Here is a 57,671-nt window from a genome sequence, read left to right as displayed (position 1 = left end):
GAATGCGTAATTGGTTTCTACAGACATAATGTCTCTGCTTTATCTGTCACTAGGTTATTCAAAGACATCCTCCAAAAAAATGGAACTAAGTTTAATCTACATTTTTTAAACCACGCTCTTTCAACACAATATTTAAGGCTTTTTTGTACTTAACATCCCAATTAAAACTGCTGCCATGGATAATATTCAAAAGTTGATTATCAGACATCTTGCGATAATAATCTACCAAGTCAGCAATCATTTTAAGTTGATTTTCTCTTTTGCTCATAAATATCTATGAATTATTTGCAAGCTATATACAATCGATTTAATTGTGTACCTCTAACTGCAAGTCTTAGAGGGCTAGATAAAGAGCAAATGCTTGACTTGTGCTTTCATTACTCTAATGCATTTATATCTATTAAACCTATACCTTCTTGATAATTCTTTTCACTACTATATAAATTATATACTGCATGCTTTACTACGCCCACTGAATAGGCACAAGTCAGGCTCTCCCTTTTCACCCTACTCACTAAGACTTGCGCCAGTGAGGGGTCAGCCATTTTTGTGCAAATTTGCTGTTGTGTATAGTTTTATTTTATCCATTTTGTTATTTATTGATGTGCTTCATATTCTCAGTATTTATAATTGAAGGTAAGATAATAACAAAAAAACCTTGTGTTACATCATCTGTTTTCGTATGGATTTTTGGTGGAAAAATAAATTGAATCTTCTGTTCATTTGTCAAATCACTTAATGTGTAATAATCGCAATGTTCGCCTTCTTTACCCTTAATTTGTGTGTAAACATTTTTATAAACATTTACATTGTGCTTTTCATTAAAATTATTTTTAATTTCGTTTCTCTCTTTCTCTAATTTCCAAGACGGGTCTTCTGGACAACATTTAGAACCATAGCATTCCTGAAAAAAATATTTTATTTCGTTTTCTTTCAAATCTGGGTTTTTAAAATTTATTTTTATAGAATTCTTTGAGTCGTCGATTCTTATACTTGAACTATCTATTTGGATCTTTGTATTATTTCTTTGAATATGATAAACTTTATTTTGTCTATAAGGATGCAACTTCAAACCAGAGTTTTTTCTCTCAGTTTCTTTAACATTATTATAATATTCCCAATCAGGTGTAATAAGTATAAATTCATTTTGACCACATAAGAATGAATTTCTGCTAAAAAATAATTTTGCAGGAATACGGTGGTCGTCATTGAAAATAACAATAGCTTCTTTTTGAGGTTTGATAGGTATATCAATTAAAAAATGAAATCCATCCGTAGATACATCTGTGTTATTAATCAAAATCACATTATTAAAAACGGAGTCTCGAATTGTTTGTGCGAACAAATTATTTATACAAAAAAGTAAGATTGTAAGTGTTAGTGTTTTTTTCATTATTCAGCTTTTATTTACTTAGATGCAAAAAAGGAAATAAAGGTTGGCTTTTTTGCTCAGTTCGGAAAAATTGCATACAACTATTATATATCCCATAAACCTGCGCAAATACAACCTACTAGATTGGTATATGTGCAAACATCAAGTTATTATTAATTTTTATAAAGCATAATTTAATCCAATTCCATAGGTATTTTTTATAAAACAGAATTTAACTCTAAATAAGCAAATATTTATTGTAAGTCAAAACCAGAACAGTTTTAACTATTTCAGATAAATGTTAAAGTAGTTCTATCCTACGTTTATCCTACGTTTATCTTACGTTAAACATTAAACTAAAAGAGCAATGTGGAAGGCAAAAGGCGGAAAGCTGAAGGCTTAAATCATCATAGGAATTTGACTTTCTTCTTTATCAATCCATTCTCCGTATTAAAAACTTAGAATTGTTTTAACCACAAAGAGCACAAAGTTCACAGAGCGCTTTTATAAGTCTATACCCAGCTTTGTGCCCTCTGCGTACTCCGTGGTAATAATTGAAAAGTAAAAAGGGAAAAATTAAAATTCAAAAACAGGAAATCATTCGAAAAAGCTTAAAGCAGAAGGCTAAAGGTGGAAAGCTTTAATCTATTCTACAACCGCTTGGCTCTTATTTTGACAGAGAACAATTCCTATAGTTTTATTCTCATCTGGCAACCTCATTTCGCGGTCATAGTAGTTTACATACATCTGCATTTGACCTAAATCCTGATGAGATAATTCTCCAATTTTTAAATCAATAAGAACGAAGCATTTAAGAATTCGGTTATAGAACACTAAGTCGACACGAAAATGCTTCTCGTCAAAAGTTATTCTTTTTTGTCTTGCAACGAAAGTAAATCCAGTACCAAGCTCCAGTAAGAAATGTTCTAATTTATCAATTAGTTTTTGTTCTAACTGGCTCTCTGAATAAATCGAATGTTCTGGTAATCCAATAAATTCTAATATATAAGGATCTTTAACTGCATCTTTAGCATGCTCAATAACTAATCCTTTCTGAGACAACTCTAAAACCTTGTCTTTATCTCTGCTTAAAGCCAAACGAGCGTAGAGAGCACTATCATATTGACGTTGAAGCTCCCTTAGGCTCCAGTTATTCTTAACAGATTCAATTTCATAAAATTTACGTTCTTTAGGGTCATCAATCCTCATAAGTTTTAAGTAATGAGACCAACTTAATTCAAATTCGTCAGACAGTGTCTGACCTTTTGAATACATGAGATAAAATGAACGCATTTGCTTAAGGTTAGTAGCAGAAAAACCTTTACCAAACTCCTGAATCAACCTCATAGAAAGTTCTTCAATAATCTGTTTACCGTATTCTGCCCTTTCTTTACCATTCTGCTCCTCTTCAACAATGAGTTTACCAACCTCGAAATATGTCCTAACCATTGTATGGTTAATGGTTTTAATTATTGAATTTCTTGCCTGTTTTAGCAAACTTGCTATTTTCTCAAAGAAATCTGATTGTTTATTAATCAATCCGTTCATCATATAAAGAATAAATAAGGTTGAAATTTATGAAAAAAGCTAGCTTATCAGGATATAAATGACTTAGAAAATTCAAAAGGTAAAATTCAAAACTAAAAACCCAAAACTCACAACTAAAAACTGATCATCAATCACTCAAAAATCAATCCTTCACTAAATAAAAATCCCCACCCAGAACTGGGAACTGGCAACTCACAACCGTCAACTATATAACTATTCAATTGTTTCCCAATATCCTGTTTTATCACTACTAATACGGTCTATTTTTCTGTTATTTTTAAGTTCTTTTATTTTACGTCTTACTGTGTGCTTAAGCTTATTTTCAAGCATTCGCTTATTTCGTTAGCCGTTATTTTATTGTTTTGCTTTATCAATAAAAATACAGTGTCATTTACAGTATCAATTTTAAGTTTTACAGTGTCATTTACAGTGCCAGCAAGAATATGTATTTCTCGGTTTTTAAGGCTAAAAGCGGAAGGCTTCAATCTATCATTCAAAAATCAATCCTTCAATAAATAAAAAAAAGATTGCTTCTTCGTTCCTCATCGCAATGAAAGAAAAATTAAAAGTCGCCGACGAAAACTGAAAACACAGACATGGAAACCAGAAACCAACCACCTGCAACTGCACCCCTATCCTGAAAATTCAAAAGGAAAAGATACACCTACCTTACCAAACTTTTTAATATACGTTTAACTAAGCCAGGGCCTTCATAAACAAAGCCTGTATAAACCTGAATCAGACTTGCCCCTGCTGCTAGCTTTTCTTGAGCATCCTTTGCACTATGTATACCTCCTACTCCAATAATAGGGAAAGCTTTATTAGATTTTTCTGATAAATAGCTAATGACCTCGGTAGACCTTTTTCCTACTGGTTTACCACTTACACCGCCCATTTCGTTTTTCAGAGATGCTGGTGCCTGTAATCCATCTCTGGAGATGGTGGTGTTTGTAGCTATAATACCAGCAATTTTAGTTTCTTGCACAATTTCTATAATGTCATCTAACTGAGAATTTGTTAAATCAGGAGCTATTTTTAATAAGATTGGTTTAGAAATACCATCCTTATGATTTCTTTGTTGTAAGGTGTTTAAAATATGTTTTAAAGGTTCTTTTTCTTGTAGAGCTCTTAAATTTGGAGTATTGGGAGAACTTACGTTAACAACAAAATAGTCTACCACATTAAATAACCTATCAAAACATTTGATATAATCATTTACGGCTTCTTCATTGGGTGTATTTTTATTTTTACCAATATTACCTCCTATAATTAAACCATCGCGTTTAATACTTTCCAATTTTCTGGCTAAAACATCAACACCCTTATTGTTGAAACCCATTCTGTTTATTAATGCAGCATCTTCTTGTAACCTGAACATTCTGGGTTTATCATTACCCGGCTGTGGTAAGGGTGTTACGGTACCAACTTCAATAAAACCAAAACCAAAATTTGCGAGCTCTTCTATATATTCGCCATTTTTATCGAAACCTGCGGCTAAACCAACAGGGTTTTTAAATTTCAAGCCAAAAAGTTCTCTCTCTAATGAAACATGATTAAAGCTGTATGCTTTTTTTAACAAAGCTGGTAGGCCCCATATTTTTTGAGCATTTTTTAAACTTCCGGTAACAAAATAGTGGATTTTTTCTGGGTCGAATTGAAAAAATAGTGGTTTAATAAGTTTGTACATGTAGGCAAATTTACAAATTTTTAATCCTAATAACTATGTAAAGGTTAGAATAGGCAGAAATCTTAAAACAAGAAAAGGATTGTTTACTTGATGTAAAACAATCCTTTTCTTTAAATAAAGCAGGCAATAATTATTCTAAGCTTGCCTCTTCATTAACAGCGTTTTCTGCAATTTCTGTCAGTAAAACATCTGCTTCTTTTTCCTCATTTAAAGTTTCTTCTAACAAAGCTTGTGCTTCTGTAAAACCTAATGTTCCGGCTAAAGCCCTTAAAGTGCCATAAGTGGCAATTTCGTAATGTTCTACTTTTTGCGCTGCGGAAATTAAAGCTACGTCTCTAACTTCGGTACCATCTTCGGTTTCCTCAATAAGCTCTTCTGCTTCTTTAATTAAACCTTCCATAGCATCACATTTTTTGGCTGTTGCTTTTTCTCCGATAGATTCAAATACGCTTTCTAAACGGGTAATTTGATTTTCGGTTTGGGTCAAGTGCTCTTCAAAAGCTGTTTTAAGTTGCTCTGAGGTAGCAGCTTTAGCCATTTTTTTAAGGCTTTTGGTTAAATGTTTCTCGGCCCAAAGGATATCTTTTAAAGAATCTACAAATAATTCTTTTAAAGCTCCTGATTCTTTTTCTGTTCTTTCTCTTTTAGCACCTTGTGCTTTAGAGGCTTTTGCTTTTGTTGTAGGCATGTTATTTTTTAAGGTATTTAATTTCTAAAAGCCAACCAATAACAATGCCATTAAAAAAGTTTAAAGATGTGTAACTGTATGTATGAATTAAATCATTTCTAGAAGTTTGGCTTAAGAACATACTTTTCGTAAAACCTAAAAATATGCTCTGCTGCTTCTTCTGCGGTATCTACCAGCCTAAATAAGTTTAAATCTTCTGGACTTATATTTCTTTCTTGTTCTAGCATGGTGTTTTTAATCCAATCTATTAAACCTGTCCAATAATCCTTTCCGACTAAAACTATTGGGAAACGGGCTATTTTTCCAGTTTGGATTAAAGTCATGGCTTCAAAAAGTTCGTCCATAGTACCAAAACCACCAGGCAAAACAATATATCCCTGAGAGTACTTCATAAACATTACCTTTCTAATAAAGAAGTAATCAAACTCTAAGATTTTATCTCTATCAATATATCGGTTATGAAATTGCTCAAAAGGTAATTCTATATTTAAACCTACAGATTTTCCTCCTGCTTCAAAAGCCCCTTTATTACCGGCTTCCATAATACCAGGGCCACCACCGGTAATAACACCATAACCACGCTCTGTTAATAGTTTACCGGTTTCTACAGCTATTTGGTAATACTTATTTTCTGTTGGTGTTCTGGCAGAACCGAAAATAGATACACAAGGACCTATTTTAGCAAGCTTTTCAAAACCATCTACAAACTCGGCCATGATTTTAAATATTTGCCAAGAATCTGTTACTTTTATTTCTTGCCAAGTTTTGTTCTCAAACGCACTTCTTATTTTCTCATCATTTGTCATAAACTTCTATTATATAGTTTCTCTTCGGCTGTAGTTTTGGTAGCTATTAAATACAGGCCTAAAAATGTTATCAATCCGTTAATTACTATCAATTCATTATCAAAAACATAACCACCTAAAATTGTTTTAGAATTTATGTTTAAAACATAACATATTGCTGGTGCTGCCAAACAAATAATAGGCACCCATTTATCTCTTACCCCTTTTTGTGCAAATAATCCAAAAGCATACAAACCCAATAAAGGCCCATAAGTGTAGGAAGCTACCGTAAAAATAGCACTTACAACAGCTTTATTGTTTACTTGGTTAAATAACAACACAACTAAAAACATCAGGATAGAAAAACCAATATGTACGGTATGTCTTACTTTAATGTATTTAGCATCATTGATATTTTCTTTTTTATCAAAGTTTAAAAAATCTACACAAAAAGAGGTGGTTAAGGCTGTTAAGGCCGAGTCTGTTGTGGCAAAAGTAGCCGCTGTTAAACCTAACATAAAAACAATAGCGGGCACTACAGCTAAATGGTTAAGGGCTATTTCTGGAAAAAGAAAATCTGTTCTGATGTTCCCTGTATCATCAACCGGAATAGCAATACCATTTTTGCTTGCGTAAACATAAAGTAAAGCACCAACACTTAAAAAAAATAAGTTGATCAATACAAAGATTCCTGTAAAGGTAAACATGTTTTTTTGTGCCTCTTTAATGTTTTTACAGCTTAAGTTCTTTTGCATCAAATCTTGGTCTAAGCCTATCATGGCAATGGTTACAAACATGCCTCCTAGTATTTGCTTAGCTACATGAAACTTGCTATCCATAAAATTCTCAAAGAAGAATATTTGGGAGTAGCCGCTCTGTTTAATAGTCTCAAAAGCTTCAATTACGTTTAAATTTAAGCTATTACAGATAAAATAAATGGTTAAAAGCACCGATAAAACTAAAAAAGTAGTTTGTAAAGTATCTGTAATGATGATGGTTTTTAAGCCTCCTTTGTAAGTATAAAGCCAAATTAACGCCAATGAAAGCAAAACCGTTAACCAAAATGGAACACCAAAGGCATCAAAAATAAAACGCTGCATCACAATAACCACCAGATACAACCTAAAAGCCGAACCAATGGTACGGCTCATTAGAAAAATAGCTGCTGCTGTTTTATAACTTACTACTCCTAATCTTTTTTCTATATAACCATAAATGGATGTTAAATTTAAACGATAATATAAAGGCAACAACACTGTAGCTACAATAATAAAACCTAAAGCATTACCCAATACAAACTGAAAATACTGAAACTGGTTACCTGCTGGTGCCCCCACCTGCCCCGGTACCGAAATAAAAGTTACGCCACTTAAAGCAGTACCTATCATCCCGAAAGCCACCAAATACCATTTAGAATTCCTATTGGCTATAAAAAAAGTAGAATTATCTGAAGACTTTTTTGAGGTGATAAATGCTATCGTTATCAACACAAAAAAATAAGACAGAATAAAGATTAATAAAGTAATGGGCGACATTTAAAGCTCGTTTTATCAATCGCTATTTAACATTTAATTTTTAATTTAGCAAAATGAATTTCTCCTCTAAATTATTAGAGAATGCCGTAAACGAATTTGGTAATTTACCCGGTATAGGTAAAAAAACTGCATTAAGGTTAGTTTTACACCTTTTAAAGGAAAGCAAAGAAGACGTTGATACCTTTGCTAGCAGCATTATTACCTTAAAAAACAACATTAAATACTGTAAAACCTGTCATAACATTTCTGATTTTGATATTTGCGAGATATGCAACTCTTTTAAAAGAGACCATTCTTTAATTTGTGTGGTTGAGGATACTAGAGATGTAATGGCTATTGAAAACACCAACCAATACCATGGTTTATATCATGTATTAAATGGTTTAATATCACCTATGGATGGTGTTGGCCCGGCAGATTTAACCATAGATTCTTTAGTTGAACGTATTAAAAATCATGAAACTAAAGAAATTATATTTGCCTTAAGTGCTACCATGGAGGGAGATACAACTATATTTTATCTGCACAAAAAACTTAAAGATTTTAATCTTAAAATAAGCACCATAGCAAGAGGTATTGCCTTTGGCGGAGAAATAGAATATGCCGATGAGATTACTTTAGGAAGATCTATTACTACTCGTGTTCCTTATGAAAACACCTTAAACAAATAAGCTTGAAACTATCTATCATTATTGTAAATTATAATGTAAGAGATTTGCTGCAACAAGCAATTGATTCTTTATTAGACGCTTGCAAAACCATAGAATACGAGTTTTTTGTGGTTGATAATGCCTCTGATGATAAAAGTGTGGAGATGCTGCAAAGCAATTATCCAGAAATTAAACTTATCTGTAATAACAACAATGTAGGCTTTTCAAAAGCTAATAATCAAGCTATCAAACAAGCTACCGGGGAATATATTTTAGTGGTAAATCCAGATACTATCACCAGTAAAGATACCCTAACCAAAACCATTGATTTTATGGATAAACACCCTGAAGCTGGTGGTTTAGGTTTGAGAATGATTAACGGACAAGGAGAATTTTTAAAAGAGTCTAAAAGGCAAATCCCTGGTATTTCAACAGTATTATTTCATTTTACAGGTATTTCTAAGCTTTTGCCTTCATCAAAGTTTTTTAATAGCTATTATGCACATCATATTGGAGAATTTGAAATTTCCGAAGTTGATATTTTAGCAGGAGCCTTTATGCTATTAAGAAAAAAAGCTTTAGCTAAGGCCGGTTTGTTTGATGAAGATTTTTTTATGTATGGCGAAGATATAGACTTATCATACCGACTAAAACTTAGCGGCTTCAAGAACTACTACTACGGTAATACTTATATCATTCATTTTAAAGGACAAAGTACCAAAAAGTATAATTGGCGATATATCAAGAATTTTTACGGAGCAATTCTGATATTTGCTAGGAAGTATTTTTTAAAATTTTAAATCATGGATTTTCAAAACAAAGTTGTTGTGATTACGGGTGCATCTAGCGGTATTGGCAAAGCACTAGCAGAAGAATTTGCTAAAAAAGGAGCCCATATTGCCATAGCTGCGAGACAGTATGTTAAACTTTGTGAAATTACCAATGAGATTCAGGAAAAATACAAAGTTAAGGCTTTAGCCATTCAGGCTGATGTAACACAAGAAGAAGACTGCAAAAACATCATCAACCAAACTTTATTTACCATGGGTCGTATTGATATTTTAATCAATAATGCAGGTATTTCTATGCGGGCTTTATTTAAAGATTTAGATTTAGAAGTTTTAAAAAGAGTAATGGATATTAACTTTTGGGGGACTGTTTATTGTACTAAATATGCTTTATCAGAATTAATTAATAATGGTGGTTCTGTGGTAGCTATATCCTCTATTGCAGGCTATAAGGGTTTACCAGGCAGAACGGGTTACTCGGCTTCAAAATTTGCTATGAATGGTTTTTTTGAAGCTCTAAGGGTAGAGCATTTAAAAACAGGTTTACATGTAATGGTAGCTTGCCCAGGCTTTACTGCATCTAATATCAGAAATGTAGCTTTAAATAGTGATGCTCTTCCGCAAGGAGAAACCAGTATGGATGAAGGTAAAATGATGACTGCCGAAGAAGTAGCTCGTAAAATTGTAAACGGCATAGCTGGCAGAAAAAACACTTTAATCATGACAGCCCAAGGAAAGCTAACCGTATTTCTACAAAAAATAGCCCCTAACTTTTTAAACCAATTGGTTTACAAGCATTTCACTAAAGAAAAAGATCCTTTGATTAGATAATTTATAATCTGCTTGTCTGTTTTTTAAGATAATCGGTTTTTTTATTTTTTAATTTTCAAAAAAATATCATATTTGCTGTTGCAATGAGACATACAAGTGTAAATACAATATGGTGGTGGCATTACGAAATATCGTAAGGCAAAACCTATTTGTATATACCTGATAAGATACTGTTAAGGGGCTGCCGTTGAGGATGCCCCTTTTTTATTTGATTTTTTTGAGCACATATTGATGAAAGAAATATTAAACCACCTATTTGAACATAAGACTTTAAGTACTTCTGAGTCTAAAGAAATATTAAAGAAAATTACGCTAGGCAGCTACAATAACTCGCAAATGGCAGCTTTTATGACCGCCTATTGTATGCGTTCTATTACGGTAGAAGAATTACAAGGTTTTAAGGACGCTATGATAGAGCTCTGCCTACCCGTAAAGCTTAACCAAAACTATAATCTGATAGATTTATGCGGTACAGGTGGCGATGGTAAAGACACTTTTAATATTTCTACCCTAGCTTCTTTTGTAGTGGCTGGTGCTGGCTATCATGTAGCTAAACACGGTAACTATGGCGTTTCATCTGGCTGTGGCTCTTCCAATGTGATGGAATATCTAGGCTATCAATTCACCAACAACGAAGATAAATTATTACAAAGTTTAGACGAGGCCGGAATTTGCTTTTTACATGCTCCTTTATTTCATCCAGCGATGAAACATATAGCACCCATTAGGAAAGAACTAGGCGTAAAAACTTTTTTCAATATGTTGGGACCTATGGTTAATCCTGCTCAACCACAAAATCAAATTGTTGGTGTTTTTAGTTTAGAGCTTGCTCGTTTATATGCTTATATATACCAAAATTCTACTATCAACTATACCATTTTGCATGCTTTAGAAGGTTATGACGAGGTTTCTCTAACCTGTGATTTTAAAACCTTCTCTAACCAAGGCGAACAATTACATGCCATTAAAGACTTAGGTTTTGATAAAATTGATGCCGAAATGATTACAGGTGGCTCAACCGTAGAAGATTCTGCCAAAATATTTTTAAGTGTTTTAAATAACAAAGCTACTATACAGCAAAGCAGCGTTGTTTTGGTAAATGCAGCTTTAGCCATCAAAACCATAGAAAGTAAATTAAGCTTTGCAGATTGCTTTTATAAAGCAGAAATGGCCTTGCTTAATGGTAGTGCATTAAAATCTTTCCAAAAACTTATAGATATCAGTAAAAACTAAGATGAGCTTAAAAATTAAAGTTTGCGGAATGAAGTATGAGGCTAACATCAATGCCTTAGGCTCTTTAGAACCAGATTTTATGGGTTTCATATTTTACCCAAAATCTGCCCGCTTTATTGGTGTTGATTTTGACCGTCAGGATGTGTTGAAACTTCCTAAACATATTATCAAAACTGCTGTTTATGTTAATGCATTGCAGCATGAGATTATAGAGTTTAGCAGAATTTATGGCATCGGCACAGTGCAACTTCACGGAGAGGAAAGTCCAGAACTTTGTCAAAACTTAAAAAAAGAAGGTTTTAAAGTGATTAAAGCATTTGGCATTCATCCTGATTTTGATTTTGATGAATTAACAGCTTATACAAATTGCGTTGATTTCTTTTTATTTGACACAAAAATTGATTCTTACGGTGGTTCTGGTAAAACTTTTGATTGGGATATCTTAAATCAATATCAATTAAATATACCATTTATGTTAAGTGGAGGTTTATCCATAGAAAACCTCGAAAAAGTAAAAAAACTAACACACCCGCAGCTATATGGTGTCGATTTAAATTCTAAATTTGAAGTTGAACCGGGTGTTAAAGATATAGCATTATTAGAAGAAGCATTTAAAATGATTAGAGCATAGTTATGGCACATACAAACTATAGAGTTACAGATAAAGGATATTATGGAGATTTTGGTGGGGCTTATATCCCAGAAATGTTATACCCTAATATTGAGGAGCTTAGAAATAATTATTTAAATATTATAGCGCAGCCAGATTTCCAAGCCGAATTTCAATCGCTATTAAAAGATTATGTGGGCAGGCCTTCACCATTATATCTGGCTAAAAGGTTATCAGAAAAATATGGTGCTACCATTTACCTCAAACGCGAAGATTTAAACCATACCGGTGCTCATAAAATCAATAATACCATTGGACAAATTCTTTTAGCCGAGAAATTAGGCAAAAAAAGAATTATTGCCGAGACCGGAGCCGGGCAACATGGTGTAGCAACGGCTACCGTTTGTGCTTTAAAAGGTTTAGAATGCGTGATTTATATGGGCGAAGTTGATATAGAAAGACAAGCGCCTAATGTTGCCCGTATGAAAATGATGGGTGCAACGGTTGTTCCTGCAACTTCTGGAAGTAAAACACTTAAAGATGCTACCAACGAGGCCATGAGAGACTGGATTAATAACCCGGTTGATACCCATTATATCATTGGTTCTGTAGTTGGGCCACACCCCTATCCAGAAATGGTATCTCGTTTTCAATCTATCATTTCTGAAGAAACTAAAAAACAATTGATAGAGCATACAGGCTCGCCATCACCAGATTATGTTTTAGCTTGTGTGGGCGGTGGCAGTAATGCTATGGGTATGTTTTACCATTTTTTGGATGATGAACATGTAAAACTTATTGCCGCAGAAGCAGCAGGTTTAGGCGTAAACTCTGGTCATTCGGCAGCTACTTCTGTATTAGGTAAAGAAGGTGTTTTACATGGCTCAAGAACCATTTTAATGCAAACAGAAGATGGCCAGGTGATAGAGCCTTATTCTATCTCTGCTGGTTTAGATTACCCGGGTATTGGCCCTCAACATGCACATTTACATAAAACCAAGCGTGTAGAATATGTAAGTATTACCGATGCTGAAGCTATGGATGCAAGTTTATTACTTTCTAAAATGGAAGGTATTATTCCTGCTATAGAATCGGCACACGCCTTGGCACAATTAGAAAAAATGACTTTTAAAGGTGATGAAATCGTGGTGGTTTGCTTATCAGGACGTGGCGATAAAGATTTAAACACCTTTATGAAATATTTCAACCTTTAAATAATAGATAAAAAACCTTTAAAGCTTGCTTAAAGCTTTTATATTTTATACATGAACCGACTTAAACAACTATTCGATAAAAAAGACAAAGATATTTTATCGGTATATTTTACAGCAGGATACCCTACTTTAGATGCTACACTTAAAATTGCCGAGGAGCTTCAAAAAGCTGGAGCTGATTTTTTAGAAATAGGTTTCCCCTACTCAGACCCTTTGGCAGACGGACCTGTTATTCAAAAAAGTTCTGAAGTAGCCATAGAAAACGGTATGACTTTAAAAGTGCTGTTTGAGCAATTGAAATCTTTAAGAGAAAAAATCCATATCCCTGTTTTACTGATGGGTTATGCCAACCCTATGATCCAATATGGTGTAAAAGAGTTCTGTAAAAAAGCTGCAGAAGTTGGTGTTGATGGCGTTATTGTACCAGATTTACCGATGTACGAATATGAAGAACTTTATAAAGACGATTTCATTGATAACGGTTTAAGCAACGTTTTTTTGGTTACGCCACAAACTTCAGAAGAAAGAATCAGAAAAATTGATGGTTTATCTAATGGCTTTATCTATTTATTATCTTCATCCTCTACTACAGGTAAAGCCTTAAATGTATCAGACGAAATTGGTATCTATTACCAAAGGGTTAAAGATATGAATCTCAAAAATCCGTTAATTATTGGTTTTGGTATATCAGACCAAAAAAGCTTTGAAAGAGCCAACCAATATGCAAACGGAGCTATCGTTGGTAGTGCATTTGTTAAAACTCTTGCCGATAAGGATGATTATTTATCACACATACCTGCTTTTGTAAAAGCAATTAAAGGCTAATTTAGAAAATGAAGATTTAAGATGAGTAAGGCTATATGCTGAGGCTTTTCTGTGATATTAAAAACCTAATGATATAAGCATAGTCGGGGTATTTTTTACAATATCTAGGAAAACCCCGACTATGCTCTTGATACATAAATCTTAATTCCCTCTATAAGTGGAGTAACCATAAGGTGATAAGGTAATGGGCACATGGTAATGTTCCTTATCCACAAGTTCAAAAACTACTTCTATAAACGGATAAAATGATTTTTGACCCAAAGATTTAAAGTATGGGCTTGTATGAAATGTTAATTTGTAAACTCCGGTATTATCTTTTCCATCTTGTTTCAAAAAATCTTTTATTCTACCATTGCTATCTGTATTTTTCTCATCAACCTTAATCCAATTATCTTGCTTATCTTTTTTAGATAATGTAATCTTTACGTTTGTAGCTGGCTTGCCTGTGGTAATATCTAGAATATGACTAGACAACTGAAATATTGGCTCTTGTGAAAAACTGACCTGCGCTAAAAGTATCAAAGCAAGCATAAGAAACGTGTGTTTTTTCATTTTTTTTATCATTTTAATGAGGAACATTTATACAAAGTAATTAGAAATAAAAACCTAAGCTCGGTTGAACCGTTAAAAGTCTTTAAATCTTCACTACTTATGGTTTGATTAACTCTAAACTTGCGGTTTTGTTTTGAAGATGCTGTAGGAAGAAGTTCCATCTTCATGATGAATAAGAAACAAGCATGAGCTTTTAGCTCGGTATTTGTATTTATTGCCGATTTATTTATTTGTTGCGAACCAGTTTACAATAGCAGGCATATTTTTTTTAAAGCCCCCTGGAATATAAAAGTTGATAAACCCTGCTCTTTCAGTCGTTTTATTGGTAAAATCATGAATTGTTTTTGAAGGAATTCTGATGAAAGTACCTTGATCAGCGTCTATCCATTTATCCCCAACAAGAAACGAAATTGTACCCTCCAACATATAAAAAACTTCGTCATTATCATCATGTTGATGAGCGCCAACACCCTCAAAACCAGGTTCAATCCACCATTCCGAAATACTATATTTTTCGTTAGTTTCATTTTCATCTGCTTTAAAAATTGCAGTCATTTTTCCGCAGTTATAAACACGACCTTGTTCTTTTGTTAAGATTAAAACCTCTGACTGATGATGTTGATGTTTCATTGTATTAGGTTACTGTTTAAGTTTTCTTAAAATATGTGAAGCAACTTAAATGATTTGTAAAAAACTGAGCGACAATAGACTTGCTATATTACTAAACAGTTTTAATAACCACAATACCATGTTTCGGAATGGTAAACTGCTGATTATTCTTAAGCTTTCCAAGATTTTTGTGCTGCCATAAATCTCTTATTTTACTATAAGCATCAATTTTCAACTTCTCTGCTGTAGCATTAAACACGGCCTCTTTGTCTCCTCTATTAAATATGGCTATTGCTTTATGTTTACCTTGTGTACCTAGTGGTTTTAACCAAACTTCTACACCACCTTCTTTTAAAATTCTTTGTGCTTGTTTAAATCCTTTATCCTGATTTAAAGCGATAAGCTCTTTATTAGTCAGAATTTCTAATGTTTGTAAAGACATATTCCTTAAATCATTACCTGCTAATAAAGGAGAATTTAACATACACCACATAGAAAAATGACTTTTATCTTCATCGTAGCTCATTCCTCTGCCTACTTGTAGCATATCCATATCATTATAATGACCGGCTGAAGCATATTTATATAGCTCTGCATTTAAATCTATGATCTTTAAAATTGAAGAAAACTTTTCTACAATATCACCAGAAACACGCCATGAATCAGCTTTTCTGATTACCCATTCTCCTGGAAATTTCCATCTGCAAACATTAAAAACAATATCATCATCAATAGCCTTAACAGCATCAATAATTTTCAGATATTCCGTAGCTTCATCAAGCTTCATTTTTTCTGCACCACACCAGTCTACTTTTAAAAAATCATAACCCCATTCTTTAAAAAACAAATCACAATCTTGCTTTACAAAACCATAAATGCCTACTCCTAGTCCTCTTTCGTCTTGATCGTACATAGAACCACAAGTATTTTTACCAGCATCAGTATAAATACCGGCTTTAAGTTTCTTACTATGGATGTAATCTGCTAGCGCTTTCATACCAGAAGGGAATTTTTGTGGATGAGAAAACAACTTACCTGCTGAATCTCTACCTCCAAAATAGCCATCATCAATATTAACAAAACGATAACCTGCTTGGTATAAACCCGAAGTAATCATTGCATCCGCTTGCTGTTTAATCAATTCTTCATTGATATGTATTCTAAAGTTATTCCAACTGCTCCAACCCATTATAGGTGCTTTTGGCTTTTGAGCAAATGAAGAAATAAAGAACAAAAGACAAAAGCAAACAAGGATAGATTTCCTTTTACAATCATTTAAAATATTCATCAAAATGGATTTTACGATGTTTAAAATTGGTGTTTAAATATAAGGACTATTTTTAAAAAAACAGCTCTAATCTAAAGAAAAATCGATTTCCAAAAATATTTTAAAGAACATAAAACTGGCCCTTTAAAAAGCTGAAGGCTTAATGCTAAAGGCGAAAAGCTTTTACGAAACTATCAATGGATTCTATATCAATCAAAAATCAATCAATCAATCAATCAATCAATCAATCAATCAATCAATCAATCAATCAATGATTCAACTACCTATGTGCCTTTAAAAATAAGATGACCCGGCGCTAAAGCATCTAAATCTGGTTCTGATTTGAAAATACCGTAAACAGAAGCCCCGCTCCCACTCATCAAAGCAAACAAAGCTCCTGCTTCTAATAAAGCGGCTTTTACGCCTCTAATTGTAGGATGAGCTTGTAAAATATGTCTTTCGAAATCATTTTTAATTTTCCCCTGCCATTCTTCAACGGGTAATTGAATCAAATCTTTTAAAGAAGTAGCTGGTTCTTGTGGTTTTACCCCTCTGTAAGCTTCTCCGGTAGAAACATGTACGGGAGGCATTACCAAAACCAGATAGTAAGTAGATAAATCTAAAGTTATAGGCTCAAAAAAATCTCCTTTACCATGTGCAAAAAGAGGTTTGTTTTCTATAAAAAAAGCACAATCTGCACCCAGTTTACGGCAATAGGCTTGCAGCTCCTCTGTACCTAAACCTAAGCTAAACTTTTCGTTCACCAGTTTCAAGAAAAACGCAGCATCTGCCGAGCCTCCGCCCAAACCCGCACCTATAGGAATTTGCTTATGTAAATGAATGCTGACATTAGGTAAATCAAAATCTTTCCTTAATAAATCATAAGCCTTTAAACATAGGTTTTCATTGGCATGACCAGGAATTTCTATCCCTGATGATTCAAACCTCATTTCGCTAGCCTCTATAACTTCCAAAGCATCTTTTATTTGTACTGGATAAAAAATAGTTTCTAAGTTGTGATAACCATCATTTCTACGACTGATGATATTTAAACCAATATTTATTTTAGCATTTGGAAAGGCTATCATGGATATTAACAATTAAGAGTTTTGCACATTAATAGGATAGCAAATATAGATTATTTTAATTTGCAGATTCAGGATATTCCCAATGAAACAATATTTAGATTTAATGCGCCATGTTTTAGAAAATGGCACACAAAAACATGATAGAACGGGTACCGGTACCATCAGTGTTTTTGGTTATCAGATGCGCTTTAACCTCGAAGAAGGTTTCCCTATGGTAACCACCAAAAAATTGCATCTTAAATCTATCATCCACGAGTTGATTTGGTTTTTAAGCGGCGATACCAACATCAAATATTTAAAAGATAATGGTGTTAGAATTTGGGATGAGTGGGCTGATGAAAAAGGTAATTTAGGTCCGGTTTACGGCTCGCAATGGCGCTCTTGGCCTACGCCAGATGGTAGACATATCGATCAGATTTCGCAAATCATCAACCAAATTAAAAACAATCCAGATTCTAGAAGAATTATTGTTTCTGCTTGGAACGTTGCCGAAATAGAAAACATGGCTTTGCCGCCTTGTCACAGCTTTTTCCAGTTTTATGTAGCTGATGGTAAATTAAGCTGCCAGCTTTACCAACGTAGTGCCGATATTTTCTTGGGTGTACCTTTTAACATTGCTTCTTATGCCCTCTTAACCATGATGGTAGCGCAAGTATGCGGTTTAAAACCTGGTGATTTTGTACATACTTTGGGCGATGCGCATCTCTACAATAACCATTTAGAGCAAACCAAACTGCAATTAACAAGAGAACCAAGGCCTTTGCCTACCATGCAAATCAATCCGGATGTGAAAGATATTTTTGGTTTTAAATACGAAGATTTCACTTTGTTAAATTACGATCCACATCCACATATTAAAGCAGAAGTAGCGGTATAAGGTTTATCCATACAATAAATAAAGCGTTCATTAGAAAATATGCAAAACCAAGAGGCTCAGGAAACTCAACATATATCTTTAATTGTAGCAATAGACCAGCACCATGCCATTGGTAAAGACAACCAGTTACTATGGCATTTACCCAATGACTTGAAGTTTTTTAAAAAAACAACATCTGGCCATAGTATTATTATGGGGAGAAAAACTTATGATTCTATAGGTAAACCATTGCCTAATAGAAGAAATATTGTGATTACCCGTCAAACAGATTTACATATAGAGGGTGCCGAGGTTTTCAGTAGCCTTACCGAAGCTTTAAAACATACCAAAGACGAAAATGAAGTTTTTATCATCGGCGGAGCAGAAATTTATAAACAATCTTTACCCTTAGCCCATAAGATTTATTTAACCTTAGTACACCATATTTTTGAGGCAGACACTTACCTAAACGACTTAAAATTAGAAGATTGGAAGGTAGTAAGCAGAGAAGATTTTAGTAGAGATGATAAACATGCTTACGATTATTCTTTCCTGATACTGCAAAAGCCTTGATACATATATGAATAAATTAATTTTAGAAATTTTATAATTTAAAAATTTAATTAGCTTTGCCGTCTTATATAGAAGAGAAGTACTAATAATCAATTAAAAACAAAATGCAAAACAAAGGAGTAATTAAGTTTGCAGCAGTTATTTTAACATTACTGAGTTTGTATGCCCTTTCTTTTACCTTTTTTACCAACAAGGTAGAAAGTGATGCAAAAGAGTATGCAAAAGGCGATCCTGAAAAAGAAAGAATCTATTTAGATTCTATGTCTTCACAACCTGTTTATCCTCTACTTGGCCATACTTATCAGTATGTAAAAGAAAGGGAAATACAATTAGGTTTAGACTTAAAAGGTGGTATGAACGTAACCATGGAGATAGATTTATCTGCATTGATTAAAAGTTTAGCCAACAATCCGGATGATGCTAATTTCAATCAGGCATTAAAAAATGCTCAGAACAGATTAAAAACCAGTCAGGAAAGTTTAGTAACACTTTTTGTACAAGAGTATGAAAAATTAAGCCCTAGCGGTAAGCTAGCAACTTTTTATTCAACAAAAGAAAATGCTGCCGAGCTTAAGTTAGATGCTACCAACGCTCAAGTAAAAACTTTCTTAGAGAAACAAGCAAACTCTGCAGTTGAAAGATCATTCAATATCTTAAGAACTCGTATAGATAAATTTGGTGTAACACAACCAAACATCCAATTACAAGAAGGTTCTAACAGAATTTTGGTTGAGCTACCTGGTGTAACCGATAAAGAACGTGTTCGTAAGCTGTTACAAGGTTCTGCTAAATTAGAGTTCTACGAAACTTTTGAAAACCAAGAGATTTTCCCTCTTATCCAGAATATCAACAATATTTTAGCAGCTAAGCAGCCTAAAGAAGAAGCCAAACCAGTTGTAAAAAGTGCTGATAGCTTAGCAAAAGATGGTAACAAGCCTGCTTTATTAAGCGCTAAAAAAGATACAGTTGCCAAAGATTCTGCTGCGGCAAGTGCTGCATTAGCCAAATCTAATCCATTATTTGCTTTATTGGCTCCAGCAACTTTCCAAGGTGCTAACGGGCAACAAGGTTTAAGACCGGGTGCTGTTGTTGGTTATGCTAACCAAAGAGATACAGCAAAAATCAACGCTATTTTTGCCGAGCAAGATATTAAAGCTGTTATTCCGCCTAACGTTAAATTAATGTGGGGAGTTAAAGCTATCTCAGAAACAGATAAAGTTTTTGAATTATATGCCATTAAAGCTACTGGCTTAAACGGTGAGCCAGCTTTAGAGGGTGACGTTATCTCTAACGCCCGTGATGACTTTGACCAAAAAGGAAATCCTGAGGTGGTGATGGTCATGAACTCAGAAGGTGCTCGTGAGTGGAAAAGAATTACGGCTGCGGCTGCAGGTTCTGAAAAAAGCGAAGAGGACAATAAATCAATTGCTATTGTTTTAGATGGCATGGTTTATACTGCTCCAAGAGTATCTGGCGAAATTCCTAACGGTGTATCTTCAATATCTGGAAACTTCACTCCAGAAGAAACAAAAGATTTAGCTAACGTATTAAAAGCTGGTAAATTACCGGCTCCAGCTAAAATTGTTGGAGAATATGTTGTAGGTCCTACCCTAGGTAAAGAGTCTATAGATAAAGGTTTAGCTTCTTCTGTAGCAGGTTTATTAGTGGTATTATTATTCATGTTGTTTTACTATAACAGAGCAGGATGGATTGCAAACCTTGCTTTATTAGCTAACTTATTCTTCTTAATTGGTGTAATGGCATCTTTAGGTGCTGTATGGACTTTACCTGGTATTGCAGGTTTGGTTTTAACCATAGGTATGGCAGTTGATGCCAACGTTTTGATTTATGAAAGAATTAAGGAAGAGTTAGAAGCTGGTAAATCTTTAAGATTGGCTGTTGCCGATGGTTTCTCTAATTCATACTCTGCCATCTTAGACTCTAATATTACAACCTTAATTACTGGTGTTATTTTAATGGTGATGGGTTCTGGACCAATCTTAGGTTTCGCAACTACTTTAGTTATTGGTATTATCTGTTCTTTATTTACAGCTATATTTATCAGTAGATTGGTATTAGACCAAAAAGTTGAAAAAGGTCAAAACATCCCTTTCTCTTCTTCTTTTACCAAAAAATTATTTAAAGGTTCTACTTTTGATTTCGTAAAAGAGCGTAAGAAATTTTACATCATCTCTTCTGTCATCATCATTGCGGGTATCATTTCTATTTTTACTAGAGGCTTTAGTTTAGGTGTGGATTTCCAAGGTGGTAGAACTTATGTAATCGAGTTCCAGAAAGAGATAAGCACTTTAGAAGTAAGAAACGTTTTAACCGAAGCATTTGAAAACGATGCTCCTGAGGTAAAAAGTTATGGTAATGGTGTAAGGGTAACTACAGATTACTTAATTACTGATGAAGGTGCTGATACAGAGAAAATTGTTGAGAACAAACTTAACGAGGGTCTTAAAAAGTTAAACGCTCCTTACGAAATTAAGGATGCACAGAAAGTGGGCCCAACAGTGGCTAATGATATTAAAACTTCTGCTATCTATGCTGTTTTACTATCCATTTTTGCCATTTTTGTTTATATCTTCATTAGATTCAGAAGAATAGAATTTGGTTTAGCTTCTATCGTAGCTTTAGCACACGACGTTTTAGTGGTGTTAGCTTTCTTCTCTTTATTAAACGGTTTTGTACCTTTTTCTTTAGATATCGACCAATCCTTTATTGCTGCTATTTTAACTGTTCTTGGTTATTCTATTAATGATACGGTAGTTATTTTTGATAGGGTTAGAGAATACTTAAACGATAACAGAAATAAGAATGAAAGCATGGGAACTATCATTAACAACGCACTTAATAGCACATTAAGTAGAACTGTTGTAACGGGTATGTCTACCATATTTGTTTTGATTATCTTATTTATTTTTGGTGGCGAGATTCTAAGAGGTTTCTCTTTCGCTATGTTAATCGGGGTAATTGTAGGTACTTATTCTTCATTATTTGTGGCAACTCCGGTAGTTGTTGAGTTTATGAGAAATAAGAAAGATCATAAAGAATAATCAATAACAATAAGAATCATTAAAAAGGGCTTGTAGAGTTTTTCTACAAGCCCTTTTTAATTTAGATGCCTGGCTGCTTATTGCTGCCGTCTTCATCTTCCAGCTCATCCTCTTCTAAGTCCTCGCCGTCTTCTTCCATAAATTCTTCTTCTGCCTCTTCATCATACTCTTCTGGCAAGATAGACTCGTTTTCATTTACAGGGCCAATATCTTCATCTTCTTCCCCTGCTTCTTCAAAAACTCTTGGATTGTTTTCGTTTTCCTGATTACCGTTTCTTTCTCCCGGTTGACCATGAGTTTGCTCGTTAAACTCGTTTTGATTTTGATTTTCCATAATGTTTGTTTTTATAGATAGTAATTAATTAAAGTCTTTTTTTTAGACACTTTGGGTTATACAACTACCATGCAAAATTTAAAACAAACCAAAAATCATCATGTATATCGCATCAATTGTTTATAGGTTAAGATAAAAACAACAATTTTAGATGCTTTATAAGCGTTAGATAAATTTCTAATAAAAAATAAATGCTTATGAATGGTTCAATATTTCTTTCACTGATGATACTTGTTACGTACTGTACTTAGTACGATAAAGTTTAATAAGATGTCTTAAAAATCTTACTCATTATTGGTATTACCTGCCTGATAGGTAATGATGGTTGAAACCTTTACCTCCGTTATTTAAGGGTTACAATAATCACAATAGGTTGGATCTTCTGTAGTTTTTTGATGTGGGTATAATTCTTCTTTACTAAATTCGCAATGTTGGCAGGTATAAACATAACTCAGGGTTGATTTTGTTGGTAAACCACACAAGCTACATCTAAGGCCTGGTTTGGCAACTGTTATATCAAAACCTGGCATTTGGCATTGCGGACAAAGAGATTGTATTTTTTGAAGTAGTTTATATGTAGCTTTTTCTATGATTCCCATACGAGTAGGATTATAGAGTGCTCTCATATCAGTTTCGGCATAAACACTTTGGTAATGCTTATAAAGATGATGAAAGGTAGCTATTAAAGTTTCTGTATCTACAATTCCTTTATGAATATCTTCAAAGGTATCTTTTGATGGTCTTAAGATTAAAGCATGCTGAGGAAAACCTATTTCGCTGGCAAATGCTAACAATTCTTTCTCATCACTTATTTGCTTACCGTTAAAATTAGTTACAGTATTTAGCTCCCTCGCAATAATCTCTATCCCCATTTTCTGGTCTATAAAAATTAAAAATTCATCATCAGCATTCACAAAGAATAAGGATGGATGCGGACCAAAAGAACCTTCGCTTGCCAAGCCTAAATCACAATTATTTAATTTCATGGCTCTCAGGCATTTTTCTCTAGCGGTTTCAATAGGGTCTAAACATCGCTCTACCTCGCCTGTAAATGTACCCAAGGTATCGGTATCAAAATTTTCATCGATAAAGCACTTTACACCTAATTCTTTTTCTAAAATAGGTGCAATAACCATTTCCTTTTTATGCTTTGTAGCTATGATTAACTTTCTTCCATTAAACATTTAAGCTGGTTTTATAATTTTTTAGCTAAAGTGCTGATGATCGCCATTTAAAGATTTAAAGTAATGATAATAGGCTATAATCTGAAACATAAAAATCACTATTGATTTTGGGTTTAATAAATGAATGATATTTAATAGATGGATACATTATGAATTAAATATTTATGAGCTTTAAAAGCTCTAAAAACCTCCCTCCTATACCTCGTTAAACTATCCCAATCCTTTTAAAAACTTACTTAGCCACCAACCAGAATCTTTAATGGTTCTTTCTTGGGTATCAAAATCTATATGAATAAGACCAAAACGAGGATGGTAACCTTCTGCCCACTCAAAATTATCAGTTAATGTCCAAACGAAGTAACCTTCTACCTTATAGCCTTCTTTTTTGGCTCTTAAAACCTGTTTAATATTGTCTTGAAGATATTTCAGTCGCTCTGTATCATGAATATGCCCGTCTTTTTTAACATCCGGGAAAGCAGCACCATTTTCTGTTATCAGGAGTTTTTTAATTTGAGGATAAGCATTAAACTGCTTGATCATTTGGTAAATAGCTTCCGGATAAACTTCCCATTTCATGCTAGTGATGGGTACTTTTCTTTTTTCGGCTTTTACCAAAGAAGCACCAATATAAGGTGTTAACCACGAGTTTTTGATAATTTCTCGTGTATAGTTTTGTATACCAATAAAATCAAAATCAAAGCTTAGCTGTTCTAAATCTCCAGCTAAAATATATTTCTGTAAACCTTTAAGCACAGGAAGCTCTTGTACGGGATAACCCAAGCCTAGCAAAGGCTCAATATATAAGCGGTTTAACAGTGCATCTACACGGGCAACCGCTTTTCTGTCTCTTTCTAAGTTGCGGTAAGGTTCTAAATAAGAGCAGGAAAAAGTGGTACCAATATCAGCATCTGGCTTTATTTGCCTGATGATTTTGGCGCTGGCTACAATAGCCATTGTAGCGTGGTGTATGGCAGGCAGAAAATTTTTCATCCCTCGCCTACCTGGTGCATGTAAACCTAAAAAATAACCTGCCCCGGTAAATACTACAGGTTCGTTCATCACAATCCAGTGTTGTACTTTATCTCCAAAAGTGATGATGCAAAGTTTGGTAAACTCCTCAAACCAGGTGATAACTTTTCTATTTGTCCAGCCGCCTTGTTTTTCTAGTTCCTGAGGTAAATCCCAATGATAAAGGGTAATCCAGGGGGTAATGTCATTTGCCAAGCATTCATCAATAAGTTGATGATAATAATCAATTCCGGCTTGGTTTACTTCCCCTGTGCCTTTAGGTAAAATACGCGACCAAGATATAGAAAACCTAAAATTAGGAATATGTAGCTTTTTGATTAAGGAAATATCTTCTGTATAGCGATGATAAAAATCACAAGCTATATTCCCATGATCTCCGTTTAAGACTTTGCCCTTTTTGTTGGTAAAAACATCCCAAATGGATGGCCCTTTACCATCTGCATCGTGGCCTCCTTCTATTTGATAGGCTGCAACAGAAACGCCCCATTTAAAATCGGGACCAAATTCTTGAACTGATGGAAATTCTTCTGGATTTATTGGCATGCCTTAACAAAAATTACGACTGCAAAATACATCCAAAAATCAAATATCAAAATAGCTGTAGTATTTAATGGATTTAAATATGATTTAATTTTGGTTATCAGAGCCATTTATACATCCTACACCTTATGTTGCGTTAACGATGGTAGCGACATCCTTTTTGGCTCCAAAAGCCAAAAAGATATAGCGGACAGCGTGTTAAAACGCCCAAAACAAACCTCATTTGAGAACCCCATTTAGTGGGTAAATAAAGAACGCATCTTGTTTAAAAACAATAGTTCTTTTATTTTATCGAGATATTTTATAAACCAATGATACATCATGTTGTATTTTAATGATGTATAAAAATAGGTATCGCTTATAAATTTAGCGTTTATTTAAAATGAAGAAATGGTTAAATACTGAGGGTGAAATCAACTTCAAACACATGCCCATGTTCTACAAACTGTATAGCTTCTTTTTGGCTAATATCTTTCAAATCTTCATCGCTATCTGCATAACCTAACCAAGGCTCTATGCAAACAAAATTTGCTCCAGGTTTTGCCCAAACACCTAAAGAAGTAAAATGTGGAAAATCAAGTTTTACAAATTTATTTCCTCTATTATTTTTTAAGGTTACACTTCTGGATTTTATGTTTTTAAATACCAGTGCATCAGTATCAAACAAGGTTTTGCTAAGTTTTAATTCGCCATGGTCTGCAATTGGTGTTGTTTTCCCGTTAAATAATCCTTCCTCAGATAAGCTTGAACTTTGTAGATGTTCTGGATGCTCGAAAAACAAGGTATAATCTTCATAATTTTCTGTAGCTATAAGCGGAACTTTAAAAGCCGGATGCGCCCCAATAGAGAAATAAACACGTTTATCATCTAAATTAATGACTTTATACATGACTTTTAGAGAACGCCCTTTGAGCTGATATACCACTTGAAACTCGAATTTATAGGGATATTGCTGTAGGGTATCATCGTTAAAACGCAAAGCAAAATGTGCGTGGTCTGGTGCAGATTCTATCCTTCTAAAATTACTGGTTCTGGCAAAGCCATGCCTGTTCATGTGGTAAGTTTTACCATCAACCAAAAGCGTATGATTTTTTAAATTACCTACTATAGGGAAAAGGTTGGGTGCATGATAAGCCCAAATAGCTGCCTGTGCATCCCAGATATATTCGGTTTGACTTTCTTTATCAAAAAGAGAGCTTAGCTCTGCCCCTTTCATGTTAATGGTAACTTTTAGCTGGCTGTTTTCTAAAATAATCATACGCTTAACAATTAAAGTTTTTTGAATTTGCTGGCTAACATTTTCAGCATATCTTCATCAGCGGGTTTAGCTAAATCAGGATCTTGTGTTTTTGCTACAGGTTTATTAAAGTGTACTTTTGTTTGTTGTCCGTGTTGTGGTTTTGGCTGGTGTTGTCTGTTTTCGTTTTTCTGGTTCTTATAATCGGTCCAAAGTTTTTCTAAACGATGTTTGGTGTATAAAGGAAAATCTCCGTTCATCATCCATGCATAATAACTAGGTTCTTCATCAAAAACCTGAAAAACTGTTTTCCCTTTATGTTTTCCAAAGTTAAAACAGGCAATATTATCGTTATTAAAAACCATTCTGCCAGCAAAATCTACGGGTTTATTAAGGTTGGTAAACTGGTGTAAAGCGGCTACATCATTAACCACTGGTTTTGATATTTTGCCGTTTTTATCTTCCCAATCTTGGCCTTCGTACTTTTCTATCTGTGCCAGTAAAACTTCGTAAGTAGCTTTGATATCAGCCTCGGCAGAGTGGGCATTGATGATATCTTTTCCACAATAAAACTTATAAGCTGCTTTTAGGGTGCGCTGCTCCATCTGATGGAAAATATTTTGCACATCTACAAAATGTCTGTTATCAATATCAAAAAGAGCTTTTACACGTAAAAACTCTTCCATCAGCATAGGTATATCAAATTTATTAGAGTTATAGCCTGCTAAATCTGCATCTCCGATAAAATCTATAATTTCCTGTGCAACATCTTTAAAAGTTGGCGCATCTTTTACATCCTCATCATAAATACCATGTATTAAGCTAGACTCTAATGGAATAGGCATTTGAGGGTTTATTTTGAGGGTTTTAATCATTTCGGTACCATCTGGCATAGCTTTTAAGATAGATATTTCTACAATACGATCTGAGGCAACGTTTATACCTGTTGCTTCCAAATCAAAAAATGCCAGTGGGCGCTTTAGCTTTAATTTCATTTATTTTGTTCTTATATAAGTGTTGCATGAAATACTAAATTGCTTCACTTGATGTTGATAAACTCTTTCAAAGGTGAGTAATTTATACGGCTATAGAAAGCAAAATTTTCTTTTGTTAAAAATGTTTTATTTGATTGAACCGCCTCTGGAAAAATATTTATAGGTATAAGGGTCTTTCAATTTCTGTACCATTACCCCTCTTCTAGTACTGGCGTGTACATAATAACCATTTTGAAGGAATACTCCTACATGGCTAAATTTCTTTTTATCGTAATCAAAAAAAACCAAGTCGCCCTCTTTAAGCTGCCCTTCATATTTTCTTTTGATGATTTTTACTTGTTCTGCGGTGTTTCTAGGGATGTTTTTATGGTAAATTTCTTTATAAAGTAAATGGGTAAATCCCGAGCAATCTATACCGTTTTTACTTAATCCGCCTAAGCGATATTTTGTTCCTAACCATTCATCAATAAATTGATACAATTCTGGGTTCTTAATTTTCTTTTTAGGAACATCCATTAAACGGGCATACTTTTGTACTACAGCTGTATTATTTTTAGATGAGCTAAGATTTTTTCTGGAAGAACAGGCAACGAATAGAAAGGTAGAGAGAAAGTAAAAGAGTAATACCCGCTTTTGCATATTTAAAATTAATGATTTTGTTTGATGGATAAACGAGAAATATATTATGGTATTACAATTGAGATACTGTTTTTAAATAAAAAAAGATGATAGAACCAGAAAAATATCAGGATTTAAGTCCTAAAGAAGCCATAGCTTACCAAAAGGAATTAAGAGCCTTAATTAACTTAGAGGAGCTAAAAAAACCTATTCGATATATAGCTGGCGCTGATATTTCTTTTAATAAATATGAGGAAACAGTTTATGCTGGCATTGTGGTTTTAACCTATCCAGATTTAATAGTTGTTGAGGAAGCCACGGCTATTTCTAGTACTACTTTTCCTTATGTTTCTGGATTATTAGCTTTTAGAGAAATACCTGCTTTACTGGAAGCTTTTAAAAAATTGAAACAATGGCCAGATGTGATGGTGTTAGACGGACAAGGGATAGCACATGAAAGAAGATTGGGTATTGCCACACACTTTGGTTTATTAACCGATGTACCTAGCATTGGTTCTGCAAAGAGCAGGTTACATGGTCTTTATGAAGAACCTGGTGATAAGCCTTTTTCCCAATCACCTTTATTAAGTAAACAGGAAATAGTTGGCTTTGCCTTAAGAAGCAAAACCAAGTGCAAACCTATTTTTGTATCGCCCGGTCATAAAGTTTCTTTAGCCCAAAGTGTAGAAATTATGAAAAATTGTATAACCAAGTATCGCATTCCAGAACCTACCAGATTAGCTCATTTATTAGTAAATAGCATTAGATTAGCACATAAAAACTTATAAAGGCGGCTATTGACTTATTGTTGTACATTCTTCTCTAGGCTATTATAGTATTTTTGCCAGATTCTGTATCATTTTTGCAAAAACTTCTATATACCGCACAACTTCCTTAATTTCATTAAACATAAACCAAAACGTTTTTTTTAATGATGATTTTACGCTTTTCAAGCTTTGTGCTTAGCTTGATTTTACTCTCTATTTCCTTATCGGCAGAGGTAAAATTGGCCCGAGTTTTTACGGATCACATGGTTTTACAGCAGCAAACAACTGTAAAGCTTTGGGGTTGGGCCAAGCCAAATGAAAAACTATCAATTTACAGCAGTTGGGATAAAAAACAGCAAGGTATAAAAGCTAACAACAAAGGCGAATGGTTAGTGTATCTACAAACACCAAAAGCTAGGTTTAAACAGCAGGAGATCAAGATTAAAAGTACTTCAGGTGATGTAAAACTTCAAAACATTTTGATTGGTGAAGTTTGGTTATGCGGCGGGCAATCAAACATGGAAATGCCTATGAAAGGCTTTAAAAATCAGCCTGTTTGGGGTGCTAACGAATCGGTACTTAAATCTTCCAATCCAAACATTCGGGTATATACCGTACCCAGAGGTTCTCAGTTATTACCACAAGACACCAGCAAAACTTCCTTTTGGAAGGTAGCGCAACCAGAAAGCATTGCAAATTTCAGTGCCACCGGCTATTATTTCGGCAGGATTTTACAAGAAATGCTGGATGTTCCCATTGGCTTAATCAATTGTAGTTATGGTGGTTCTGTTGCAGAAGCCTGGATGAGCAAACAAGCCCTTCAAGAATTTAAAGACATCAATATTCCTATCAGACAGGATAGTATAAAATCTCCTAACCGTACGGCTACCTTATTATACAATGCCATGCTAAAACCCATTATTCCGTATGCCATAAAAGGCTGTATTTGGTACCAAGGCGAATCTAACTACGAAAGACCAGACCAATATGAGTCTTTATTCCCGGCTATGGTAAAGCATTGGAGAGACGAATGGAAACAAGGCGATTTCCCTTTCTACTACACACAAATAGCCCCTTATAACTATGCGCAGCTACCTCCTTATCGTGTTGGTGGTAAGTATAACTCGGCTTATATCAGAGATGCCCAGCGCAAAGCCGAAGCTAAGATTAACAACTCCGCTATGGCGGTTTTGTTAGATATTGGTGAAGAAAACAACATCCATCCTATGCGTAAAGAGCCAGTTGGAACCCGCTTGGCTTTATTAGCATTGGCTCAAACTTATGGCTTAAAAGGTTTTGGTTATGCTAGTCCGGCAGTAGAAAGCACTCAAATCAGCGGAAGCGTTATGACTTTAAAATTTAAAAACGCCCCTAACGGCTTAACCAGTTATGGCAAAGAGCTACAACAATTTGAAGTTGCTGGGGCCAATAAACAATATTATCCTGCAAAAGCCAGTATACAAGGTAGTACGGTTGTAGTATCTTCTCCTATGGTGAAAGAACCTGTTGCAGTAAGGTATGCTTTTAAGGATTTTGTGGTTGGCGAGCTTTTCTCTACCGAAGGTTTACCGCTTTCGTCTTTCAGAACTGATGATTTTTAAATGAAAAAACAAACTTTATATAGCCTGATTTTTATTATAACACTTCGGTTAACTGCTGTTGCGCAAGATATTAAGCAATATCACCCGGTTTGGCTTACGCAAAGTAAAAACTCTGGGGAATCTATGCCTTGCGGAGGTGGAGATATAGGCCTAAATGTTTGGACAGAAGATAACGACATCCTGTTTTACCTTTCTAAAAGTGGTACGTTTGATGAGCATAATATGCTTTTAAAGCTAGGCAGGGTACGAATAAAGCTGAGTCCCAACCCATTTGCTAATGGTGCTTTTAAGCAAGAACTTCATTTAAAAGAGGGTTTCATTACCATTGATGGCGATGGTACTAGTGTAAAAATAAGTGTAGATGTTTTTCATCCCAATATTCGTGTAGAGGTAAGAAGCAAGAAAGCCATACACACTCAATTGATTTATGAAAGCTGGCGTTACCAAGACAGGTCATTAAAAGGGAAAGCCAATAATGCCAACTCTTGGAAATGGGCACCACAAGAACCCGTTGTGGTTTATGCCGATAGCATTACTTTTGAGCAAACCAACATCTTGTTTTACCATAGAAATCGTAAGCAAACCGTTTTTGATGCTACCGTTAAGCAGCAAGGTTTGGCCAATATTCAAGATAGTTTATACAATCCTTTAGCGCATTTAACGTCGGGTGGTATCATCAGCGCAAACAATATGAAAGCTGCTGGTATCCAAACAGGAAAATATCTGGATACTGATTTTAAAGCTTGGCGTTTAAGCAGTATCAAGCCGAGTAAATATCAGCAAATTAACATCACTTTATACCGAGCGCAAACGGTAAACATACAGACTTGGAAAAATGAGCTTAAAGAAGCTCAGCTTAAAGCTTTAAAAGACAAAAAAGCAGAAGAGAACACCCTCTCCTGGTGGCGTAATTACTGGCAGCGCTCTTATATCTACACCAAAGCAGCAGAAAACACTGAAGATTGGCAAATAGGTAGAAATTACCAGCTTTTTAGATACATGTTGGGTTGTAACGCCTTTGGACAATGGCCTACCAAGTTTAACGGCGGTTTGTTTACTTACGACCCTTCTTTAACCGATAGCACCCAAAAATTTACTCCCGATTTCAGGAATTGGGGAGGTGGTACGCATACCGCACAAAACCAGAGATTGGTGTATTGGCCCATGTTAAAATCGGGAGATTTTGATTTGATGTTGCCTCAATTTAATTTCTACCTGAATGCTTTGAAAAATGCCGAGCTACGCACCCAATTCTACTGGAAGCATAAAGGCGCATCTTTTACAGAGCAATTGGAGAATTTCGGACTACCAAACCCGGCAGAATATGGATGGAAAAGGCCTGCCGATTATGATAAAGGAATGGAATATAATGCTTGGCTAGAATACGAGTGGGATACTGTTTTAGAGTTTTGTATGATGATGCTAGAGCATGAAAACTATGCAGGCAAAAACATCCAAAAATACATTCCTTTTATAGAAAGCTGCTTAACTTTTTTTAACGAGCATTATACTTATTTAGCCAAGCAAAGAGGTAGCAAAACTCTGGATGCTAACGGACATTTGATTTTATACCCGGGTTCTGCTGCCGAGACTTATAAAATGACTTATAATTCAAATTCTACCATTGCAGCCTTAAAAACTGTATTAGAGCGTTTGCTAGTCTTGCATAACACTTATTTATCTGCCACACAAAAAACACAATGGGAAACCATGTTAAAACGTATCCCTCCTATTTCTTACCGTGTGGTAAATGGAAAAACGACCATTACCCCGGCTAAGCTTTGGGAGCGTATCAATAATACCGAAACACCTCAGCTTTACCCGGTTTACCCTTGGGGGATATTTGGATTGGGAAAAGCGGGTTTAGATACAGCTATTCATACTTATACATACGACCCTGATGCGCTAAAATTTAGAAGCCATGTGGGTTGGAAACAGGATAATATTTTTGCTGCCCGTTTGGGTTTAGCCGATGAAGCTTACCGCTTAACCACTTTAAAATTGAAAGACTCGGGCAGAAGATTTCCAGCTTTTTGGGGACCAGGATTTGATTGGACACCAGACCATAACTGGGGAGGCTCTGGCATGATAGGTTTACAAGAAATGCTAATGCAATGTGATGGAGATAAAATCATGCTCTTCCCTGCTTGGCCTAAAAATAAAGACGTAAGCTTTAAACTACACGCCCCAAAACAAACTATTGTAGAAGCAAGCCTAAAAAACGGAAAGCTAAAACACTTAAAAGTAACACCTGAAAACAGAAGAAAAGATATCATCAATTTTATTGAGCAATAATATGGAAAGAGTAACCGCACATTATTACATAGAAACACCTTTAGAAATTGAAAAAGCCGCACAAATACTAGCTGGTGAGCAATCATCAGGAACTTTTGTAGCTGTACCCGGTGAAACCGAAGAGCTAAAAAACAGATTTGCTGCCCGGGTAGAAAATATCCAATACCTAGAAACGGTTGATGAACCTGCTATCCCTGGTATCATGACTGCTGGTAAAAAATACCATAGGGCTAACCTAGAAATATCATGGTCTATAGAAAATTTTGGCTATAACCTTCCGGTGATGATTTCTACCCTGCAAGGGAATTTATATGAGCTTAGCCAATTTACAGGTTTAAAACTGATGGATATTGAAATTCCGGATTCTTTTAGACTACATTTTGAAGGTCCGGCTTTTGGTGTTTCGGGTTCTAGAGCACTTACAAAAGTTTACGATAGACCTATGATAGGCAACATTATTAAGCCTAGCATTGGCATGTCGCCAGAACAAACCGCAGATTTGGTAAAAACCCTTGTAACTGCTGGTATAGATTTTATTAAAGATGATGAATTGATGTCGTCTTCTGCTAATTCACCTTTTGCTAAAAGAGTAGAAGCTGCAATGAGGGTGATTAATGAACACGCCGATAAAACAGGTAAAAAAGTAATGTATGCTTTCAATATCAGTAATGAGATTGATGAGATGCAGAGGAATTACGAAACTATTATTGCCCACGGTGGTACTTGCGCTATGATAAGTTTAAACAGTGTGGGCTTAGCAGGAGTTAAAAAAATATGCGATAACAGACAGCTATGTATCCACGGACATAGAAATGGTTGGGGAATGCTTAACCGCCACCCTTTATTAGGGATAGCGTTTACTGCTTATCAAAAGCTATGGCGCTTGGTTGGGGTAGATCAAATCCATGTTAATGGCATCCAAAATAAGTTTTGGGAGTCTGATGACTCTGTGGTTAAATCTATCAAATCATGCCAGAAACCATTGTTAGGTGGTTATGGTATTTTACCTGTAGTATCATCCGGACAATGGGGTGGCCAAGCACCAGAAACTTACAGACGTACCCAAACTACCGATTTACTTTACATGGCAGGTGGTGGTATTTTGGCGCATCCACAAGGTGCTAGTGCTGGTGTTATAGCATTAAAACAAGCCTGGGAAGCTGCTGTAAACGGCTTAAGCATCACGGAAGCGGTACAACAATACCCAGAGTTTGCTCTTTCTGTAGAAAAATTTGGCAAAAAAGCATGAGCATAACAGCAAACAGGTTATTATTATCTTTTTATGGTGATGACTTTACTGGCTCTACCGATGCGCTTGAGTTTTTGAGTAAAGCAGGTATTAAAACCATGCTCTTCATATCAGCGCCAAGCAAAGAACAATTACAGCAATACCCAGATTTACAAGCTATTGGCATTGCAGGCATGAGCAGAACCATGAGCCCGAAAGCTATGGAAGCCACCTTAAAACCAGCTTTTGAAGCTTTAAAAGCTATCAATCCAGAGCATGTGCATTATAAAATATGCTCTACTTTCGACTCGTCACCAGAAAGAGGAAATATTGGCATTGCTATAAAAACGGGGCAATCTGTCTTTAAAACTTTGGTGCCTTTAGTGGTTGCTGCCCCTGCCCTAGGCAGATATTGTACTTTTGGTAATTTATATGCCCGTATGGGGATAGGTAGCCAAGGACAAATTTACCGCTTAGACCGCCACCCATCCATGAGCAAGCACCCTACTACGCCAGCAACAGAGAGTGATTTACGCTTACATCTGGCTAAACAAAGTACTGTAAAAACAGGCTTATTAGATATTCTGGATATCGCCAAAGAAAGCGAACAAAGAAAAGAAAAACTTCATTCTCTGATAGCAGAAGGAAATGAGGTGATACTTTTTGATGCTATTGATGCCACACACATGGAAAGTATTGGCGAGTTACTGGCCAATATAGCCCCTCGGGACCATCCCCTTTTCTCAGTTGGTTCATCTGGAATAGAAATGGCTTTAGGTTTATATTGGAATCGTATCGGTCGTATTAAAAACAAAGAAAATTGGCCTCAGCCTAGCGCTGTAAAGCCTTTGTTAGTGGTTTCTGGCAGTTGCTCTCCGGTTACTGCCCAACAAATAAATCAGGCTGTAGCCATTGGTTTTGAGGAAATTGCTTTAGATACTGTAGCCATAGCCAAGCAGCAAGATGAAGAAATCCTTAAGGTAATTACCAAAGCTGTAACGTTTTTAAGAGCCGAAAAAAATGTGGTTATCCATACCAGTAAAGGCCCGGATGATGAACGTTTAGCCAATACCGGAAAAATCTTAAAACAAGATGAGCAGCTAACTTCTGCCTCTTTATTAGGTACGGTCTTGGGAAATATCACCAGAGCCATTTTAGAAGAGGTAAAACTACCACGATTATTACTAGCAGGCGGTGATACATCTAGCTATGCTGCCAGAGCTTTGGGTATAGAAGCCGTAGAAATGATAGCTCCGTTAAGTCCTGGAGCACCTTTATGCAAAGCTTATGCACCAAACTCGCCAGCTGATGGCATTGAAATAAATTTTAAAGGCGGCCAAGTAGGTGCGCCCAACTATTTTGAACATATACAATCAGGAAAAATTTCATAAGACATACACATGCAAACTAAAACATTAGGATTAATTCATACTTCTGCAACCTTAGTACCTTTATTTCAAGGACTTTGCGAAACCCATTTACCCAATACAAAAGTTTTTAATATGGTTGATGATAGTTTAATTAAAGATGTCATCAGCAAGGGAACGCTTACTCCGGCAACAGCTAAAAGAGTTGTTAATCAGGTAGCATCAGCAGAAGCTGCCGGGGCCGATTATATTTTGGTAACCTGCTCATCTATTGGTGCAGCGGTAGAAACTGCTGCTAGCCTTACGCAAGTTCCAGTGATTCGAGTAGACCAAGCTATGGCAGACCAAGCTGTACAAAGTGGTAAACGTATTGGCGTTATAGCTACCTTGCCTACCACTTTAGAACCTACCAGCGATTTGGTAAGAAGAAGAGCCATAGCAGCAGGTAAAGAAATTACTTTGGTTGCTAAGCTTTGCGATGGTGCTTTTGAAGCTTTAATGAGTGGAAATTCCGCTAAGCATGATGAAATGGTAGGTTCGGCATTAAAAGCATTAAGTAAAGAAGTAGATGTTATTTTATTGGCACAAGCTTCTATGGCTCGTGTGGTTGATGGCTTAAGTGCCGAAGATAAAATTGTTCCTATACTGGCTAGTCCTGCCATAGCGATACAAGAACTGGCTAAAATCATCCATGCTTAATTCTATCACCATGCTCACGTTACGTAAAATCTGCTTATTTCTGGCTATCGTTGCATTACTACTTTTGATAGCTGGTTTAAGCCTACAAGATCCACAACTTTGGAAATATGCGGCTTTAGGATTAGCCATATCCACAGCTATTGGTATAGGTGCTTTACCCGCTTTAAAGGGTTATCAGTACACAGCTTGGATAATAACCGCCGTTGTAGCTGGTATGATTTTTCCCACGGCTTTTCAGAAATGGGGAGATTTTGATTTACGTAATAAATGGCTCATCCTTATTGTGATACAATTGGTGATGTTTGGCATGGGCATGCACATGAAAATTTCAGATTTTACAGGCATCAGTAAAACTGGAAAAGGCATTACCATTGGCTTATTATGCCACTTTACCGTGATGCCTATCATGGGTTTTATCCTTACTAAAATATTTCATTTTGAGATGGAAATTGCTGCCGGTATCATCCTTATAGGCTCTTGTTCTAGTGGTTTGGCTTCTAACGTGATGACTTATATTGCCAAAGGTAATTTGGTGCTTTCTGTAACGGTAACAGCTATTACTACGCTTTTTGCACCCTTAATGACGCCCTTTTTGATGAAATTATTAGCCGGCACACTTATCGAGGTGAAATTCATCAATATGATGATGGAGATTATTAAAATTGTGATCATCCCTATTATGGCAGCGCTTATTCATGATTATTTAAAAACTGCTTCTGCAAAAGAAGTTAGAAAAGTAAAGTTCATTTGTATTTTGGCTATTTTATGGTTAATCACTCAGTTAGCAGGTTTATGGGCTATTTTAAGTAATTATTTCTCTTTACCTGTATTAGAAAGCTTAGAGATTTTAAACTTTTTTGCTGGTGCTATCATCATCGGTTTTGCTTATCACCAATTGGCTAATAGGTTTAAAAATTTAGATGGGATGATGCCTTACGTCTCTATGGCAGGGATTATTTATTTCACTACGGTAACCACAGCAGCAGGGAGAGAAAATTTAATGCAAGTAGGCTTGCTTTTATTTCTAGTAGCTGTTATCCACAATGCAGCAGGTTATTTTTTTGGTTATGTATTTAGTCGATTATTAGGTATGGATAAGCCCTCTGCCCGCACCATTGCTTTCGAAGTAGGTTTACAAAATGGAGGTATGGCCTCTGGCTTAGCTGGTACAATGGGTAAATTAGGTACAGTTGGACTTGCAGCAGCAGTTTTTAGTCCTTGGATGAATATTTCAGGTTCTATTTTGGCTAATTATTGGCGAGCTAAGGCTTTAAAAGAAGAAGAAGAAAAGCCCTAGCTTAAATCTAAATTATATTACCAATTATTTAGCTATAAAAAACCAAAGATTATATCTGATGTTAACATCATAAGTTTATTTTTTTGCTATCTATACTTATAAGTTAGCTAAGGAGTAATAATCACGAATTACTATCTATTTTCTAAAAAAATAAATAATTATATCTTTAAAGCATGAGACTATTCTTACAATGGACTATTTTAATCCCAACAATAGCATGGTTGCTGTTTTTTTCTGGTGCTATAGATAATAGTGCCATTACTCAGATGATTGCTAGTTTATTGCTCATTTTAAGTGTAATATCTGCGGTTCATCATTCTGAAATTATTGCACACAAGGTTGGAGAACCTTATGGTACCATCATACTAGCCATTTCTATCACTGTTATAGAGGTTTCTATCATCATATCTTTAATGGTTTCTGGCGGTCAGGAGGCTGTTTCTTTGGCCAGAGACACTGTTTACTCGGCAACTATGCTTATTTTAAATGGTATTGTTGGCCTCTGTTTGTTTATTGGTGGATTAAAACATCATGAGCAAACATTTTCAAAACATTCTGTTACTATAGCCCTAGTATCCATAATTTCTATTATAGTTTTTACCCTGATTATTCCAACATTTACTGTTAGTGTACAGGGCTCCTATTATTCTACCCCACAACTTTTGTTTGCTTCTATAGTTTGTATCGTTATCTACGTAGTATTTTTAATGGCACAAACCAGCAGGCACAGAAACTACTTCTTAATACAAGAAAATGAAAACCACACGCATACTCCGGTTAACATTAATAAGCGCATTTTTATATTAAGTTTAATATTCCTGATTGTAAGCTTGGGCATTGTGGTACTGTTGGCAAAAACTTTATCTCCTACGATAGAACGCATCGTTATCCATCATAACTTACCGCAAAGCTTGGTTGGGGTTATTATTGCAGGAATTATTTTATTACCAGAAGGCATTGCAGCCATCATTGCAGCTAGAAAAAATAAATTACAAACCAGTTTAAATTTATCATTAGGCTCTGCATTGGCTAGTATTGGTTTAACCATACCCAGTGTTGCAGTTGTTTGCTTAATTTATGATATGAAGATTATATTGGGCTTAGATATTAAATCTATCATTCTTCTAGGACTCTCTGTATTTATTACCATGCTTTCGTTAAGTAGTGGCAGAACCAATATTGTTTATGGAGTAGTACTTTTAGTGAATCTTTTTGCCTTTATATTTTTTATCATTTACCCTTAGTATACAAACATAATTAGTTTGAGATGATGTTTAACTAAGTTTTTGGATGTAAAAAATTATTTTTTCTACCTGTTTATCTTCATCAGGTTGTGATAAAATATCATGAAAAATCATTTCTTGTTTTTTAGAGTCCAATAGTTTAAATTTTTCTATGAGCTGAGCATCTTCAAAACTTAATAATATTTGTTTGTAATCTTCTATTTTTTTGATGGTTTCCAGATACAAAGACACCTTTACTTTATCTCCGGCGTTTTTACCAATAGCTTTTCTAATTTCTTCGTTAATAGCCAAAAGTTTATCTGATTTTTTTCGGGGAGATAAATTTTTACAGCTAATTTGAAATCCATCTATACTACCCGAAACTTTTAAAGAACCCCAACGACCTTTCAAATGTGCCGTATGAGGGATAAGTAAATGATATGTCCAAGCGCCCATACCCGCTGCGTATTGTATCGTTAATTCTTCATCTTTTACTAAATAATCCATCTCTTATAGCTTATTAAACTCAGCAATATTAAGATTTGTTTAGACTATTGGATAATTAATGAAAAGAAACATCAGGATTTTAAAAAAATAAAACGGAATCTTTTTACAGCATTCCGTTCTAAAAACCAAACCAAACCAATATTTAAAATAATTTAATCAATTTAATATATGCGCTTTTGTTTTTTACGCAATAAAATAAGAAAGGTTGTATTTATGGATAAATTTTCATGAAGAAAATGTTTTGTTTAAGTTTACATCATTAAATGTTTTAAAAAGTTAAACAAAACATCATCACTATCGTTTAATAGCATAAAATGAAAAAGAATAAAACCATTTACCTGTTAGTTGCTATTTGTGCTTGTATTATCTTATTTGATATTTTCTTGCTTTTTAGGTCGTATGATGAAATCAGCAGAACTTATGAATCCGTACAAAGTAAGTACGATTTTACAGTGAGCTCTTATTCCTTATTAGAGAATATTAAAGATGCAGAGTCTGCCAAAAGAGGTTATTTGCTAACAGAAAATAAGGCTTATTTAGAAAACTATTATAAAGCTAGTTTTAGGATAAATTTTGAGAAAGAAAGATTTAAGAAAATATTAGCATACAAAGAACTATCTCAAAATGAGAAAGAACAAATTAATCAATTACTATATCTGGTTGATCTAAAAAGTGCACAATTAAAACATGTCATAACATTAAAAACGCACAATAAAAGTGAGGAGGCCATTGCTTTGCTAAAATCATATAACAATATCAACTTGTTTGATAGTTTAGAAAACAATATTAAGAAAATCAATAGCCATAAAAAGTATCAAGAAATTAAAGAAAAGAAAATAATTACTGATACCAGAGAACAAACTAAATTGATATTAACATGTAGCCTTATTTTAGTTCTTATAATTTTAATTGTTATTACCATGATTTTGCCAGAAGACAAAGCTACGAACTGGGTTGAGTCTTGAAAAAATCATCAATAAAATTAACAAAAAACAATTCTTTAGATGCTCTGGTACAGGCTGTATAAAGCCATCTTAAAAGTTCTGTATTTAACAATTCTGGTGTTAGGTAGCCTTGGTCTACAAATACAGCAGGCCACTGTCCACCTTGGGCTTTATGGCAAGTAACGGCATAAGCAAACTTAATTTGTAAGGCATTATAATAAGGGTTGGTTTTTAACTCTTCCATCCTAACTCGCTTATTGGCTATATGCTCATAATCTTTCATCACTTCATTAAAAAACAGTTTTTGCTGCTCATAAGGAAGATTAGGGCTTTCTGTATACAAGGTATCTAATAAAACTTTAGCTTCTATTTGATAACCTTCATCCGTACTATCTAAAATTTCTAATTGAACATCAGCAAACCTAAAACCATACATATCATGGATATTCTTAACTCTGGTAATTTTTGCAATATCTCCATTGGCTATAAAACCGCCCTTATCTTCGGGCATCCAGAAATAGTTGTTCTTTACAATCATCACTAAATCTCCGCCTGTTAATTCATCTTCCCGCCAAAGTATTTGGTTTCTGATATGCTGATTATACATATTGGCATTTTTATTAGATCTACAAACCACTAAGCAATGCTCTAATCCGTATTTATCATACGCATAGTTTAAACCTTCAATAATTTTATCTCCCGTCATTTTATAAACATCTTTATACCCTGTTGTTATCAGCGATGGGAAATTACTTTCTTGCTTTCTTATTTGATTTCTGATACGTGTAGCATTAAATAAGATTCCTGATTTTTGTGCTTGCCTTACAACATCTGTAAGCTCTGTATATATCACTTCTAGCGAATAAGCTTTTAAATGAGCTACTGATAAAGCTGGGCTTTCTACAGCGTTTACCGGAGGCAATTGGGCAGTATCACCAATAAAGATTAATTTATTGCCTTTATCGTTGTAAACATAACTTATCAAATCTTCCAACAAGCTACTACCGCTAAAATCAGTTTTATCATCGCTAATCATAGAAGCTTCATCTACCACAAAAAATGTGTCTTTATGGAGATTTGGAGCTAGGGTAAACATTAAATCTGGAGTTCCTGCAACGCGTTTACGATAAATTTTACGATGTATGGTAGATGCCTGAAGCCCTGAATAATTAGCAATCACCTTCGCTGCCCTTCCGGTTGGTGCAAGTAATATAACTTGCCTTTTTTGCATTTTTAAAACATTAACAAATGCACTTATGATGGTAGTTTTACCTGTACCGGCGTAACCTTTTATCAGTAAAGCAATATCTGGCTGTTGACTGGTCACAAAATCTTCTAACAATTTAAATAAAGCTAATTGCTGCTCATTAGGTTCGTGAGGAAATTTCTGACTTATGGATTGGGCTATAGACATGTTCTTCAAATTTCATAAAAATTTTGAACTCATAGATGAATTAAAAATTTTACTTTTGTTACTCATGGAAGATATCATCATTCAATCAGCCGATTTTAATCCAGAAAATTCAAATCTTCAACAATTAGTTTTAGAGCTTGATGAAACTGGCTATCAATACGCTATTGTTCAAAATCAATCACTAAAGCTTGTAGGCTATCACCCGTCACATAGCTTTTCACACCATCATGATTTATTTAAATCAGATTTTGCACAGGTAAAAGTATCTATAATGACCAAATCTTTTACTTTTATTCCAGAACTACATTTTAACGAAGCTATAGAGGCTAAATTGAAAGCTATTATTGGTTTTGATCCTTATCAGGAAAGTGTTTTTAAACGATTGATTCCTAGAACTGATATCCATGCTGTTTATACCTTTAAGCATACACAAATAGAAGAGGCAAATCGTTATTTGCAGGATGCTAAACTTTACCCTCAATTTATTCCGCTTTATGTGGGTACAAAACAACTTCATACAGAAACTTCTTATCCAGAAATGTTTTTAAATTTTAAAAAAGAACATGGTGAAGTGCTTATACTAAAACATGGTGAATTATTTTTTTACAATATTTTTGAAATTAAAAATCAGGAAGAACTCAAATATTTTTTGATGTTGATAATTCAGGAGAAACATATCAATACCAAAGAAACACCTCTTAAATTGAGTGGAAATATCGATAGCGGGCATGTTTATTTTAATGAAATAACTCATTTATTTACGGATGTTACTTTGATAAAAGATATACCCTTTATAACTGCTGATGAAAATTTTACGGAAGCACCATTACATCATTTTTTTTCTTTATTAAGCATGGCTTTATGCGAATAATTGGAGGTACATTAAAAGGCATCAGGTTAAATCCGCCAAAAAAATTACCTGTAAGACCAACTACTGATATTGCTAAAGAAGCTCTTTTTAACATTTTAACTAACCAGCTAGAAATTAGTGATTTAAAAATATTAGACTTATTTAGTGGAACTGGTAATATTTCTTTAGAATTTGCATCAAGAGGAGCTCAGGAAATTATTGCTGTAGATAGAGACTTTGGTTGTTATGGTTATCTAAAAGCGATAAGTAAAGATTTAAATCTTACCCAAATCAAAGCTATCAAAAGTGATGTTTTTAAGTTTTTAAATACTGAAAACCAAACATTTGATTTGATTTTTGCAGATCCACCTTATGATTTAACCAACATCCCAGAAATAGCAAAGATTATTTTTAACAAGCAGCTTTTAAAACCAGGCGGAATTTTAATTATCGAGCATCAAAGTATGCAAAATTTAGCTCATCATCCTAACTTTACAGATGTAAGAAAATATGGTTATGCTGCATTTAGCTTTTTTACAAATTAATATTTAAAACTATGAAAATTGCCTTATTCCCTGGTTCTTTTGATCCTATTACAAAAGCCCATGTAGATATTTTAAGAAGATCTATCTCACTGTTTGATAAAGTTTATGTAGGCATAGGATTAAACAGTAATAAACAGCCTTTAATGGACGCAAACCAAAGATTAGAAATGTTAAAAGCTGTTTTTAAAAGCGAACCTAAAATAGAAGTAATTTCTTATGAGGGTTTAACTGTTAATTTTTGCCAAAAGATTGGTGCTTCTTACATGATTAGAGGTATTAGAACTGTGTCTGATTTTGAATATGAGAAAGCTATAGCACAAATGAATCATGCTTTAATACCCAATATAGAATCTATATTTATTTTAAGCAAACCTGGTTACTCTTCTATAAGCTCTACCATTGTAAGAGATATTTTAAGATATGGCGGTGATGTAAGCCAATTTGTACCAGCAGAAGCTCTTCCTTTTCTTCCGGCTTTAAACAATATCTAACACATCCAAGATAGAAGGATAAGTATTGGCTCTTACCAAATTCCAATCTTTTTTAGCTATCCATTTCACTTCGGTAATCCCCTCTTCTAATTGCGGAATAAGCTTTTGGTTTGATTTACTTAACATGGCATACCAATGAGAAACCTTTAAAACAGGCTTGCCTTTTATTTCGTACACGTGGTAAGTTTTAATCAGTTTTTTTCCAAGTTTTTTAACTACAATACCACACTCCTCCTCCACTTCTCTTACGGCAGCATCCCTTTTACTTTCATCTTCTTCCAGCTTGCCTTTAGGTAAATCCCATCTGCCATTTCTTTTGATAAAGAGGTATTTACCCTCGTTACTTTCTACCAAGCCACCTGCTGCCTCAATGATGCGTAAAGAACTTTTTACCCCCTTAAAAACTGCTTTAGGATGCTCTGTTAAGAGGTAAAATACAGATTGTGGATTTTTTGATAAAGACTTATAAAATTTTTCAAACTCAAAAGACTGAACATCAAGCATTTGATAATCCAAAGAATCATCCGGTTTAATAGAAGTTATAATTAACGCCTTTTGGTTTATATAAATATTGTATTTTTGAGCCATGTACAACAAAAGTGAAATCGAACAGAAAATTGCTGAATTTTTGTTGCAAATTAAAGCAATTAAATTACAACCTACTAATCCTTTTACATGGGCCTCTGGTTGGAAATCACCAATATACTGTGATAACCGTATAACTTTATCTTATCCGGCTATTAGAACCTATATCAGACAAAAACTTTCTGAGCTGATACAAGAAGAATTTGGTTCTGTTGGAGCGATTGCAGGTGTTGCTACTGCCGGTATACCACAAGGAGCTTTAGTTGCGCAAGAACTAGGTTTACCGTTTATTTATGTGCGCTCTAAACCTAAAGAACACGGTACGCAAAGCTTGATAGAAGGCGAAATTAATGAAGGTCAAAGAGTGGTTGTGATTGAGGATTTAATTTCTACAGGTAAAAGTAGCTTACAGGCTGTACAAGCTTTAAGAGATGCAGGTTATGAGGTAGCAGGTTTAGTTGCTATATTTTCGTATGGTTTAGATGTATCAGTCGAAAATTTTCAGCAAGCAAAATGCCGTTTTGCAACATTATCTAACTACTCTGCTTTATTGGCTTATGCCGCAGAGCATCATTTTTTCCCGGCAACTGATTTACAGTTATTAGAAGAATGGAGAAAAAATCCTTCAACTTGGGGCAAACAATTAACCAATACTGCTCATGACCATATTTGAAAGCAAAACCACACTTACTAAAAGTTTTGCAGAAGTTTATCAATTTCTTGAGGATTTAAACAATCATCAACTCTTGATGCCCGAAAATATTTATAATTGGTCTTCAACCCGAGACGAAGCTCGTTTTACCATACAAAATATGGCTAAGCTGGCTTTAAAAGTTGAAGAAAGGATAGTTAACGAAAAAATAACCATTACGCCCGCAGAAGAAGCGCCTATTGTGCTAAACTTAGTATGGTCTTTATCAGAAATTGATCATCAAACACAGGCAACACTTACTATATCTGCCGAGTTAAATATGATGATGAAAATGCTTGCCAGCGGTCCCCTACAAAAACTAGCTGATTTCCAGACACAAGCACTCAAAAATAAACTGGGATAATCTCAAAATTGATTTTAAAAGCGCAATAAAGGCGCTTTTTTTTATGCTAAAAATTCATCCAAACTTCGCTAAAACAGCCATTATGTCTTTTAAATACAAAGTATAAAGACATTTTTTCATGATTCTGCATTCAAATCCCATTCTGGATACTTTTTTGATATACTAGTAAACGGAGGAAATTAAATCATGAATTTCAATAATTACACCATAAAAGCACAAGAGGCTATACAAAAAGCTTCTGAAATTACACAAGGTTTTCAACAACAAGCTATAGAAAACGCTCATATATTAAAAGGCTTATTATCTGTAGATGAAAATGTTGTAGGTTATCTGCTTAAAAAGCTTAACGTTAATATCAATAGATTAAACGAATCTTTAGACGAACAAATTGCAGGTTTTCCTAAAGTTAGTGGCTCCAACCTATACCTATCCACTGCAGCAAATTCATCATTACAAAAAGCACAATCTTATCTGAAAGAGTTTAAAGACGAATTTGTATCTGTAGAGCATATTTTACTTGGTTTATTAGCTTCGGCAGACAAAACCGCAAGCTTACTTAAAGAGCAAGGCGTAAATGAAAAAGACTTGAAAAAAGCCATTAAAGATTTAAGAGGAGACGCAAAAGTAACCGACCAAAATGCCGAAGCCACTTACAATGCTTTAAATAAGTATGCCCGCAACTTAAATGACTATGCAGCATCAGGAAAATTAGACCCTGTTATTGGTAGGGATGAAGAAATAAGAAGAGTAATTCAAATTTTATCCAGACGTACCAAAAACAATCCTATTTTAATTGGCGAACCTGGTGTTGGTAAAACAGCTATTGCAGAAGGTATTGCTTTTAGAATAATTAAAGGCGATGTACCAGAAAACCTAAAATCGAAAACCGTATTTTCTTTAGATATGGGAGCTTTGGTAGCAGGTGCAAAGTATAAAGGAGAGTTTGAGGAACGTCTTAAAGCAGTTATCAAAGAAGTTACGGATAGCGATGGTGAAATTATTTTATTTATTGATGAAATACATACCCTTGTTGGTGCCGGTGGTGGCGAAGGTGCTATGGATGCCGCTAATATTTTAAAACCTGCTTTAGCCAGAGGCGAACTGAGGGCAATTGGCGCTACAACTTTAAATGAATATCAAAAATATCTGGAAAAAGATAAAGCTTTGGAACGTAGATTTCAAAAAGTTATGGTAGACGAGCCTGATACCCAAGATGCCATTTCCATTTTAAGAGGATTAAAAGAACGCTATGAAACGCATCATAAAGTAAGGATAAAAGATGAAGCTATTATTGCTGCTGTAGAACTTTCTCAACGTTATATTTCTGATAGGTTTTTACCTGATAAAGCTATTGATTTGATGGACGAAGCTGCATCAAAATTGAGGTTAGAGATGGATTCTGTACCAGAAGCGGTTGATGAGCTAGATCGCAAAATTATGCAGTTAGAAATAGAAAGAGAAGCCATTAAAAGAGAAAATGATGATGTTAAAGTAAAAGACCTGACACAAGAAATTAGCAATCTAAGTGCCGAGAGAGACGAACTTAAAGCTAAATGGCAGGGAGAAAAGGATTTAGTTGATGCTATTAACAATAATCTGCAAAATATAGAAAATTTTAAACTGGAAGCAGAACAGGCAGAAAGAGCAGGCGATTATGGTAAAGTAGCAGAAATAAGATACGGTAGAATTAAAGAAGCACAGGATCAGGTTGAAAAACTAAAACAGGAATTAGCTGGCAAAACTGCTGATAGTAGAATGTTAAAGGAAGAAGTAACTGCTGATGATGTTGCAGGTGTTGTAGCCCGTTGGACAGGTATACCTGTAACCAAACTTGTTTCAAGCGAAAGAGAAAAACTTTTACGCCTAGAAGAAGAATTACACAAACGTGTAGCCGGACAACAAGAAGCTATTGAAGCTATTTCTGATGCTATAAGAAGATCAAGGGCGGGTTTAAGTGACCAGAAAAAGCCTATAGGCTCCTTTATATTCTTAGGTACAACTGGTGTGGGTAAAACAGAGCTTGCCAAAGCTTTAGCCGAGTTTTTATTTAATGATGACCAAGCGATGGTGAGAATTGATATGAGCGAGTATCAAGAAAGGCATGCCGTTTCCAGATTAATTGGTGCCCCTCCGGGATATGTTGGTTATGATGAAGGCGGACAATTAACAGAAGCCGTAAGAAGAAAACCATACGCTGTAATCTTGCTTGATGAAATAGAAAAAGCCCATCCCGATGTTTTTAATATTCTTTTACAGGTTTTAGATGATGGAAGATTAACCGATAATAAAGGTAGGCTGGTAAATTTTAAAAATACCATCATCATTATGACCTCTAACATAGGTTCTCACGTGATACAAGAAAATTTTGAACTCCTGAATGAATTAAACAGAGATGAGATTATTGCCAAAACAAAAAGTGAGGTCTTTGAAATTCTTAAAAAATCTATCAGGCCAGAGTTTTTAAACAGAATTGACGAGGTGATTATGTTTACCCCACTTCATAGAGATGAAATTAAAGAAATTGTAAAATTACAATTTGTTGCCTTGCAAAAAATGTTATCAGAAATGGGGATACAAATTTCTGCATCAGAAGATGCTTTAGACTGGCTTTCTCAGTTGGGTTACGATCCTCAGTTTGGAGCCAGACCTTTGAAACGCGTTATTCAAAAGAAAATCCTGAATGAGCTTTCAAAACAAATACTTGCAGGCACTGTAAGCAAAGACAGCGAAATAAAGCTTGATGTATTTGATAAACAATTTGTTTTTATCAACTCCGGGAAATCATAATCCCAGTAAATTAAAACAGCACAGCCGGAAAAAAATTCCGGCTGTGCTGTTTTAGGAGATATGAAGTAAACAAAAGAATATGCAATAAATAAATTAAAATAAAGTCTGCTTTAGATATGTAGTAAAATAGGGAGTTTACATACAAGGCCATTTCCACGCATAACGGATAATCAGACAAAGTAGAATGACTTGTATAACAGCACCAACCACCATGTGAATCCAGGCCTCTCCTGCCAGATTAAACAATATTAATGGAATATTAATACCGGCAGTAACAATATTAGCCCATCGATTTACTTTAGCTGGTAGGGCAACAGAAAGAAAAATCATCAGTGTTGGAGTTAACACCATGGCGAGTGCTGCTAATAGAAACCCTTGAGTAATATCAAATATAAATACCCTCCCTGCTATCATATCTTTTAGAGAACCAGGCATATATAAGTGGAAATAATCGAGATAGATAATTATAAACATCAAACTTGCCCATAGTGATGCAAGTTTCAGCTTCAAATTGGGTTTGATGTCTTCTAGTTCGTTATTCGTTAATTTTTCTGAATTCATTAAATTTTAATTTATGTTAAACCATACTGCAAAGTTAGATGGGTTGTAGCCTTAAAATCGTTCTCTTAAGATAAGAAATGATTTACTTTTCACTTTTATCTAACATCTTACTCTTAATCTGCTTTGTGACTAAGCTGTAATGCCTAAACAACCAGCTAATTGGTATTAGGAAATAAAGGACCCCTTAAAATGAAAAGAAGAATCAAGCTTTTGAAAACAATTTGAAAGCAAAAAACCGCACTAGAATATGCTCTAGTGTGGTTTTACATTTTAAAAGTACCCAGAGCCGAAATATAAATATTATTGTAAATCAATTAGTTATAAAGTAATTATTTTTGAAAACATATTACTGTTTAACAGCTACTTCTGCCTTCTTTTATAGTTCGTATTTTACCCTGTCTGGTGTGGCGGTGTAAATGTTTCCGGTAATAAAATTTACCAATAACTAGATACCGCCTGTAGCCACATCTAATAAAGCCATACCTACCTGTACCTTTTTATGAATTTTGATATCTTGACTTTCGTAACTATTTGCTTTAATGGTTATGTCATTGTTTAAAGCATGTTTAAGAACTCTTTCTGGTTTGGTTTTGACTTAAAAATAATTTTTTATGTATTGTAACATAAATTCTACCCCTTAAAATGATATTTTGATAGAATATAATTAGAATTTAATATGATAAATTTTGTGAAATATTGAAGCTTTATATCTCATAAAATAGAATATTTACCAATGTAGTTGACCTTATAAAAAAATAAATTATTGCTTATATTTGTAAAAACACATAAAGCTATGACTACTTTAACTATAATGATACCAGATACAGAGGCGAATAGGTTTAAAAAACTTCTTAAAGAGGTTAATGGTGTTATTGTTCCTTCTAAAGCTGAAAAAAAGCCGTCTAAGCTTTTAAAGGAGATAGAGAAAGGGTTAAAACAAGTGATAGAATATAAAGAAGGAAAAGGAAAAATGTACACACTCAGCGAAGTTTTAAATGGCAAATAAGGTGCTTTTTTCACCTTTATTTAACCAGAATGCTAAACGACTACTTAAAAAGTATGCTTCCCTTTCTAATACTCTAATTCAACTCGAAAAAGATTTAATTATAAACCCTTATTTAGGTGTAAACTACGGGTTCTAATATCTATAAAATACGCATACCTGGAGAAGGAAAAGGAAAAAGTAGTGGTTATAGAGTAATAACCTATACAGTTGACGAATCCAAAAATTCGACTATTATAAATATGATTACTATATTTCCTAAAAGCGAAGAAAGTACAATCACGAAATCAGAAGTAATAAAACTGCTTAAACGACTAGGATTGTACATACCTAAAAAATAATCGTGTCCAAAAAATCTAATGTTACACGAAATATTTTGCATAAAAACCCTCCTACGATTTGAAAACAAACCGACTAAAAGTGAATTAAATAAAGCTTTTGAAAACAATTTGAAAACAAAAAACCGCACTAGAGCATGCTCTAGTACGGTTTTACATTTAAAAAGTACCCAGAGCCGGGGTCGAACCGGCACATCCGAAGATATTGGTGTTTGAGACCAACGCGTCTACCAATTCCGCCATCTGGGCTTGTTTGGCATTTCCATCATTAAGATTGGGTTGCAAATCTATTAATTGATTCCCGTATTCGCAACAAATATTTTTTTCTGTAATAGATGTCTTTGATTTGCAGCAACAAAGCTTTTTTTTCCTCTGCTCCTTGCTCATCAAATTGATGGGTAAGTGATGCTAATGTTGTATCTAAACTATCTTCTATTACTGCTACTTGTGTTTTTAATTGTTCTACTTTAGTATAGTCTTCATCAAATTCTAACTCCATCAAAGCCTCATTTACTTCCATCATTTCCATTAGAAAATCCTGAGGCAAAGCATACTTCTCTCCTTCTTCTAAAGCTCCAAATAATTCTAATACATAGTTTAATCGCTTCTGCTCATGAGATAATATCTGATAGGCTTTATTGTTTAATGTAGATAAATCTAAGATTTCTTGCTGTTTCTCCTCAGACTCATTTACATAAAAATCCGGATGATATTCTTTGCTTAAAGCATAAAACTTCTTTTTCACCGAATCTGCATCAGGATGAAAAGAAACTGGTATCTGATAGAACTCAAAGTAATTCATTCTTTTAAAGTAAAATTCAAAAGTAAAAAGATAAACAACATTCTTGCAATTACATCAGACATTCCGCTTTAAGTCTTATGCTTTTAGCCTATCTTGTGAATGCTTTAAAAATATCGTTACCTAAAACAAAAACCATTAAAGTAGCTAATAAAACAAAACCTACAATTTGTGCTCGTTCCATAAACTTATCGCTCAATGGTTTGCCTTTAATCATTTCTATCAATAAGAAAACTGCATGTCCGCCATCTAAAGCTGGTATGGGTAATAAGTTCATTAAAGCCAATGCCATAGAAAGTAAACCTGTAATACCCCAGAATTTTACCCAATCCCAAGTGCCACCATATAGTTTACGGGCAATTTCTACGGGACCAGAAAAAGCTTTATTAGCTTTAACTTCACCTTTAACTACCTTACCTAAACCTTTTGCATTATCTGTTAAACTTCCCCAAGCTTTAGCAGCGCCAACCGGAAGTGCTTCAAAGAAGCCATATTTTTGAGTTTCTAATTTTAAATCTTCAATTTTAGGAGCAAAACCTATCGTACCCTCAGCACTTACTAAAACTGGTAGAGAAAGTGTATCTGCTCCTCTTCTTATTCCTGCAGTTACTGTTTTACCTTTATTATCTTTTAAAGCTGTTTGTAATTCATCAAAAAACAAAGTTTGCTGACCATTAACAGCATAAATTAAATCGCCTTTTTTAATTCCTGCTTTAGCGGCATTGCTACCCTCAACAACAGAGTCTACCGCAAATTTTAATCTTGGTGCAACAAATTCATCCACACCATAATCTGCAACAGTATTTAATATGGTTGCAGGTACTACTAAATTTTGCTCTTTACCATCTCTGATGACAGTAATAGTAGCGTTCCCCATCAAAACCTCAGAACTGCTTAACTCGCTAAATTTTACAATTTCTTTGCCGTTGATAGCAACAACCTTGTCTCCGGTTTGCAAGCCTATTTCTTTACCAATAATACCAGGCGCTATACCATTTCTAATTTCCTTGTTAGGGATGTAAGTTTCGCCATAAGTAAAAGTCAACATCCAGAAAATCAGAATACCTAAAATAACGTTTACTGTAACACCACCAAGCATCACAATTAGACGCTGCCAAGCTGGTTTAGCCCTAAACTCCCAAGGTTGCACCGGTGCTGCCATAGCTTCTGTATCCATAGATTCGTCTATCATACCTGCTATTTTTACATATCCGCCTAAAGGCAACCAACCTATACCATATTCTACATCTTTGTATTTAACGCTAAATAATTTTACGCCCCAAGCATCAAAAAACAAATAAAATTTCTCTACTTTAATTCCAAATGCTCTTGCAGCCCAAAAATGCCCCAACTCGTGTAAAACTATTAAAATTGATAATCCCAGCAATAGCTGGCCAATCATAACTAAAACATCCATCTAATTTTCTTTTCTATTTTTATTTATATCAACTCTTCTGCAAATATTCTTGTTTGCTTATCTGTTTCAAAGTAATCGTCTAATATAGGGTTTTCTACAAAGCTTACCCTATCCATACAACGTTCTATGACATCACTCATTTGTAAAAATCCAATACGTTCTTTCAAAAATGCCGCAACCACTACTTCATTAGCTGCATTGATTATACAAGACATATTTCCACCTTTTCTTAAAGCATCATAAGCTAAAGCCAAATTTCTAAAAGTTTGGGTATCGGCTTGCTCAAAACTAAGTTGAGGATAATCTAGAAAATTGAAACGTGGAAAATCACTTACAATCCTATCGGGATGTGTAAATGCGTACTGAATAGGTAATTTCATATCTGGCAACCCCATTTGTGCTTTCATAGAGCCATCCTGAAATTGAACAATAGAATGGATGATAGATTGCGGATGTACTATAACATCTATTTGCTCTACGGCTAAATTGAATAGCCATTTTGCTTCAATTACTTCCAAACCTTTATTCATTAGAGACGCAGAATCTATAGTGATTTTTGCACCCATAACCCAATTAGGGTGCTTTAAAGCTTCTTTAAAACTTACCTGAGCTAATTCTGATTTGGTTTTACCTCTAAACGGACCACCAGATGCGGTAAGATATATTTTCTCTATAGGTGCTTGTTCGCCTACCAAACATTGAAAAATAGCCGAATGCTCTGAGTCTACAGGTAAAATTTTAACATCATTTTCTTTTGCCAAAGTGGTTACCAAATCGCCAGCAACTACCATAGTTTCTTTATTAGCTAAAGCGATATCCTTTTTAGCTTTGATAGCTGCAATAGTAGGTTTTAAACCTGCAAAGCCAACTAAAGCAGTTAAAACTAAATCCAACTGGGGTAAAACTACGGCTTCGCATAAAGCTTCATACCCAGCCTTAACTTCAATATTTGTGTGTGCTAAAGCTTGTTTTACTTCCTGATATTTGCTTTCATCGGCAATAACCACCAACTGAGGTTGAAATTGTAAAGCTTGTGAAACCAATAAAGCAACATTAGACTGAGCTGTTAATACCTCTGCTTTAAACAAACTTGGGTTAGCCTTGATAACATCTAAAGCTTGTGTACCGATGCTTCCGGTAGAGCCTAAAATGGCTATATGTTTAATTTTATTTGAAAATGTATTTGTCAATTTTTGTTATGATAATTGATAAGGAACAAGTTTATCTGCCAAAGCTCTATCGTTTGCCAAACGAGGCACTTTATTTTGCCCACCTAGTTTACCTTCTGCCCGCATGAAATTAACAAAAGCTTCTGCTTGCAACGGTCTGATGATTAAAGGCTGTAATACCTTACCTTGAATCAAATCTTTGTAATAAATATTTTTCAACTGTAATTGTTCATCTACTTTGGCACTAAAAACAGCTAAATCTGTAGGTTGTTTTGCAAATTCTACAAACCACTCGTGGTAAGGCAGCTCTCCCGCTGGCGGATTTACCTGTGGGGCAACCGTAAACTCAGTGATTTCTAAACCTTCTTCTTTGGCTACATGAAGCAAAGCATGTTCTACCTCCTCGCCTATCACATGCTCGCCAAAAGCAGAAATATAATGCTTTATTCTTCCTGTTACCAAGATTTTATATGGATTTTTAGAAATAAACTTCACCGTATCGCCAATGGCATATCCCCACAAACCAGCATTGGTACTCATAACTAAAGCATAATTTTTATTAAGTTCTACATCAACTAAGCTTAAGCGAGTTGGCTTTTCATTAAAGTATTCATCCGTAGGGATAAATTCGTAAAATATACCTGCATCCGCCAAAAGTAATAAACCTTTATCTTTCTGAGAGTCCTGAAAAGCGATAAAACCTTCTGAAGCTGGGTAAGTTTCTATGGTAGCAATCTTTTTCCCTATACTTTCTTCAATTCTTGCTCGGTAAGGCTCAAAATTAACCCCTCCGTAAACAAATAAATTGAAGTTTTTAAAGATGTCTTTTATCTTTTTACCATTTGCTTTCGCCGATAAACGATCAAAATACATTTGACACCAAGGTGGTATACCGGATATCAATCGCATATCTTCATGAAAAGTTTCTTCTACAATAGCGTCTACTTTTTCTTCCCAATCGGCAATACAATTTACCTGATAACTTGGCAACCTATTTTTTTGCAAATACTGCGGAACATGATGTGCTACAATGCCAGAAAGTCTTCCGAAAGAAATTCCAGCTTTTTTATCCATTTCCGGACTGCCTTGTAAGAATATCATTTTACCATCTACAAAACTAGCGTCTCCGGTTTCGTGGATGTAACATAATAAAGCATTTCTGGCGGCTTTAATATGCTCTGGCATAGACTCTTTAGAAAGCGGTATATATTTAACACCCGAAGTAGTTCCAGATGTTTTAGCGAAATAAAGCGGTTTTCCTTTCCATAAAATATCAGCTTCTCCTTTAACTACACGCTCTACATAAGGCTTTAAATCTTCATAGTCCCTAACGGGAACGTATTTTTTAAAATCCTGATAATTTTTTATATCCTGAAACTGGTGATCCTTACCAAAAACGGTATCTTTTGCGGTATTAATTAAATTAGCTAATACTTTTTCTTGAGCGGCTACTGCATTAAACTTCCACTTATTTATGCCCCGCACTGCCCAGGCTGCAAATGGTTTACTTAACGCTGCTTTTAATCCCATAGTGTTGTTTATTCGGCAGATGGTAATTGGCCATCATGCTCTTGTACATAAGAGTTTACCAATTTACGATATGTTACAACCAATATCACATTTGTAAACGGATAAGTTACAATAATACCTACTCCTAATGCCAAAAAGCCTAGTATTATAAAACCAACTACGATGAGTAAAACGGTTACTATCCTCAATAAATTATCCTGAGTAAGTGCCCTACTTTGTCTTAAAGACTCTATAGAATTAGAATCATCATCAACAATAAAACAAGGAAAAAACATAAAGCGCATGGTTACCATCATCAATAAAACAAAGGCAATTACGGCTAAAAGTTCTAATGCTATGGGGGTTACTTTTAATTGGTCTATAAATTTGCTAAAAGTATCCAGCGTAAGTAACTTTTGATAAATGAGGTTAAAAGTGGCTACAATGAACCCTAAAAACAAGGTTAAAGTAATAAAACTAGAAATATTTTTCCAGGTTGGGATGACTGACTTTATTTCAATGTCTTCATTTTCTTTATCGATAAGATGGAAAGTAAGTTTATAAAAACCTAATGTTGCCATGCTATTTAAAATCAATACCAAGAAAAGAATAATAAAGCTAAGAAAACCCCCGCTACCAATTAAAAACATAGAGGTAAATTGCATTAAAGCCAGTATAATAAAAGCTGTTACAGAATAGCCAATAATCACTAAAAAATTCTTCTTGGTGATTTCCCATGAGGTTTCTAAAACTTCTATTACTGAAAAAGATTTCTCCATTTAAGATTTAAGGTATAAACTAATATTGATTGTTAATGTCTTGCTTTAATATTACACGTTTGCAATAATCTTGCACAAAACCAAAGCCATAAGCTGTTAGCTGTATGAAAGACGCAATAATGCTCAAAAATGCAACATTTAATGACTTATTTTTAAACAAAGAATCAAAAAATATCAACATTATGTAAGCCAGTAGTAATAAATTACCTAAAATAGCCAAGCCTATAGAAAAAAGGTTAAGCATGAAGACTAAAATTAAGAAAGCTGTAAATGCTACAGGTAGCAAATGAACCGCTTTTAGGGTATCAGGATAGCGTAAAAACAAATCTACCCGAGTGCGACCAAATGAGTGGATTTGTTTCCAAAATTGTTTAAAACTTGTTCTTCTTTTGTGGTATACTTTAGCTTCTGGCACCAAACCTATTTTAAAACCCATTTGATGTATACGGATAGATAAATCCATATCTTCTCCCATACGGGTTAATTTAAAACCTCCTGTTTTTTCCCAAACTTCTCTGGAAATACCCATATTAAAGCTTCTTGGATGGAACTTACCTCCTGCATTTTTTTGCTTGCTTCTAATCCCTCCGGTAGTTAAAAAGGATGTCATGCCGTAGCTAATAGCCTTTTGTACAGCTGTAAAAGAAGAATGTGCTTCATCCGGACCACCGTAAGCATCTAAATATTCTTGGTAGAAATGGTCTCTTAAAAGCTCTAAATAATTGTGGGGGATGATACAATCAGAATCAAAAAAAATAAAATAATCACCTTTAGATCTTTCAAAACCATAATTACGAGCAAAGCCTTGTCCGGCATTTTCTTTATAAAAATAATGGATGTCTAACTGATTCTTAAAGCTCTCTATAATAGCCTTAGCATCATGCTTAGAGCCATCTTCTACCACCAAAACCTCAAAAGAAGTATAAGTTTGCTGCGTTAAACTTTCTAGCAGTTCTTTAATCTCTTGTGGCCTGTTGTATAATGGAATAATAATGGAAAAAAACATTTAAGATGAAGAGGTTAATGAGTTAATCCAGATCTTTTGATAACATCATGAGAATGAACCAAAAACTATATTTCTTTTTCTATTTGATACTGGTTTCTGTTTGCTGAGCTTCTTGAAACTAACTCGGCAACAAAGCCTGTTAAAAATAACTGTGCCCCTACTACTACTGCAACCAATGCGATATAAAACATGGGTTGCTCCGTTACTTCTCTTTGATAAGGAGTGTGCATAGCAATATGGTAAAGCTTTTCGCCTATAATCCATAAAGCCATAATGGTTCCGAAAAAGAAACTTAATACCCCCATAGTACCAAAAAAGTGCATGGGTCTTTTACCAAATTTACCTACAAAGAAGATTGATAATAAGTCTAGAAAACCGTTGATAAACCTGCTGAAACCAAATTTTGTAGTTCCGTATTTTCTGGCTCTATGCTCTACAACTTGTTCTTCTATCTTATTAAAACCTGCCCATTTTGCAATTACAGGAATATAACGATGCATTTCGCCGTAAACCTCGATATTTTTAACCACTTCTTTGCGGTAAGCTTTTAATCCGCAATTAAAATCGTGAAGATTGTGAATACCAGACATGCTTCTGGTAGCAGCGTTAAATAATTTAGTTGGGATAGTTTTACTTAGCGGATCGTAACGCTTTTTCTTCCAACCGGATATCAAATCTAGCTTTTCTTCTTTTATACGACGGTAAAGTACCGGAATTTCATCTGGCGAGTCTTGTAAATCAGCATCCATAGTGATGACAACATCTCCCTTTACAGCATTAAAGCCAACATTTAAAGCAGCAGATTTACCGTAATTTCTTCTGAATTTAATGGCTTTTAATTGTTCATGTTGCTGTTGTAATTCCTCTATCTTTTCCCAAGAACCATCATTACTACCATCATCAATTAAGATAATTTCATAACTGTATGCGTTCTTTTGCATTACTTGTCTTATCCATTGGGTAAGTTCTGGTAATGATTCTACTTCATTATATAAGGGTATTACAACTGAAATATCCATTTCTTAACATGAGCTTTATTTGGCAGCCAACCTATTTTATTGATGATTTATATTGATAATGAATATTTATGCTTCACTTTCGCTTTCTTCAAACATGGGCGCTTCTTTTTTAAAGATAGCTGCAAATACCAAACTTAAAGCCGCCCCGGTTAAAGTGTACATAATAGCTGTTGTTACAGCAGCTAGGTAAGGTCCCCAACTTCTAGCTATACTCATGGCGGCATCTATTTGCTTTGATGATTGACCTTGGTCTAACATCTGGTTTTCTGCTTCAACCAAACCCAATTCTAAAACATCAGGATTTAACCATTTTAAATAAACCATCATAAATAAACCCATCATTAAAGAAAGTAAAGAGCTAAATCTGAAGCCTGTATTAAATGCCCTACCAAAAGAGATATAGCCGTCTAATTCTTTTTCTTTATGATTTTTAATAGCTAAACCCAAGCAAGCTATAAAAGGAATATAAGTGATATAGTTTAATGCCGATTTTTGATCAACGTCTGCAAAGTAAAACACATAAGTTAAGATAACAATCATGACAAAGGCTAATAAAGCCCAGTAACTAGCTGTTTTGGTTGGTCTAACTTCTAATTCTTTCATGCTTATGCTTGATTATAGTTTACAATTAAATCTAAAACAGCAGCATCAAAAGCCGGGTCTTCACTTAAAGCTTTAAACTCTTTTAAATACTGTGCATCAGGAT

57 protein-coding genes and 1 tRNA gene (1 of these 58 only partly in view) are annotated in these 57,671 nt (G+C 34.6%); 27 read left to right on the top strand and 31 right to left on the bottom strand.

Annotated elements, in window-relative coordinates; translation table 11 throughout:
• Nucleotides 1–91 precede the first annotated feature (91 nt).
• From B2745_RS12875 to B2745_RS12845, 7 genes are all read right to left on the bottom strand, one after another.
• A complete protein-coding gene (locus B2745_RS12875; protein WP_304067324.1) occupies nucleotides 92–268 on the bottom strand; it encodes a hypothetical protein in 177 nt (58 codons plus the stop codon).
• A gap of 324 nt (nucleotides 269–592) precedes the next feature.
• A complete protein-coding gene (locus B2745_RS12870) occupies nucleotides 593–1,393 on the bottom strand; it encodes a hypothetical protein (RefSeq protein ID WP_304067321.1) in 801 nt (266 codons plus the stop codon).
• A gap of 624 nt (nucleotides 1,394–2,017) precedes the next feature.
• Nucleotides 2,018–2,923: a PDDEXK nuclease domain-containing protein gene (locus tag B2745_RS12865; protein WP_304067318.1), complete on the bottom strand. Its 906-nt coding sequence runs from the start codon at nucleotides 2,921–2,923 to the stop codon at nucleotides 2,018–2,020.
• A gap of 661 nt (nucleotides 2,924–3,584) precedes the next feature.
• The gene (locus tag B2745_RS12860) at nucleotides 3,585–4,607 is read right to left on the bottom strand and encodes a quinone-dependent dihydroorotate dehydrogenase (protein WP_304067315.1); all 1,023 of its coding nucleotides are present in this window, start codon (nucleotides 4,605–4,607) and stop codon (nucleotides 3,585–3,587) included.
• 130 nt (nucleotides 4,608–4,737) lie between these two features.
• Entirely contained in the window at nucleotides 4,738–5,295 is a 558-nt protein-coding gene (locus tag B2745_RS12855; protein WP_304067312.1) for a ferritin-like domain-containing protein, read from the bottom strand.
• Between the two features lie 98 nt (nucleotides 5,296–5,393).
• Nucleotides 5,394–6,101 (bottom strand): TIGR00730 family Rossman fold protein, encoded by a 708-nt coding sequence (locus tag B2745_RS12850; RefSeq protein ID WP_026904732.1) that lies wholly within the window; start codon nucleotides 6,099–6,101, stop codon nucleotides 5,394–5,396.
• Complete coding sequence (locus B2745_RS12845; protein WP_304067310.1) at nucleotides 6,098–7,615, bottom strand: sodium:solute symporter; 1,518 nt, start codon at nucleotides 7,613–7,615, stop codon at nucleotides 6,098–6,100. Before B2745_RS12845 ends, B2745_RS12850 begins: the two co-directional genes overlap by 4 nt.
• 53 nt (nucleotides 7,616–7,668) lie before the next feature.
• On the opposite strand from B2745_RS12845, the gene recR reads away from it, so the two are divergent.
• The 7 genes from recR to trpA all read left to right on the top strand — a co-directional run bounded on the left by recR (nucleotide 7,669) and on the right by trpA (nucleotide 13,766).
• On the top strand, nucleotides 7,669–8,286 hold the full coding sequence (recR, locus tag B2745_RS12840) for a recombination mediator RecR (RefSeq protein WP_304067307.1): 618 nt from the start codon (nucleotides 7,669–7,671) through the stop codon (nucleotides 8,284–8,286).
• Between the two features lie 2 nt (nucleotides 8,287–8,288).
• Entirely contained in the window at nucleotides 8,289–9,065 is a 777-nt protein-coding gene (locus B2745_RS12835) for a glycosyltransferase family 2 protein (RefSeq protein WP_304067304.1), read from the top strand.
• A 3-nt stretch (nucleotides 9,066–9,068) separates the two neighbouring features.
• On the top strand, nucleotides 9,069–9,884 hold the full coding sequence (locus B2745_RS12830) for an SDR family oxidoreductase (RefSeq protein WP_304067302.1): 816 nt from the start codon (nucleotides 9,069–9,071) through the stop codon (nucleotides 9,882–9,884).
• Nucleotides 9,885–10,115: 231 nt separating this feature from the next.
• A complete protein-coding gene (gene trpD, locus B2745_RS12825; protein ID WP_304067299.1) occupies nucleotides 10,116–11,117 on the top strand; it encodes an anthranilate phosphoribosyltransferase in 1,002 nt (333 codons plus the stop codon).
• 1 nt (nucleotide 11,118) lies between these two features.
• Nucleotides 11,119–11,748 carry a phosphoribosylanthranilate isomerase gene (locus B2745_RS12820; protein ID WP_304067296.1) on the top strand — a complete coding sequence of 210 codons (630 nt, stop codon included), beginning with the start codon at nucleotides 11,119–11,121 and terminating at the stop codon, nucleotides 11,746–11,748.
• 2 nt (nucleotides 11,749–11,750) lie between these two features.
• Nucleotides 11,751–12,941, top strand: coding sequence for a tryptophan synthase subunit beta (trpB, locus tag B2745_RS12815; RefSeq protein ID WP_026904726.1), 1,191 nt, complete (start codon nucleotides 11,751–11,753; stop codon nucleotides 12,939–12,941).
• Nucleotides 12,942–12,992: 51 nt separating this feature from the next.
• Entirely contained in the window at nucleotides 12,993–13,766 is a 774-nt protein-coding gene (trpA, locus tag B2745_RS12810) for a tryptophan synthase subunit alpha (protein ID WP_304067293.1), read from the top strand.
• Between the two features lie 141 nt (nucleotides 13,767–13,907).
• Here trpA and uraH read toward each other — a convergent pair whose 3' ends face one another.
• From uraH to ispE, 4 genes are all read right to left on the bottom strand, one after another.
• Nucleotides 13,908–14,318, bottom strand: coding sequence for a hydroxyisourate hydrolase (gene uraH, locus B2745_RS12805; RefSeq protein ID WP_304067290.1), 411 nt, complete (start codon nucleotides 14,316–14,318; stop codon nucleotides 13,908–13,910).
• 222 nt (nucleotides 14,319–14,540) lie between these two features.
• The gene (locus tag B2745_RS12800) at nucleotides 14,541–14,948 is read right to left on the bottom strand and encodes a cupin domain-containing protein (protein WP_304067287.1); all 408 of its coding nucleotides are present in this window, start codon (nucleotides 14,946–14,948) and stop codon (nucleotides 14,541–14,543) included.
• Nucleotides 14,949–15,039: 91 nt separating this feature from the next.
• Complete coding sequence (locus B2745_RS12795) at nucleotides 15,040–16,116, bottom strand: glycoside hydrolase family 27 protein (protein ID WP_414691934.1); 1,077 nt, start codon at nucleotides 16,114–16,116, stop codon at nucleotides 15,040–15,042.
• A 362-nt stretch (nucleotides 16,117–16,478) separates the two neighbouring features.
• Nucleotides 16,479–17,282, bottom strand: coding sequence for a 4-(cytidine 5'-diphospho)-2-C-methyl-D-erythritol kinase (gene ispE / locus B2745_RS12790; protein WP_304067283.1), 804 nt, complete (start codon nucleotides 17,280–17,282; stop codon nucleotides 16,479–16,481).
• Nucleotides 17,283–17,364: 82 nt separating this feature from the next.
• On the opposite strand from ispE, the gene B2745_RS12785 reads away from it, so the two are divergent.
• From B2745_RS12785 to secDF, 3 genes are all read left to right on the top strand, one after another.
• Nucleotides 17,365–18,159 carry a thymidylate synthase gene (locus B2745_RS12785; protein WP_304067280.1) on the top strand — a complete coding sequence of 265 codons (795 nt, stop codon included), beginning with the start codon at nucleotides 17,365–17,367 and terminating at the stop codon, nucleotides 18,157–18,159.
• Between the two features lie 39 nt (nucleotides 18,160–18,198).
• Nucleotides 18,199–18,711 (top strand): dihydrofolate reductase, encoded by a 513-nt coding sequence (locus tag B2745_RS12780; RefSeq protein ID WP_304067277.1) that lies wholly within the window; start codon nucleotides 18,199–18,201, stop codon nucleotides 18,709–18,711.
• Nucleotides 18,712–18,815: 104 nt separating this feature from the next.
• The gene (secDF, locus tag B2745_RS12775; RefSeq protein WP_304067274.1) at nucleotides 18,816–21,773 is read left to right on the top strand and encodes a protein translocase subunit SecDF; all 2,958 of its coding nucleotides are present in this window, start codon (nucleotides 18,816–18,818) and stop codon (nucleotides 21,771–21,773) included.
• Between the two features lie 61 nt (nucleotides 21,774–21,834).
• Here secDF and B2745_RS12770 read toward each other — a convergent pair whose 3' ends face one another.
• The 6 genes from B2745_RS12770 to B2745_RS12745 all read right to left on the bottom strand — a co-directional run bounded on the left by B2745_RS12770 (nucleotide 21,835) and on the right by B2745_RS12745 (nucleotide 27,731).
• Entirely contained in the window at nucleotides 21,835–22,107 is a 273-nt protein-coding gene (locus B2745_RS12770) for a hypothetical protein (RefSeq protein ID WP_304067271.1), read from the bottom strand.
• Between the two features lie 347 nt (nucleotides 22,108–22,454).
• Nucleotides 22,455–23,291 (bottom strand): DUF6671 family protein, encoded by an 837-nt coding sequence (locus B2745_RS12765; RefSeq protein WP_304067268.1) that lies wholly within the window; start codon nucleotides 23,289–23,291, stop codon nucleotides 22,455–22,457.
• A gap of 210 nt (nucleotides 23,292–23,501) precedes the next feature.
• A complete protein-coding gene (locus B2745_RS12760; protein ID WP_304067265.1) occupies nucleotides 23,502–24,863 on the bottom strand; it encodes a GH1 family beta-glucosidase in 1,362 nt (453 codons plus the stop codon).
• Nucleotides 24,864–25,254: 391 nt separating this feature from the next.
• Entirely contained in the window at nucleotides 25,255–26,118 is an 864-nt protein-coding gene (locus tag B2745_RS12755) for an aldose 1-epimerase family protein (protein ID WP_304067262.1), read from the bottom strand.
• Nucleotides 26,119–26,129: 11 nt separating this feature from the next.
• Nucleotides 26,130–27,092, bottom strand: a complete 963-nt coding sequence (locus tag B2745_RS12750) for a 3'-5' exonuclease (protein WP_304067259.1) — start codon at nucleotides 27,090–27,092, stop codon at nucleotides 26,130–26,132.
• 126 nt (nucleotides 27,093–27,218) lie between these two features.
• The gene (locus B2745_RS12745; RefSeq protein WP_304067256.1) at nucleotides 27,219–27,731 is read right to left on the bottom strand and encodes a C40 family peptidase; all 513 of its coding nucleotides are present in this window, start codon (nucleotides 27,729–27,731) and stop codon (nucleotides 27,219–27,221) included.
• An 86-nt stretch (nucleotides 27,732–27,817) separates the two neighbouring features.
• On the opposite strand from B2745_RS12745, the gene nfi reads away from it, so the two are divergent.
• From nfi to B2745_RS12705, 8 genes are all read left to right on the top strand, one after another.
• A complete protein-coding gene (nfi, locus tag B2745_RS12740; RefSeq protein ID WP_304067254.1) occupies nucleotides 27,818–28,498 on the top strand; it encodes a deoxyribonuclease V in 681 nt (226 codons plus the stop codon).
• A gap of 143 nt (nucleotides 28,499–28,641) precedes the next feature.
• Nucleotides 28,642–30,078, top strand: coding sequence for a sialate O-acetylesterase (locus B2745_RS12735; RefSeq protein ID WP_304067251.1), 1,437 nt, complete (start codon nucleotides 28,642–28,644; stop codon nucleotides 30,076–30,078).
• The gene (locus B2745_RS12730; RefSeq protein WP_304067249.1) at nucleotides 30,079–32,373 is read left to right on the top strand and encodes a DUF5703 domain-containing protein; all 2,295 of its coding nucleotides are present in this window, start codon (nucleotides 30,079–30,081) and stop codon (nucleotides 32,371–32,373) included.
• A gap of 1 nt (nucleotide 32,374) precedes the next feature.
• The gene (locus B2745_RS12725; RefSeq protein WP_304067246.1) at nucleotides 32,375–33,622 is read left to right on the top strand and encodes a ribulose-bisphosphate carboxylase large subunit family protein; all 1,248 of its coding nucleotides are present in this window, start codon (nucleotides 32,375–32,377) and stop codon (nucleotides 33,620–33,622) included.
• Nucleotides 33,619–34,992 (top strand): four-carbon acid sugar kinase family protein, encoded by a 1,374-nt coding sequence (locus B2745_RS12720; RefSeq protein ID WP_304067243.1) that lies wholly within the window; start codon nucleotides 33,619–33,621, stop codon nucleotides 34,990–34,992. Before B2745_RS12725 ends, B2745_RS12720 begins: the two co-directional genes overlap by 4 nt.
• A 9-nt stretch (nucleotides 34,993–35,001) precedes the next feature.
• Nucleotides 35,002–35,667, top strand: coding sequence for an aspartate/glutamate racemase family protein (locus B2745_RS12715; RefSeq protein ID WP_304067241.1), 666 nt, complete (start codon nucleotides 35,002–35,004; stop codon nucleotides 35,665–35,667).
• Nucleotides 35,660–36,964, top strand: coding sequence for a bile acid:sodium symporter family protein (locus B2745_RS12710; protein WP_304067240.1), 1,305 nt, complete (start codon nucleotides 35,660–35,662; stop codon nucleotides 36,962–36,964). Before B2745_RS12715 ends, B2745_RS12710 begins: the two co-directional genes overlap by 8 nt.
• A gap of 173 nt (nucleotides 36,965–37,137) precedes the next feature.
• Nucleotides 37,138–38,208: a calcium:proton antiporter gene (locus B2745_RS12705; RefSeq protein WP_026904704.1), complete on the top strand. Its 1,071-nt coding sequence runs from the start codon at nucleotides 37,138–37,140 to the stop codon at nucleotides 38,206–38,208.
• 30 nt (nucleotides 38,209–38,238) lie between these two features.
• Here the strand turns inward: B2745_RS12705 and B2745_RS12700 are convergent, their stop codons facing one another.
• Nucleotides 38,239–38,694, bottom strand: a complete 456-nt coding sequence (locus B2745_RS12700) for a DUF1905 domain-containing protein (RefSeq protein WP_304067237.1) — start codon at nucleotides 38,692–38,694, stop codon at nucleotides 38,239–38,241.
• 314 nt (nucleotides 38,695–39,008) lie between these two features.
• Between B2745_RS12700 and B2745_RS12695 the strand changes: the two genes are divergently transcribed.
• On the top strand, nucleotides 39,009–39,659 hold the full coding sequence (locus B2745_RS12695) for a CHASE3 domain-containing protein (RefSeq protein WP_304067234.1): 651 nt from the start codon (nucleotides 39,009–39,011) through the stop codon (nucleotides 39,657–39,659).
• On the opposite strand, the gene B2745_RS12690 is transcribed toward B2745_RS12695, so the two are convergent.
• Nucleotides 39,637–41,052 (bottom strand): ATP-dependent DNA helicase, encoded by a 1,416-nt coding sequence (locus B2745_RS12690; protein ID WP_304067232.1) that lies wholly within the window; start codon nucleotides 41,050–41,052, stop codon nucleotides 39,637–39,639. The two genes, B2745_RS12695 and B2745_RS12690, sit on opposite strands and share 23 nt — an antisense overlap.
• Before the next feature lie 64 nt (nucleotides 41,053–41,116).
• Here B2745_RS12690 and B2745_RS12685 point away from each other — a divergent pair, with 64 nt between their 5' ends.
• Genes B2745_RS12685 through coaD form a run of 3 tightly spaced genes read left to right on the top strand, consistent with a single transcriptional unit; the run spans nucleotide 41,117 to nucleotide 42,938 of the window.
• Nucleotides 41,117–41,923, top strand: coding sequence for a DUF3822 family protein (locus B2745_RS12685; protein ID WP_304067229.1), 807 nt, complete (start codon nucleotides 41,117–41,119; stop codon nucleotides 41,921–41,923).
• Nucleotides 41,914–42,447 (top strand): 16S rRNA (guanine(966)-N(2))-methyltransferase RsmD, encoded by a 534-nt coding sequence (gene rsmD / locus B2745_RS12680; RefSeq protein ID WP_304067226.1) that lies wholly within the window; start codon nucleotides 41,914–41,916, stop codon nucleotides 42,445–42,447. Before B2745_RS12685 ends, rsmD begins: the two co-directional genes overlap by 10 nt.
• Nucleotides 42,448–42,458: 11 nt before the next feature.
• Nucleotides 42,459–42,938: a pantetheine-phosphate adenylyltransferase gene (gene coaD, locus B2745_RS12675; RefSeq protein ID WP_304067223.1), complete on the top strand. Its 480-nt coding sequence runs from the start codon at nucleotides 42,459–42,461 to the stop codon at nucleotides 42,936–42,938.
• Here the strand turns inward: coaD and B2745_RS12670 are convergent.
• A complete protein-coding gene (locus tag B2745_RS12670) occupies nucleotides 42,924–43,526 on the bottom strand; it encodes an NUDIX hydrolase (protein ID WP_304067220.1) in 603 nt (200 codons plus the stop codon). The two genes, coaD and B2745_RS12670, sit on opposite strands and share 15 nt — an antisense overlap.
• On the opposite strand from B2745_RS12670, the gene pyrE reads away from it, so the two are divergent.
• The 3 genes from pyrE (at nucleotide 43,525) to clpB (ending at nucleotide 47,365) form a co-directional block, all read left to right on the top strand.
• On the top strand, nucleotides 43,525–44,196 hold the full coding sequence (pyrE, locus tag B2745_RS12665; protein WP_304067217.1) for an orotate phosphoribosyltransferase: 672 nt from the start codon (nucleotides 43,525–43,527) through the stop codon (nucleotides 44,194–44,196). The two genes, B2745_RS12670 and pyrE, sit on opposite strands and share 2 nt — an antisense overlap.
• Nucleotides 44,183–44,578 (top strand): SRPBCC family protein, encoded by a 396-nt coding sequence (locus tag B2745_RS12660; protein WP_304067215.1) that lies wholly within the window; start codon nucleotides 44,183–44,185, stop codon nucleotides 44,576–44,578. Before pyrE ends, B2745_RS12660 begins: the two co-directional genes overlap by 14 nt.
• A 186-nt stretch (nucleotides 44,579–44,764) precedes the next feature.
• A complete protein-coding gene (clpB, locus tag B2745_RS12655) occupies nucleotides 44,765–47,365 on the top strand; it encodes an ATP-dependent chaperone ClpB (RefSeq protein ID WP_304067213.1) in 2,601 nt (866 codons plus the stop codon).
• A 135-nt stretch (nucleotides 47,366–47,500) separates the two neighbouring features.
• Here clpB and B2745_RS12650 read toward each other — a convergent pair whose 3' ends face one another.
• Complete coding sequence (locus B2745_RS12650; protein ID WP_304067210.1) at nucleotides 47,501–47,926, bottom strand: DUF6326 family protein; 426 nt, start codon at nucleotides 47,924–47,926, stop codon at nucleotides 47,501–47,503.
• Between the two features lie 793 nt (nucleotides 47,927–48,719).
• Here B2745_RS12650 and B2745_RS12645 point away from each other — a divergent pair.
• Nucleotides 48,720–48,932, top strand: a complete 213-nt coding sequence (locus B2745_RS12645) for a hypothetical protein (RefSeq protein WP_304067207.1) — start codon at nucleotides 48,720–48,722, stop codon at nucleotides 48,930–48,932.
• Nucleotides 48,933–49,069: 137 nt separating this feature from the next.
• Nucleotides 49,070–49,270 carry a hypothetical protein gene (locus B2745_RS17010; protein ID WP_414691936.1) on the top strand — a complete coding sequence of 67 codons (201 nt, stop codon included), beginning with the start codon at nucleotides 49,070–49,072 and terminating at the stop codon, nucleotides 49,268–49,270.
• A gap of 164 nt (nucleotides 49,271–49,434) precedes the next feature.
• On the opposite strand, the gene B2745_RS12640 is transcribed toward B2745_RS17010, so the two are convergent.
• The 10 genes from B2745_RS12640 to B2745_RS12595 form a co-directional block, all read right to left on the bottom strand.
• Nucleotides 49,435–49,516 (bottom strand) — tRNA-Leu (locus tag B2745_RS12640).
• A gap of 19 nt (nucleotides 49,517–49,535) precedes the next feature.
• Nucleotides 49,536–50,069, bottom strand: coding sequence for a Fe-S protein assembly co-chaperone HscB (hscB, locus tag B2745_RS12635; RefSeq protein WP_304067205.1), 534 nt, complete (start codon nucleotides 50,067–50,069; stop codon nucleotides 49,536–49,538).
• A gap of 88 nt (nucleotides 50,070–50,157) precedes the next feature.
• Nucleotides 50,158–51,483 (bottom strand): RIP metalloprotease RseP, encoded by a 1,326-nt coding sequence (rseP, locus tag B2745_RS12630; protein WP_304067202.1) that lies wholly within the window; start codon nucleotides 51,481–51,483, stop codon nucleotides 50,158–50,160.
• 23 nt (nucleotides 51,484–51,506) lie between these two features.
• Nucleotides 51,507–52,649 (bottom strand): 1-deoxy-D-xylulose-5-phosphate reductoisomerase, encoded by a 1,143-nt coding sequence (locus B2745_RS12625; RefSeq protein WP_304067369.1) that lies wholly within the window; start codon nucleotides 52,647–52,649, stop codon nucleotides 51,507–51,509.
• Nucleotides 52,650–52,679: 30 nt separating this feature from the next.
• Entirely contained in the window at nucleotides 52,680–54,182 is a 1,503-nt protein-coding gene (locus B2745_RS12620) for a GH3 auxin-responsive promoter family protein (protein ID WP_304067200.1), read from the bottom strand.
• Nucleotides 54,183–54,190: 8 nt separating this feature from the next.
• Entirely contained in the window at nucleotides 54,191–54,940 is a 750-nt protein-coding gene (locus tag B2745_RS12615; RefSeq protein WP_304067197.1) for a hypothetical protein, read from the bottom strand.
• A gap of 19 nt (nucleotides 54,941–54,959) precedes the next feature.
• Nucleotides 54,960–55,946, bottom strand: coding sequence for a glycosyltransferase (locus B2745_RS12610; RefSeq protein WP_304067194.1), 987 nt, complete (start codon nucleotides 55,944–55,946; stop codon nucleotides 54,960–54,962).
• Between the two features lie 65 nt (nucleotides 55,947–56,011).
• A complete protein-coding gene (locus B2745_RS12605; protein WP_304067192.1) occupies nucleotides 56,012–56,965 on the bottom strand; it encodes a glycosyltransferase family 2 protein in 954 nt (317 codons plus the stop codon).
• A 66-nt stretch (nucleotides 56,966–57,031) separates the two neighbouring features.
• Complete coding sequence (locus tag B2745_RS12600) at nucleotides 57,032–57,568, bottom strand: DUF4199 domain-containing protein (RefSeq protein WP_304067190.1); 537 nt, start codon at nucleotides 57,566–57,568, stop codon at nucleotides 57,032–57,034.
• Nucleotides 57,569–57,570: 2 nt separating this feature from the next.
• Nucleotides 57,571–57,671 carry the 3' portion of a hypothetical protein gene (locus tag B2745_RS12595; RefSeq protein WP_304067187.1) on the bottom strand. Its footprint extends 571 nt past the window's final position, so 101 of the gene's 672 nt are visible here — the last part of the coding sequence; its start codon lies beyond the right edge, outside the window; the stop codon is at nucleotides 57,571–57,573.

Source organism: Pedobacter glucosidilyticus (genome assembly GCF_002483235.1).
GTDB lineage: Bacteria > Bacteroidota > Bacteroidia > Sphingobacteriales > Sphingobacteriaceae > Pseudopedobacter > Pseudopedobacter glucosidilyticum_B.
This window is presented reverse-complemented; position numbering and strand designations above follow the sequence as displayed.

Excerpts from the sequence above, each read along its gene's own strand:
- B2745_RS12820 (WP_304067296.1), top strand. The coding sequence starts at position 11,119 with ATGAGCTTAAAAATTAAAGTTTGCGGAATGAAGTATGAGGCTAACATC.
- B2745_RS12600 (WP_304067190.1), bottom strand. The coding sequence starts at position 57,568 with ATGAAAGAATTAGAAGTTAGACCAACCAAAACAGCTAGTTACTGGGCT.
- B2745_RS12610 (WP_304067194.1), bottom strand. The coding sequence starts at position 55,946 with ATGTTTTTTTCCATTATTATTCCATTATACAACAGGCCACAAGAGATT.
- trpA (WP_304067293.1), top strand. The coding sequence starts at position 12,993 with ATGAACCGACTTAAACAACTATTCGATAAAAAAGACAAAGATATTTTA.
- B2745_RS12645 (WP_304067207.1), top strand. The coding sequence starts at position 48,720 with ATGACTACTTTAACTATAATGATACCAGATACAGAGGCGAATAGGTTT.
- B2745_RS12735 (WP_304067251.1), top strand. The coding sequence starts at position 28,642 with ATGATGATTTTACGCTTTTCAAGCTTTGTGCTTAGCTTGATTTTACTC.
- B2745_RS12615 (WP_304067197.1), bottom strand. The coding sequence starts at position 54,940 with ATGGAGAAATCTTTTTCAGTAATAGAAGTTTTAGAAACCTCATGGGAA.
- B2745_RS12800 (WP_304067287.1), bottom strand. The coding sequence starts at position 14,948 with ATGAAACATCAACATCATCAGTCAGAGGTTTTAATCTTAACAAAAGAA.
- B2745_RS12755 (WP_304067262.1), bottom strand. The coding sequence starts at position 26,118 with ATGATTATTTTAGAAAACAGCCAGCTAAAAGTTACCATTAACATGAAA.
- B2745_RS12605 (WP_304067192.1), bottom strand. The coding sequence starts at position 56,965 with ATGGATATTTCAGTTGTAATACCCTTATATAATGAAGTAGAATCATTA.
- B2745_RS12760 (WP_304067265.1), bottom strand. The coding sequence starts at position 24,863 with ATGCCAATAAATCCAGAAGAATTTCCATCAGTTCAAGAATTTGGTCCC.
- B2745_RS12710 (WP_304067240.1), top strand. The coding sequence starts at position 35,660 with ATGCTTAATTCTATCACCATGCTCACGTTACGTAAAATCTGCTTATTT.
- B2745_RS12715 (WP_304067241.1), top strand. The coding sequence starts at position 35,002 with ATGCAAACTAAAACATTAGGATTAATTCATACTTCTGCAACCTTAGTA.
- B2745_RS12750 (WP_304067259.1), bottom strand. The coding sequence starts at position 27,092 with ATGAAATTAAAGCTAAAGCGCCCACTGGCATTTTTTGATTTGGAAGCA.
- B2745_RS12720 (WP_304067243.1), top strand. The coding sequence starts at position 33,619 with ATGAGCATAACAGCAAACAGGTTATTATTATCTTTTTATGGTGATGAC.
- B2745_RS12690 (WP_304067232.1), bottom strand. The coding sequence starts at position 41,052 with ATGTCTATAGCCCAATCCATAAGTCAGAAATTTCCTCACGAACCTAAT.
- B2745_RS12700 (WP_304067237.1), bottom strand. The coding sequence starts at position 38,694 with ATGGATTATTTAGTAAAAGATGAAGAATTAACGATACAATACGCAGCG.
- B2745_RS12860 (WP_304067315.1), bottom strand. The coding sequence starts at position 4,607 with ATGTACAAACTTATTAAACCACTATTTTTTCAATTCGACCCAGAAAAA.
- B2745_RS12705 (WP_026904704.1), top strand. The coding sequence starts at position 37,138 with ATGAGACTATTCTTACAATGGACTATTTTAATCCCAACAATAGCATGG.
- B2745_RS12685 (WP_304067229.1), top strand. The coding sequence starts at position 41,117 with ATGGAAGATATCATCATTCAATCAGCCGATTTTAATCCAGAAAATTCA.
- B2745_RS12785 (WP_304067280.1), top strand. The coding sequence starts at position 17,365 with ATGAAACAATATTTAGATTTAATGCGCCATGTTTTAGAAAATGGCACA.
- trpB (WP_026904726.1), top strand. The coding sequence starts at position 11,751 with ATGGCACATACAAACTATAGAGTTACAGATAAAGGATATTATGGAGAT.
- B2745_RS12875 (WP_304067324.1), bottom strand. The coding sequence starts at position 268 with ATGAGCAAAAGAGAAAATCAACTTAAAATGATTGCTGACTTGGTAGAT.
- B2745_RS12620 (WP_304067200.1), bottom strand. The coding sequence starts at position 54,182 with ATGGGATTAAAAGCAGCGTTAAGTAAACCATTTGCAGCCTGGGCAGTG.
- B2745_RS12845 (WP_304067310.1), bottom strand. The coding sequence starts at position 7,615 with ATGTCGCCCATTACTTTATTAATCTTTATTCTGTCTTATTTTTTTGTG.
- B2745_RS12765 (WP_304067268.1), bottom strand. The coding sequence starts at position 23,291 with ATGTTTAATGGAAGAAAGTTAATCATAGCTACAAAGCATAAAAAGGAA.
- B2745_RS12830 (WP_304067302.1), top strand. The coding sequence starts at position 9,069 with ATGGATTTTCAAAACAAAGTTGTTGTGATTACGGGTGCATCTAGCGGT.
- uraH (WP_304067290.1), bottom strand. The coding sequence starts at position 14,318 with ATGAAAAAACACACGTTTCTTATGCTTGCTTTGATACTTTTAGCGCAG.
- ispE (WP_304067283.1), bottom strand. The coding sequence starts at position 17,282 with ATGATAGCCTTTCCAAATGCTAAAATAAATATTGGTTTAAATATCATC.
- B2745_RS12650 (WP_304067210.1), bottom strand. The coding sequence starts at position 47,926 with ATGAATTCAGAAAAATTAACGAATAACGAACTAGAAGACATCAAACCC.
- rsmD (WP_304067226.1), top strand. The coding sequence starts at position 41,914 with ATGCGAATAATTGGAGGTACATTAAAAGGCATCAGGTTAAATCCGCCA.
- pyrE (WP_304067217.1), top strand. The coding sequence starts at position 43,525 with ATGTACAACAAAAGTGAAATCGAACAGAAAATTGCTGAATTTTTGTTG.
- B2745_RS12745 (WP_304067256.1), bottom strand. The coding sequence starts at position 27,731 with ATGCAAAAGCGGGTATTACTCTTTTACTTTCTCTCTACCTTTCTATTC.
- B2745_RS12730 (WP_304067249.1), top strand. The coding sequence starts at position 30,079 with ATGAAAAAACAAACTTTATATAGCCTGATTTTTATTATAACACTTCGG.
- B2745_RS12870 (WP_304067321.1), bottom strand. The coding sequence starts at position 1,393 with ATGAAAAAAACACTAACACTTACAATCTTACTTTTTTGTATAAATAAT.
- B2745_RS12725 (WP_304067246.1), top strand. The coding sequence starts at position 32,375 with ATGGAAAGAGTAACCGCACATTATTACATAGAAACACCTTTAGAAATT.
- nfi (WP_304067254.1), top strand. The coding sequence starts at position 27,818 with ATGATAGAACCAGAAAAATATCAGGATTTAAGTCCTAAAGAAGCCATA.
- B2745_RS12695 (WP_304067234.1), top strand. The coding sequence starts at position 39,009 with ATGAAAAAGAATAAAACCATTTACCTGTTAGTTGCTATTTGTGCTTGT.
- coaD (WP_304067223.1), top strand. The coding sequence starts at position 42,459 with ATGAAAATTGCCTTATTCCCTGGTTCTTTTGATCCTATTACAAAAGCC.
- trpD (WP_304067299.1), top strand. The coding sequence starts at position 10,116 with ATGAAAGAAATATTAAACCACCTATTTGAACATAAGACTTTAAGTACT.
- B2745_RS12770 (WP_304067271.1), bottom strand. The coding sequence starts at position 22,107 with ATGGAAAATCAAAATCAAAACGAGTTTAACGAGCAAACTCATGGTCAA.
- B2745_RS12670 (WP_304067220.1), bottom strand. The coding sequence starts at position 43,526 with ATGGCTCAAAAATACAATATTTATATAAACCAAAAGGCGTTAATTATA.
- secDF (WP_304067274.1), top strand. The coding sequence starts at position 18,816 with ATGCAAAACAAAGGAGTAATTAAGTTTGCAGCAGTTATTTTAACATTA.
- hscB (WP_304067205.1), bottom strand. The coding sequence starts at position 50,069 with ATGAATTACTTTGAGTTCTATCAGATACCAGTTTCTTTTCATCCTGAT.
- clpB (WP_304067213.1), top strand. The coding sequence starts at position 44,765 with ATGAATTTCAATAATTACACCATAAAAGCACAAGAGGCTATACAAAAA.
- recR (WP_304067307.1), top strand. The coding sequence starts at position 7,669 with ATGAATTTCTCCTCTAAATTATTAGAGAATGCCGTAAACGAATTTGGT.
- B2745_RS12780 (WP_304067277.1), top strand. The coding sequence starts at position 18,199 with ATGCAAAACCAAGAGGCTCAGGAAACTCAACATATATCTTTAATTGTA.
- B2745_RS12660 (WP_304067215.1), top strand. The coding sequence starts at position 44,183 with ATGACCATATTTGAAAGCAAAACCACACTTACTAAAAGTTTTGCAGAA.
- B2745_RS12850 (WP_026904732.1), bottom strand. The coding sequence starts at position 6,101 with ATGACAAATGATGAGAAAATAAGAAGTGCGTTTGAGAACAAAACTTGG.
- B2745_RS12865 (WP_304067318.1), bottom strand. The coding sequence starts at position 2,923 with ATGATGAACGGATTGATTAATAAACAATCAGATTTCTTTGAGAAAATA.
- B2745_RS12855 (WP_304067312.1), bottom strand. The coding sequence starts at position 5,295 with ATGCCTACAACAAAAGCAAAAGCCTCTAAAGCACAAGGTGCTAAAAGA.
- B2745_RS12795 (WP_414691934.1), bottom strand. The coding sequence starts at position 16,116 with ATGGGTTGGAGCAGTTGGAATAACTTTAGAATACATATCAATGAAGAA.
- rseP (WP_304067202.1), bottom strand. The coding sequence starts at position 51,483 with ATGGATGTTTTAGTTATGATTGGCCAGCTATTGCTGGGATTATCAATT.